The following is a 56183-nucleotide window of genomic DNA, read 5'->3' on the forward strand; positions in this document are numbered from 1 at the left end:
GCTTATGGCTTGCGGCTTTACAGCCAGGCCAAATACGCGATTCAATCCACCTATCACAGCAGCGGCAAGGTGGCCACGGCCATCAAAAATAAGCGGCCGTTTGCCGCGTTGCTGTTAGGGGTCGACACCGGCGCCGATGGTCGCATCGACAAGGGTAACTCCGACACGATGATTGTCGCCGTGGTCAACCCCGCCAAGAAGCAAACGCAGCTGGTCAGCATCCCCCGGGATACCGTGGCGCAGATGATTGGCACCAAATCCTTCAACATGCAAAAAATCAACGCCGCCTATAACATCGGCGGCTCGACCATGGCGATCAACACCGTCACCAAACTGGTCAATGTCCCGATTAGCTACTACCTCACCATCAACATGGGCGCGCTGGAGAAAGTCGTCGATGCAGTCGGTGGTGTCGATGTCCAGGTACCATTTTCCTTCACCAGTAGCAAAACCGGCGGCCAGCACTTCACCAAAGGCGGGATGCACCTCAACGGCAACATGGCGCTGGCCTATGCGCGCATGCGCTACGAAGACCCTAAAGGCGACTATGGCCGCCAGCAGCGCCAACAACAGGTAATCAAGGCCATTTTGAAAAAAGCCGTGTCGCTGGATTCCCTCAGCAACTTCTCGAGCCTGCTGAACACGGTATCCAAAAATATCGCCACCAACCTGAGTTTTGATGACATGATGAGCATCTTTCAGCATTACCGCGGCGCCGCCCAGCACATTCAGTCCGACCACCTGCAAGGCCAAGCTGCGCTGGTGTACCCGGGCCCGCTGAGCTACCAGATTCCGTCGACCAAGGAACTGCAGCGCGTCTCGACGAAGCTACGCACAGCACTCGGGTTGTCCGCGGCCACCATCAGCAATCAAAACGTCCGAGAAAATAACGCCAACAGTAGCTTCCAGTGGAACGTCGATCAAGACCAGACCTACACCATTTTCAATCCCGACTTATAATCAAAGAACGCCCCCTTCGGCAATCAGCCAAAGGGGGCGTTCTCACGTCTAGGCGAAGTGGCGCAAGCGCCGATACTGTCGATGCAGCTGCGGCCAATACTGCCAGACCAAGCCACCAGCCACGATGATGACCACCGCCGTAATGCTCAGACCAAAGTTAAAGCTGTCTGCGGAACGCTGGTTGATGAGCGCCAGCGCCGAAACGATGGCCGCCACGCTGACAATCAACCACCGCAACTGCGGCACCAACAACTGCTCGCCAGTCCGCTCCAACGACACATGCATGACGCTCCAACGCGTCAACGGAATCGTCACCAGGAAGACCAAGATGGCAAAGCCCAGGATGCCCCAAAACAGGCGGCCCGGCTGGTCAAACCCACCGCCGTAATACGTGTCGCTAGTCACCGGAAACAACATCATATTCAGATTCAACACGGCATTATTCAGTAAGACAATCAAGGCCACTGTACCGAGTCCCATCACCACCGGTCGGGTGAACACGGTGCCAATAAAGAACCCTACCATGAAGCCCCCGAGTACTAGCGCCAGGTTATACGCCACGGTTAAGCTGCCCGCCGCTAGCGACAAGTTATAATACTGCCCCGGAATGTAGACTTTAGCCGCCAGTAACGGCACGATTTCTTCGATCAGCGTCACCCCCGCCACCAGTGGCAGGTAGAGCCGCAACTTGGCCCAGAATACCGTTTGCCGCTTCAGACCAAGTCCCGCCAAGAAGCGGTCAAATTGACTTTGGCCGTCCCAGCCGGCCACGAATAGGCCGAGTGCCGTCAGCACGAGAATGCCCATGACGGCCACCTTGCTACCGACTTGGGTGTCGACGATTGGCGCATGGTCGCCGTCGTTTTTCACCACCATATCGTAGGTGTCGTGGCGGTACTTCGCAAATTGGTCGGCCTTGTAGCCCCAGTCCTTATGGTGCTTGGCAAAAGACTGCTCGGTCAACGCATGCGATTCCACCCACTGGTAATTGTCGTAATTCGACTTGACGCCAATGATCAGGAAGATGGCCGCCAGCCCGATGACCAGCCATACGAGCGGCTTATGCCGCGCCCAAATTAATGCACTTGCTTGTTTCATTGGCCATCCTCCTTAGCAAATTCATGGCGAAACAGATCCGTCAGCGTCAACGGTAAGGCCTCGTTTAACACGGGGTTGGCCGCCTCAATGGCACCTTGCACCGCCGGCGTGTAATCCGGAAAGACCACCGTCGCCACTCGCCCGGAAATCGTTATAACCTGACCGGCTTCGTGCACGATTGGCGGCAGCGATTTCCCAGGAAATACCAGCTGCAGCTTCACGGCGTGCTCGCGGTAATCTTCCAAGGTAATCGTCTGGTCGATGGTCGCATTCTTCAGGAACAAGATACGATCGGCCAAGCCGTCAAGTTCGTTTAGATTATGCGACGCAATCAGGAACCCGCGCTGACCGCCGGCGATTTCGGCAATCACCAGCTTAACGATGGTTTCTCGAACGAATAGGTCCAAACCGTCGAAGGGTTCATCGAGCATCATGAACGGTGCATTCGATGCCAGCGTCAGCGCCAGCACCACAACGGCTTGATAGCCCTTGGACAAGGCGCGAAATTGTTGCGTCGGCGCCAAGTCATTATCGACCAGCAGGGCTTCATACCGTGCGCGGTCAAAGCCTGGATAGCCAATGGCGTAAAAGTCGGCGATGTGCCGCAGCGAATAGCGCTTGAAAAAGAGATTGGCCGGATCGATATAGATGAGTTGTTGCCGCGCGGCAGGTTGCTCGGCAAACATCATGCCATCGATCGCCACGCTGCCGGCGTCTGGCAGATACTGATTCATCATGGTGCGCATCAGGCTGGTTTTCCCCGCGCCGTTGCGCCCAACTAAGCCGACGATTTCACCTGGCTGCCAGGTGAAGTTCACATTGCGCAGCACCGAGGCGCCCGCGATGGTTTTACTGAGTTGATTGACCGTTAATTGCATGCTACCCCTCCTGGTCGTGTTCTTTGGCCCATTCACACAAGGTGGCGGTGGTGACCCCCGCCGCCTTGGCCGCTAACACCACCGCCGAAAACCGCTGGTGCAGCTCGGCCACCTGGGCCGCTGCCGGCATCGTGTGCGCCGCGATGAACGAACCCTTACCCGGTTGCACCTGCACCGTGCCATCGAGTTCCAGTTGCTTATAGGCCTTAGCCACGGTGTTGGGATTCAGTTGCACCTGCTTGGCCATGTCCCGCACCGAGGGGAGCTTGTCACCGGGTTGTAGGATTCCTTGCACGACTTGTTGCTTGATTTGCAAAACCAGCCGCTCGTAATAAGCGTACTGGCCGAACCGTTGATCATCCATCGGCAGCCTCCTTTTTGTATTACGTGTACTATTATACACAGTACACTTCAAAGCACAAGCGCAGGCACAAAAAAACCACCCGGAAGTATTCGGGTGGTTCTGTCGTCTAGTTATCGCCGAGCTCGGCATCGTTTAATGTCGGGCCATAATGCTGGAGGAAGTAAATCAAGGTCTGTAACTCGGTGGCCAAATCGACATTTTGGACGCGCACATAACTGGGCACGGAAATGCGCAGTGGTGTGAAGTTCATGATGCCCTTGATGCCAGCCTTCACCAAGTCGTTGGTAATCGCCTGCGCCGCATCGGTGGGCACGGTGAGAATCACAATCTCGATTTGTTGCTCGCGCAGCTGGGTGACCATGTCGGCCATCGGGTAAATCGGCACGCCGGATTGAATGGTGTTGGCGATCTCGGGATTCACATCGAAGCCGGCACTGATGCGAATATTATTCGTCTGCCGAAAGTTGTAGTTCAACAAGGCGTGCCCCAGGTTGCCGACGCCGACCAAGCCAACGCTGGTGAGCTTGTCTTGATTCAGGATCTTCTTGAAAAACTTGATGAGATCCATGACGTCATAGCCATAGCCGCGCTTCCCCAACGCACCGAAATAGGAAAAATCGCGCCGAATTGTCGCCGAATCTACCTTTACCGCCTCGGCCAACTCGGTGGAGCTCACCTTCGTCGTGCCGGCATTGGCGAGAAACGTCAGGTAGCGGTAGTACAACGGGAGTCGTTTAGCCGTTGCCTTTGGGATCATTGTTTCCGCCATAATGTGCCTCCTAAGCATTCTTGCAAGATTTTAAGTCATACTATGTTGATAATAACTGGTTCAGGGGGTGAACGCAAGCAATTGGCCGGAGCTTGTTCGGATTTTTTCACAAGCCGCCGGCGGGAATATGCTATATTTAGACTTAGTGACTCTATTAGGAAGGAAGCCTTCGCATGATCATCCTCCAAGCCCAAGGCGTCGCCCGCAGCTTCAATGGCCTCGACCTGTTCACGGGCATTAACCTCGCCGTGCAAACCGGCGCCCGCGTCGGCCTCGTCGGGCCCAACGGCATCGGCAAAACGACGCTGCTGGAAATTCTCGCCGGGATCAATCCCCCCGACGCCGGCCACGTCACCACCAGCAAGAACCTGTCGCTGGGCTATCTGGCCCAGGACTCTGGCCTCACCGGCGACAATACCGTGTTCAACGAAATGTTGACCGTGTTTGCCCCGGTGATGGCGCTAGAAACGCGCATGCATGACCTGGAAAAACAGCTCACCCATGACGCCAGCGCCGCCGTGCTGGCCCAATACGACCAGGTGCAACACGACTTCACCGAGCAAAACGGCTACGGCTACCGCGCCGAGATTCGCGGCGTCTTACACGGGTTCCATTTTGACGACACCACTTATGATAAACCCATTCACACATTAAGTGGCGGCGAGCGCTCACGCCTGGCGCTGGCCAAGCTGCTGCTGGAGCGCCACGACCTGATTATCCTCGACGAGCCGACCAACCACCTCGATATCGACACCTTGACCTGGTTGGAAGGTTATTTGCGTGGCTACCCCGGCGCCATTCTCACCGTCAGCCACGACCAGTACTTCCTCGACCACGTCGTCACCGAAGTCTACGAACTCGGCCCGACCCAAGCCGTCCACTACACCACCAACTACACCGGCTACAAAAAGCAAAAGGCCGAAAACCTGGCGCTGGAGTGGAAAGCCTACGAAAAACAGCAGGAAGAAATCGCCAAGCTACAAGATTTCATCGACAAAAATATCGTCCGCGCCAGCACCACTAAGCAGGCCCAAGCTCGGCGCAAACAACTCGAGAAGATGCCCCGCCTAGCCCGCCCCGCCGGCCGCGAGAAGACGGTCCACTTCCAGTTCACGCCGGCCACCACAAGTGGCAACGAGGTGCTTCAGGTCCGCGGCGCGACGGTGGGGTATGAAGCTGCCAAGCCCATGGCCGGCCCAATCGATTTTGCGGTGAACAAAGGCGACCGCATCGCCATCATCGGCCCCAACGGCGTCGGCAAGTCCACGTTGCTCAAAAGCATCCTCGGCCAAATTCCCTTCCTCAAAGGCTCAGCCCGCTTTGGCACCGGCGTCACCACCGGCTACTACGACCAGGATCAACACCAACTACACTGGAACAAAACCGTCCTCGCCGAGATTTGGGACGAGCATCCGACCATGCTGGAAAAAGACGTCCGCGCCGCCTTGGCCGCGTTCTTATTCGACGCCGAAGACATCACCAAAACCGTCGCCGATTTGTCCGGCGGCCAAAAAGCGCGGCTGGAGCTAACGAAGCTATCGCTGATGCACGACAACTTTCTCGTGCTGGACGAGCCGACCAACCACTTGGACATTAATTCCAAGGAGGTCTTGGAAGAAGCCCTCGCCGATTTTTCCGGCACCGTCTTGTTCGTTTCGCATGACCGTTACTTCATCAATAGCCTCGCCACGAGCATTGTCGCGTTAGCCCCAACTGGGAGCACCACCTACCTCGGCGACTGGGACTACTATCAAGAAAAGCTCGCCGAAACCACCGCAGAAGCCGCGGCAGATGCCCCAGCTGCAGAAGCGGCTCCCGCGGTGGCCGCCACGGCGTACAGTCAATCCAAAGAAGCACAGCGCAACCACCGCAAACTTGAACGTGAAGTCGCCAAGTGGGAAGCCGAGCTGACGCGGCTGGAAGAAGCAGCCGCCGCCGTGCAAACCGACATGGCCGCCCCGGCAGCGTTAACTGATTACGTCAAAATGCAGGAACTACAAGCCAAGCTCGACGCCATCACTGCCGCCACCAATGAGGCAGAAACCGCGTGGGAACAAGCGGCAGAAGCGTTAGAAGAACTGGAATCCTAGGAGCAGAGAATGTTTTCACTATTACTGGCGATTATTTACCTGGCCTACATTAGCCTCGGGCTCCCCGATTCGCTCATCGGCGCGGGTTGGCCGGCGATGCATGCACAACTCGGAGTGCCCGTGAGCTACGCGGGGCTGATTACCATGATCATCTCGGCCAATACGATTATCTCGAGCTTGTTGTCCAATCGATTGAACCGGCGCTTCGGCACCGGCCGGGTCACCGCCGTGTCGGTCATGACCACCGCGTTGGGGCTGTTTGGGTTCGCACTGGCGCCAAGCTTTATCTGGCTGTGTGTAATCGCGGTGCCTTATGGTCTCGGTGCCGGCGCCGTGGACGCCGCGTTGAACAATTACGTCGCCTTGCACTATTCCACGCGCCAGCTCAACTGGCTTCACATGTGCTGGGGACTGGGCGCCGCGATCAGTCCAAACGTGATGGGGTTTGCACTGACCCATCACCTCGGCTGGCGCAGCGGCTATCTGGCCATCGGCATCGTTCAAGCGCTGTTGACCATCGCCTTGTTTGCCAGCCTGCCGCTGTGGCATGAACGCCACACTGCGACTGCACCAACTAGTGCCAGCGGCCAACTCCGCGGATTGCCCGGATTGCCTCAGGCCTTGATTGCCTTTCTGGCTTATTGCGCGATTGAAGGCACGGCCGGCATTTGGGCCGCCTCTTATCTGGTGGCTAGCCGTGGCGTTCACCTCGCCACCGCCGCCAGGGCCGCCGCGCTGTTTTACATCGGCATCACCGTCGGCCGCTTCATCGCCGGCGTCGTCGCCGACCACATCGGCGACCGAGCGTTGATTTGGAGTGGCATTGGCGTGCTCGCCACGGGTGGGGCCTTGTTGCTGTTCCCGTTGCCAAGCCACGTGGCAATGATGGCGTTGCTCCTGATTGGCGTCGGCTGTGCCCCGATTTATCCCACGATTATTCATCAGGTGCCAACCGACTTCGGTGCCGCCAACTCGCAAGCCGTCATCGGCATTGAAATGGCATCGGCGTATGTCGGCTCCACCTTCGCCCCGCCAATCTTTGGCTGGTTGGCCGGCAGGACGAGCCTCGGCCTCTACCCCGTTTACCTGTTGGTGCTGACAGTGGTGATGGCCGGCGCGCTCGCCTGGCAAACGCACCAACTTCAGCAGCACTAGTAAAACCCCGCAACCTGACTTCAGGCTGCGGGGTTTTTAGCGCCATCTAAGACTGTCAGCGCAATAACCCGACTTGATAACACTGCAACAGCACAAAGACGACGAGCACAATGCCGATAAAACTGACCAGCCGCCACTCGCCAAACGTGACCGTCGGCATACTTTCCAGTCCAACTCGGCGGCGACGCAGCAACGCGACGCGGTCGCAAATCAGCGCGATCACCAAGAGCAACACCGGCTCCAGTAACAACCCCGCCCGGCCGCTCCAGCTATCGGCGGCCCCTGCACCGTTGAAGTGCATGACCACATGAGCCGGCGCCACAGCCATGAGCACCGCGGTCACCACAACGGATACGACGACGGCGCCGTAGTTATAAAGCCGAAAACGCTTCATCCCCCAGGCCTCTTTTCTGCCCGAAATATACACCTGACCACGCGCGCTGACCAGTCAACAGCCGACTGCACGAGACGGGTCAGCCGGCTGTTGGTTAGGCATGTTGAAAATTCAATCCCGGCACGGCGTTTAACGTCGCGTCGGCAAAATGCTGGTGGGCCAATTCGATGTGTGCAGCGGCACCAATCATCGCGGCGTTGTCGCCGGTCAGGCGCACCGGTGGCACCAGCAACGTCGTCTCCGGAAACTCACGAGCCAAAGCGGCTTCAAGCGCCGCCTTTAAGCCCCGGTTAGCGGCTACCCCGCCGGCTAACACGAGCTGAGCCACGGGATGCTGGCGCAAGGCAATCAGCGTTTTGCCCACCAGCTGGTCGATCACGGCGGCTTGAAAACTTGCGGCCAAATCATTGCGATCCAACGTCTCGCCGATTTGATCCGCATGGTGTACCGTGTTGATAAACGCCGACTTCAAGCCGCTAAAGCTGAAGTCGAGGTCGTCGGAGTCATGCATGGCCCGCGGAAAATCAAACGTGTCATGGCCAGCATGGGCCATTTCATCGACGGTTTTCCCCGCCGGATAAGGCACGCCGAGCACCCGGCCGATTTTGTCATACGCCTCACCGGCCGCATCGTCGCGCGTATCGCCAATGATTTCATATTCACCAGCCGCGCGCATCACCACGAGCTCGGTGTGGCCGCCTGACACCACCAGCGCCAGCAACGGATAAGTCAGCGGCGCCACGAAGCGCGCGGCATAAATGTGGCCGGCCATGTGGTTCACCGGAATCAAGGGCAGACCATGCGCAAAGGCCAAAGTCTTCGCCGCGGTGACGCCGATTAACAACGAGCCCACCAGTCCCGGGCCATAGGTGACGGCCACGGCAGTGAGGTCGGCGTAGGTCACCCCGGCTTCCTGCAGCGCCAAATCGGTACACTCGGTAATTTGCTCGACGTGGTGGCGACTGGCAACTTCAGGCACGACGCCGCCAAAACGTTGGTGACTATGAATCTGCGTGGCGATGATATTGCTCAGAATCTGCGTGCCGTCTTGCACCACGGCCACGCTGGTTTCATCGCAACTACTTTCAAACGCCAAGATCAATTCCCGTTGACTCATCGTTCGTCCTTTCTACAACCCCAGGCGCATGTCCATCGCGTCGGCATGGTCGCTCACATAATACCCTCGCTTAATACGCCCGTCGGTGAAGCCCAAGGCATGATACAACGCCTGCGCGGTGCCGTTATCGGTACGCACTTCTAGCGTCATCGCCGCGCACCCCATGGCGGTGGCCTGCGCAATCATGGTGTGCATCAGCGTGCGGCCAATGCCGCGCCGCTGCCAACTCGGGGCCACGGCAATGTTGGTGACGTGGGCCTCGGCTTTGGTGAACCAGCAGCCGATGAAAGCCACAATGTGCTCGTCATGCGTCAACACCAAGTACAGCGAGTGCTGCACCTTCCGCAATTCCGCTAAAAATGCCACCCGGTCCCATGGCGTATCGGCATAAATCGCCCGTTCGATTGCTAGCGCCCCATCGACATCGGGTTCCCCCATTCGCCGCAGCTGGTAAACCGTGTCGCGAATCGTCAGCGTCTGCATGGGGAAACGCAAGGTGTCAGGTGGTTCGCCCTCAAACCAAGATTTAAACTTTCTCAACATAAGGCTCATGCTCCGTATCATCGTGCGTTGCCAGCCACTGCCGCTCGGCTTCCGTCACCCGCAGGTACTGTGGCGTTAAGGTCATGGCGTCCGCCAGCGGCGCGTGCAACCCCAACAAACCCAGGCGAGCAGCCCGCGGCAAACTGGACACCGGATCGGCAAAACTTGCTTGGCCGCCGAGCTGCAGGCGGCAAGCCGCGGCAAACTTTGGCGTGTCCACCCCGGTGAACACCACCGGCTGCTGCAACAAGGCGAGCTCGGCCAACAATTGACTCACGGCTAGGTGCCGGTCGGCAATTACGGGTAACAACTCCCCATCGCGCCACTGGTAGCCACCGGCAAACACATTTTGACGGCGCGCGTCCATTAACGGCACGATGATGGCATGCGTGTGCGTGACACCGGCAGCCAACACGGCGAGGCTCGACACCGCCGCCAGCTCGATGCCAAGCGTGTACGCCAGCATCTTGCCCGTAGTCACGGCGATGCGAATCCCGGTGTACGATCCCGGCCCCGCCGCCACGACAACGCGGTCGAGGTCTGCCGCTTGCCATTCCGCGGCGGCGAGCAACTGCTGAATCGTTGGCATCAACAGGTCGCTATGCGTTTTGCGATGATTGATGGTGGTTTCGGCAATCACGGTGGTATCTTGCATCACCGCAACGCTCATCGCCTGATTGGATGTGTCTAACGCCAATAGTTGCATGTCCTAATCCTCCAGACGTCCAGTTTACCATTGTTTTTTAGTAAGAAAAAGCCGCCGCAACCTGCGACGACTCCGAAGTTATGCTAAATGCGGTTTGATTTGCGCGACGGCCTTTAACGTGACATACGCGAGCCCAGCCTGAATCGGCAAGGTCGCGAGTTCCTTGATCGCCCGCGGAATCAAGATGGTGTTCCAGCTGGCCCCGAGCATCACTACCCACAGCGTGTTGAGCACGGTGTAGACGATACCGACGACCAAGATGGTGGCCAACAGGATCCGCCACACCGTCACCGGCTGTTCATGCAGGAAGATGCCGTAAATCATTACAGCTAACGCGGCGCTCAGCGTGAAGCCAAGGAAATTCGGTCCGCCGCTGAGGATGGTCGACAGCTGATCGGCGATGGCAGCGGCCACAGCCCCCAACCACGGTCCGAGGTAATACGCCATTAATAACGTGGCGAAAATACCAGGGCCAATTTGCAACCAGGTGGTGCCAAAACTGAACCGCTCCAGCACCACGCTCATTGCGACGAGCATGGCCATGACGACGGTGGTGCGGGTGGTGACCCGCGGACTACTAAACGATAAACTTACCATGATGCTGCCTCCTAGTGGGAGACGCCTATGTTAGGCGAATGCGGCCCCACCATCGCGACTGAGTCTTCGTCCGACGTTCACATTCCGTTCCGTCAGCACTTAACGCGGTGGGGCCTACTCCTCTGAATTTGATGGTACACAAGGAGTATACCTGGTTTTCAGGAAAAGTAAATGTTCGGGTCTGGCTGTTTTCATCATGATTCTGTCATGAATCTCTCTAAACTTTCTTAGTTGGTTGCCCCGCTGTTTTCAGAGAACCCGCGTACACTAAACCATCGTAACCAAACCACCTCGCAGTTTGAGGTTCCCTTAATGCCCCACCGCAATGCGGTGGGATTTTTTTATGCTGTACCAGGGCACAACGCGCAACCCCCTCTCGACGGCCACGCCAAACGCGCGTAAGCTACACGTGGAGGTAAATCATGCAGACCATCACGCTGTCGCAACTTGAATCCCGTCTTGCTACCATCCTCGGGCCGTCCGGTTGGTGGCCGGCGGACAGCCCCACCGAGATTCTCGTTGGGGCCATTCTCGTGCAAAACACCAACTGGCGCAACGTCGCCGCCTCCCTGGCCAATTTGCGAGCGGCCACCGGTTTCACGCCTCGCCGACTGTTCGCGTTAAGCACGGCCCAACTACAACCCTTGATTCGCCCCAGCGGTTTTTACCGCAATAAGGCCCGCGCAATTTTGGCGCTCGGACAGTGGTTGGCAACGCGCAACGACGACCTCACAGCGATTGCCGCCTTACCACCTGCCCAATTACGCCAAGAACTGCTGGCACTGCCTGGAATCGGTCCGGAAACCGCTGACGCCATGCGCCTATACGTCTTTGATCAACCCACGTTTATCGCCGATCATTACTGTCGTCGCCTGTTTACCTGGCTCGGCCAACCGGCGGAGACTTACGCCAAGTTGCGCGCCCAGACTAAGGCCGTGGACGCCTGGCCGCTTCATGCGGCGCAGGAGCTGCATGGCCTCATCGATAACTTCGGCAAAACAGTCAAAACCGCCGCCGACTTTGCCGTAAGTCCGTTGGCGGATGTCAAGTTGACCTTACCGGCCGGCCCTTGGGAGGAAAATCTATGACTCACATTGCCGTCTTTTGTGGTGCCGCCAGCGGTACCGATCAGCGCTTCACGCAAGCCGCGACCACGCTTGGCCAGTGGCTCGCCACCCACCACCACACTTTGGTGTATGGCGGCGGGCGGTTTGGCTTAATGGGCACCGTCGCCACCGCGTGCCTGGCCGCAGGTGGCACGGTCATCGGCATCCTGCCCCAAAACTTATTCGCACGCGGCGTGGCCTTACCCGGCATCAAGCTCACCATCACGCCGGACATGGCCACGCGCAAGCAACAGATGCTGGCGCTGAGCCGCGGCTGCATCGCCTTGCCTGGTGGTCCCGGAACGCTGGAAGAAATCAGTTCGGCGTTTTCCTGGGCACGCATCGGCGACAACGCCAGTCCTTGCGCCTTCTACAACGTCGCCGGTTACTGGGATCCGTTAGCAGCGATGTTCGACCAAATGGTGAGCGCAGGATTTCTTACCGCCACCGATCGCGCCAAACTGTGCTTCAGCGCCGATTTAGCCACTATCGCCACCTTCATGCGTGACTATACCCCACCAGAGATTCGCCGGTATTAAAAAAGCGCGCAAGCTGCGCGCTAATGTTGCCGCCAAGTTAAGGTTGCTTCGGCATTCAAGGTGTCTCCGGTGACAATCCGGTGATGGGTCGTCAAGCCGGCAATTTGCACCTGTGAGCTCGGTGTGGTGCCAGCGGCGACTTCGCGGGCGTATTTAATGTCCATCGTCGCCAATTCATGGTTGGCTAGCCACGCACCACCCAGCACGTCTTCCATCCACTCGAAATAATGCACGTTGTTCACGTGCCCGTTGCCATCGATGTCGAAATAGCGCACCCGGTAATCGGCCGCCGCATCCACGGCACTGAGCTTGCCGATGCGCGGAAAGCGACGCACATGAGAATCAGCCACCGCACCGACTTTCTCGGCAAAATTCGGTTTAATCGGAATAATCTTGCGAGTGGCGAGGTCCATCATCACCCAGGCCCCACTCATTCGCGCCAGCTCATCGCCGGCCGGCGTGCGTAGCCAGTAGTCCCGGTAGGTCATGAGCTTGTTGTAACTGACGGCCTCTGTACCCAGCACGACTTGCTCTTCCATTTTCGGCATGCGGGTGACGTCGAGGTGGTACTGGGTGATGACCCAGCCGGCACCTTCTTTGCCCAGCGCGGCGATGCCAGCATCAACGGCGTCGAGTTGATGCTCGCTGCCAAGCAACAACATGTTCACCAGGGTGGCCAAGCTCGCGGTGCCTTTTTGCGTGGCTAGGAAAAATGGCATCTGATAATTTTCTTCGTACTTCATTGTGACTCCTTTGCGGGTGTCAGCCCGTGATAATCGGCATACACCACCTGCTTCTTCACACCATTGGCCTTGGCCACCGCCTTGATTGCAGCAGTCGGCGTCAGGCCCGAGGCAACTTGGGCCGCCACCTGCTCTGCCAACGGTACGGTGGACGGTTGCGGTGTGGCTGCCGGCGCCCCGGCCACCATCACCACAAACTCGCCGCGCGCCGTGTCAGCTAACATAGCTTGCAACTCGCTAAGCCTACCGCGCAAAAACTCCTCGTGCAGCTTTGTGAGCTCGCGCGCAGCCACCGCCTGCCGGTCACCGAATGCGGCTTGCATGGCGCCCAAGGTCTTGACGACGCGATACGGCGACTCGTAGAAAATCATCGTCGCTTGCTGGCACGCCAGCTCGGTCAAAGCCGCTCGTTGCTCGCTGGCCTTGCGCGGTAAGAATCCGTAGAACAGGAACGGTTGCGGCACCAACCCCGAGGCAATCAAGGCGGTGAGCCCCGCGTTTGGCCCGGGCAACGGCACCACGGGAATATCCGCCGCAATAGCTGCATTGACCAGCTCGTGGCCCGGATCGGAAATCGACGGCATTCCGGCATCGCTGACTTGCGCGATATCCTCACCCGCCTGCAGCTTCGCGATGAGTTCGGGAATCCGTGCCTGCGTGTTATGCTCGTGGAAACTGATTTGCTTGGTCGCAATATCGAAATGATTCAACAACTTCTGGGTGTTGCGCGTGTCCTCGGCGGCAATTACGGCCACTGTGCGCAGCGTTTCCACGGCGCGGCTGGTCATATCCCCTAGATTGCCAATCGGCGTCGGCACGAGGTATAGCGTGCCAGTATCGTGCGCGCCAAAGCTCGCCTGCCGCCCGCTCACCGGTGCTCACCATAAATGACTTCCAGGCAAAAGGCGCAGGATTCATCGTCGATGCGCCGCTGACCGTACATAACGGAACAAACGTGGAAGCCTTCTTCGTAAAGTTTCTGGAGATTGGCCTTGGACTTTGAGAGTTCCTCGGCACCGGTGGAATGATGGTCCGTGTTTTGCAATTCCTGTAGGTGCTCGCGAAGATGCTTATTTTCGATTTCCAGTTCCGCATTTTGCTCCAACACGTTGGTCATGTCAGCCTTTAGGCGCGCCATGGCCGTCATCGTGCGCTGTAAATCCTGTTCCACCTGCACGAACCCGTCGTATAAGTCTTTCTTTTCCACGATTGTCCCTTTCTTAGCTGATTAACTGAATTGCCAGCGCCCCAACCGCTGCTTGAAACGACACATTTTGCGTGAGCCGTACCTGCGCTTGTAGTGCCGCCGTGAGCCCCGCCGTGAGCTGACGAGCAGCCAGCTCCGCCAACTGCCCAATCACCGGCTCTTGACCATAGGCGAGATCGTCGGTGACTGCATAGTGGCGGTTCAACGCATCGGCATACGCTAACGCGATTAAGCTGACAATCTGCTTGGCCGCCACTGGCGTTTTGGCGACTGGCAGCAGCTGGGTTTGCACCAACACAAAAGCTTCAGGGTCGCGGGCAACAACCTTGCTTAGCCACTGCACCACTCGTTCGCGCTGGGTCGACAAGCCCGTAGCAAGCAGTTCACTGCCTGCTTGCGCATCGGCGGTCAGATGTGCCACCAGTGCCGCGTCAGCCTTGGTGGCACCGCCGGCTTCAAGTTGGGCCATCACCGCCGAGCGCGCCGGCTGCGGAAAATTAATCACCTGTGCGCGCGACAGAATTGTCGGCAGGAGCTGATTTTTCGCCGCTGTGGTCAGAATAATCACCATCCCAGGCACCGGCTCTTCGTAAAACTTCAACAAGCTGTTGGCGGCCCCTGGCGTCATCTTGTCCGCGTCTGGAATGATAAAGACCCGGTTGGCCCCTTCCACACCGGACTTGCTCATTTCTTCTTTCAACGCCCGCACGTCTGCCACTTTAATCGACTGGGTTGTCGTGGCCAGGGTCAACACATCGGGGTGATTACCACTTAAGATGCGTTGGCACTCTGGACAATGGCCACACGGTGCGCCATCCTGCAGATTTTGACAAAACAGGCGCTGGGCGATCCACGTCGCCAACGCCTGTTTCCCCGTTCCCGCCGGCCCGGCAAACACGTAAGCCGCGCTGAACTGACCGTGGGTAATAATGTGTTGAAACGCCTGCACCAGCTGCGGCTGCAGCGTTGTAATCGGCACGGCCATCAGAAGCGATGAAAGGCGTCAACCGGCAGCACGAACACCGTGGCGCCGCCGACTTGCACCTCAACCGGATAGGCCATCGTCGAATCGGACGTGGTGTCGAGATTCACCGGTGGCGTCATGAACTGTTCGCGCGTCTGTGAGGTGTCCTTGATGATCTGAAGCACCTCTGGTACACGCTCGTCGTCGATCCCGATGAGGAAGGTCGTGTTCCCGGACTTCAGGAAGCCCCCAGTTGTCGACAACTTCGTGGCACGAATGTTGTTATCGATGAATTCACTGCTCAACAAGCTGCTATCTTTATCCTGCACGATTGCCAAAATCAACTTCATAAGAACTTCCTCCTTTTGCGCTTAAGCCTGCCAGGTGCTACCAAAAAATCGGTGGAGTTGAGCCAAACAAGCCGCGACAACCGTTGTCATCGACTGCGTGGCATCAATGGTGACGATCCGGTCGGGATGTGCTTGAGCCAAGCGCAGGTACGCAGCGCGCACCCGCTCATGAAACGCCAGCTGTTCTTGATCCAACCGATCATATTGCCCGGTACGGTGGGCCTGAATCCGCGCGAGTCCCACCGCCGACGGAACGTCGAGGTACAACGTCAACGCCGGGGTCAGCCCAGCCGTGGCGAATTGATTCATCGCCAGCACCGCCTCTTCGCCAATGCCACGCCCCGCGCCTTGGTAGGCGACAGAGCTATCCACGAAACGGTCGCAAATCACGACCTCCCCTCGCGCTAGCGCCGGCTGAATAACTTCGGCCAAGTGCTGGCGGCGCGATGCGGCATACAACAGCGCCTCGGTGCGCGCATCCATCGCGCCGTTTTGCGGATCGAGAATGACTTGGCGAATCTGCTCAGAAATCGCCGCGCCGCCAGGTTCCCGAGTCAGGCGCACCGCTTGAGCCAAATGTGGGGCCAACTCGGGCATAAGTGCCGTTAACACACTGGTTTTACCGGCCCCGTCTGGCCCCTCAAAGGTAATGAATGTTCCTGCCACACCGCAACTCCCTCTCACCGTACTAACTTCAGTTTACTTGAATTCAAGCAGAATTGCACTCGCGAACCACCGCGAGTCAAACAAACGCCGAGGCTTCCCCCGACGTGACTACCGATTTTGCCGCAATTGATTGACCGCCGCTTGTTCTGCCACCAAATCGCCGCTGACCGCACGCACCCGCGCTTCGCGGTACAAAAAATCGAATAATGCGCCTTGCAGCGAGATTTGTGCAGTCACCGCGGGATCGGCCTCACGAAACGTGGCGGCCAGTTCGCGGGTCCGGTTCAGCGATTCCCGCACCCGAGCCACGGTCGCCAACAACTCGCGATCGGCGTTAGGTTTAATCACCGCTTTATGCTTCCCAAACATGGTGTCCCTCCCTACAGTTCAGTGCGTCCCTCCACGGCCTTCAACAAGGTCATTTCGTCGGCGTATTCGATGTCGCTGCCCACGGCCAAGCCGTGCGCCAGCCTCGTCACCTTGATGCCAGCCGGTTTGATCAACCGTGACAAATATTGCGCCGTGGCCTCGCCTTCAGGGGTGGCATTGGTCGCCACGATGACTTCATGCACCGTGGCATTGGCCTGTAGCCGCTTGATCAAACTGGCGATGTTCAAGTCGTCTGGGCCCCGCCCATCGATAGGAGACAACACACCGTGCAGGACGTGGTACAAGCCATGGTAATCGCCGGTTCGGTCAATACTCATCACGTCTTTAGGCTGCTCCACCACGAGAATCGTGCCTTGGTCGCGCCCGGAGTCACGACAGATCTCGCAAGGATCGTCGTCGGTAATGTTCCCACAAATTGAACAATAGTGCAGGTCGTGCTTGGCTGCTACCAGACTCTTGGCGAAGGCGTCAACGTCATCCGTCCGCATATCGATCGTATAAAATGCGAGCCGAGTAGCGGTTTTGCTGCCAATTCCTGGGAGTTTCATGTAACTATCAATCAGTTTTGCAATTGGTTCTGGATATTGCATATGGTCTCCTTGCCGCCTTACAGGCCGCGGGTGTACTTGCCCATTTTCGCCTGGGTGGCATCGTCAACCGCCTTCAACCCGGCGTTGACGGCTTCGATAATCAGGTCTTGCAACATGTCAGGGTCATCAGGATCGATGGCCTCGGGCTTGATGGCGATATCCTTGAGCCGGTGGTCACCGGTGAAGGTCACCGTTACCATGTCGCTGGCGCTGGTCGCACTGAACTCAGTTTGGTTCAGTTCGTCCTGCGCCGCGGTCATTTCCGTTTGCAGCTTCTTCATTTGCTTCATCATGCCTTGCATATTGCCCATGTTGCCCATGCCACGCATTGCCATTGTCATCCATCCTTTTCTAATTGTCTTCGATTGTTACCTGGTCCCCAAACAAATCCGTTAGCGGCTTTGCCACGCTTGGTGCTGTGGGCTTTGCCGTGGGTTGCGGGGCACCGTGCGAGGCCAAGTAAGCCTTGCGCACCTTTGGCCAAGCATCTTTTTGCACCAGGACGATGCTCAGTTCCTTGCCCATCAATCGTGTGAGCCCCGCCTCGAGCTCGGTCATCAACGCTGTGTCATTTTCCGCCCGTTCAACTAAAATATCGTAGTCAAAACTGACGATGACCCCACTGGGACTGGCCGCTACGGGGTTGGAAATCTTCATCATCGCCCGCTTGGTCACGGTCAACATGCTCAACAGATCCGGCCAAATGTCACGCACTGCGGCAAGATCGGCCTTCGTTGCAGCCGCCAGAATCGGATTCAGTTTGGCGGTATTGACCTGCGGCGACGTCTTAGGGCGCTTCGGCGTGACGGCCACCGGCGCCACGGCCTGACCGTCTCGGAGCTTAGCGACAGTTTGTTGCAACTTAGTCACCTGCTCTTGCAGTTGCGCCAGCTCAGCCGGGGCCGCGCCGGCTGCTTCAGCGGCTGGCGCAGAAGCGCTCGTCGCCCCTAGGCGCACGGTGGCCACCTGTAGATACAGCGCCGGGTGGTTGGTCAACCGGAGCTGCTGCTGAGTTTCGTTGAGCACGGCAATCATCTGGTAAATCCGGTCACCACTCAACGTTTCGGCTAACGGCTTGAAATGCTCATCCCGCAACGCCGCATCGGTGGCGGCGACGAGCGCTGGCGCCTGTTGGTACACCAGCAAATCGCGGAGGTATTCAATCAGGTCTTCAATCAGCCGCCCGGCGTCTTTGCCTAGGGCCAACAACTTCGCCACTGCGGTTAACCCGCCGGCGGTATCGCCACCGGTCACCGCCGCCAGCAACGCGCCGAGTTCACTTGCCGCCACGCCGCCGGTCACGGCTAACGCATTGTCGACGGTGACGTGGTTGTCGCCAAAAGACAACACTTGATCCAAAATAGATAGCGCATCACGCATGCCGCCTTCAGCCGCCTGCGCAATCACCGCCAACGCCGCATCGTCATACGTGATACCTTTGTCGTCGAGGATGTAGCGCATTCGCGCCTCGAGGTCGCTGCTGGTGATTCGCCGAAAATCAAAGCGTTGGGTGCGGCTTTGAATGGTGGCCGGAATCTTTTGCGGCTCGGTCGTGGCGAGAATGAAGACGACGTGTGCCGGTGGCTCCTCAAGAGTTTTCAGTAAGGCGTTGAAGGCGCCGGTGGACAGCATGTGCACTTCGTCGATGATATAGACTTTCACCCGGGCCTGCGTCGGAGCGTACTTCGCCTTGTCGCGAATGTCGCGAATCTCATCGACACCATTGTTGCTGGCAGCATCGATTTCGATGACGTCGGTCAGGCTACCTTCATTAATCGCCACGCAACTGGCACAGGTATTATCCGGCTCACCATCCGTCAGATGCTCACAGTTCAATGCTTTGGCCAAAATCTTCGCCACGCTGGTCTTCCCTGTGCCTCGTGGCCCGGTAAACAAATAGGCGTGGCTCGTTTGCCCACTCACTAACGCGTTTTTCAGCGTTTGGGTGATGGCCGTTTGACCGATCACATCGGCAAAAGTCTGTGGCCGCCAGACTCGATATAAGGCTTGATAACTCACCGCGCTCACCGTTCCCTTTCTGTCTGCCAACCAGTTTACCATATCTCGCCCGCTCCTCGCAGACAAGCTGACGAAAGAAAAGCCCATCCACGAGGGATGGGCGTTAATTGCTCATAAACTTAAGGCACATGGTGAACCAACCTTAGTGCTGCTTCCTTCCGGACCTGACACGATTCAGAAGGTCGCCATTGCCTCAAGGCCTTACGGCAATTTATATTATACCCGCTTTAGCGGCGTTTGCCTAGCCCGGTTTGCCTTGCGCTTGGCGCGGATTCCCCGGAAAAAATCCTGCAACAGTGCCGCTGCTTCGTCCTGCCGAACGCCTGCCACCACCTGCACCTGGTGGTTAAACCGAGCATCAGTCAGCAGGTTACCCAGCGTCCCCGCCATGCCAGCCTTTGGATCAGGGGCGCCAAAATAGCAGGTGCGTAACCGGCTATTAATCATTGCGCCAGCACACATCGGGCAGGGCTCTAGAGTCACGAATAAATCACAATCCTCTAGCCGCCAGGTGTGCAACGTCATACACGCCTCTTGAATCGCCATGATCTCGGCGTGCAGCGTGCTGTCTTGGGCGTGCTCGCGCAGATTGTGCCCGCGGCCAATCACTTGGCCAGCGTGAACCACCACCGCGCCAATCGGCACCTCGCCAATCACGGCCGCGTCCCTGGCTTCCGCCAGTGCTAGCCCCATGTAGTCTTCAATCTGCTCCCGGTCCATTCTGTCACCTCAGAAAAAACATGCTACAATCATCTTAACGATTCTTCACCCGGAGGCCAACCTGCGTGACAAACTTAGCGCAATTGCAGCAGCTGTTCACCATCTATCAAACACCACCGTTTCCAGCCGATAGCATTCCCGTCACCGTCGATGGTCAGGTCGTCGCCATTGCCAACACCGGCCTCACAAACCGGGAGCGGGCCTTAGTGGCCACCTTGCAGCCGGCGCCAGCGCCGACTGCCCCTTGGCCACGCTTTTTGCTCGGCCAAGGGCCTGCACCAAGCACTGACCCCGTGCGCCTGATTCACTTCACCACCACGATTGCCCAAACCGGCGGCGATCCCGAGACATGGCTGGAGGCGTTCACCAGCTTGTTCGCCGGCCCGGTCAGCGGCTTTTTTGCCACTACCAATCGCGGCGCCATCGTCGAACCCGCCGGCGAACTGCTCATTGATCGCAGCGATTTAGCCGGAATGCTCGATACCTTGGATGGCGATTTTGACACGAGCACCCGCGCCTATATTGGCCGGAGCTGGCCCACCGATGCTGACCTGCCAGCCATGTACGCAGAAGAGGTGCAACTGGCAGCGGGAAATACCGCCCGCATCAGCACCTTGCAGGAATCGGCGCTCGCGTATTATACGCAGGAAGCCCGCCGCCACAGCCGCATTTTGCTCGCGTTGCGCCGCCTTCTGCGCGGCTCCACCAGCGACATGGCGCCGGTAATTACCGCCTTGTACCATAATCAAGGCAATCTCACTGCGACCGCCAAGGCCTTGTACCTTCACCGCAACACCTTACAATACCGCATCGAAAAATTCCAACAACGCACCGGCTTCGCCTTAAAGAACATGGACGACCTCGTGCTGTGTTACCTGCTGTTACAAGGCGAATAAAATGGGATTGGGCCGAAGCGCATTGCTTCAGCCACAATCCCATTTTTTTGCGCCAATTATCCGACTACTCCGCCTGTGCCCACAAGATATAGTAGCCGCGGTCTTTTTTGATGACTTTGGCTTCAGAATAGGTTGCCTGCATTAATCGTAAGGCGCTTGGGGCCCCTTGCTTTTTTTGCAAAACAACAAACAACTGTCCCCCTGGTAGCAGGTGCGCTTTGGCGCCGGTGATAATCTCGGTCACCACCGTCTTCCCCGCGCGCACCGGTGGATTCGTCACGACCACCCCAAACTTGTCGGAAATTGCGGCATATGCTGCAGATTCCAGAATGGTCACATTTGAAATTCCATTGGCGGCGGCGTTGCGCTTGGCCAGACCCAGCGCGCGCTCGTTCACATCACTCATCGTCACCTGACGCTCAGGCCAGCGTTTAGCCAACGCTAAGCCAATTGGGCCGTAGCCACAGCCAACGTCGAGAATGTCACCTGTTGGGGCCGCCGTCGCCACCGTTTCAATTAAGACTCGTGAGCCGTAATCAATCGTGCGCTTGGAAAACACCCCGTTATCCGCAGTGAATTGTAGTGTCGCCCCTGCGAGGTCAAAGCTGAACTGGTGCTCATCATGCGCCAGCGTGGGATCATTCGTGTAATAGTGATTCATGTCTCTCCTTATTTATCTGTACCGCCTAGCCAATACCCAAGCTTCGATAACGCCACCAGCCGTTTTTGGAGAAAAGCAACTGGACCGCTGGGTTGCCGTTGGTTGACCACCAACAAGATCTGCAACAACGTGAATAACAGCGAACTGCGCTTGCGGTAAGCCACGTATTTCGGCAACCAGTGCGTCACGTATTTTTCCTTGTACGATCGCAACCCCTGAAATCCGTAGAAGCGGTAACCGTATTGATACACCAGGTGGGCCATTTTTTCTTCCAAAAATGCATAGTCGCTGCGCCCCACGTTGGCCAGTGGCGCCATGCCCATGTTAAAGGTGGCAAAACCATCCGCCTTGGCCTGTTGGAACAGGTTCACGAACATCCCGTCCATTATACCAGAAGGCGCATCGGTACTCGAGCGCATCAAATCGATGCTGGTGGTCGTCGCCGTCCCGGTCGGCATCGCTGACGCAAAGCTAACAATGGTGCCGTTATGGTTGCGCATCACAGCCACGGGCGCCTGGTTAAGGTAGTGGTCATCAAAATACCCCAAAGAGAATCCATCTTCCTGGCGCCCAGCCAACCAGTCATCCGACACCATCCGCAATTCCCGCAGTGTCTGCTCAGTCAACGGCGGCTTCAGCCACGAATAAGTGTAGCCCTCGCGCTCGAATTTGTGGATCAGCGCGCGTTCCCCTTTGCGCTTGGTCCCTGCCAGCGAGAAATTCTGAACATCAACGTAGCCTTCCTCGCCGAACTTCATGAAATCAAACCCGTACTCATGCAACTGCATCGTCAGCGTTTCGCTAATTTCGTAAAACACTAACGATAAATCCTGAGCATCGGCCGCGCGAATGAAGTCGCGAATCGCAGGAATCAATGCTGTCACGTCACCAACCGGTTCACCTAAGATAATCAGCTTGTCGGCCTTTTTACGAAACTGAAACATTACGCTGTCTTCGCCATCGACTTGGTAAAACCGCAACTCACGGTCAGGTAAAAGCGCCAAATGTGAGACGGCGTTGCCACCGAAACGGTCAACCAGCGCCTGTACACGCGCCGCATCAACAGGCTCGCCAAGTGGCACATAGGGGCTCGCCAGGTAACGGTAAATAATCAGTAGCGTTACGGCTGCCACCACGACGCTGACGAAAGTTGCGACCCACATGTGCTCAGACGGAAAAAAGAACACATCGGGAATCGGGTGACGATGGTGAATATTTGGTAAATTGTAAAACAGCGCCACGGCATAAAACAATCCAGTCACGGCAAAAATTCCCGCGTCAATTAGTCGGTTGCCCCAGGGAAAATCCATCCGCTGACGGGTTAACTCGCCTCGGGCCAGCAGGGCCAATGCCATGACGATGACCAATAGAATTGTAAATTTTAAACTGTACTCCCGGCGAATCGAGGCGACGGTCGCCATCGCCAGAATAATGATGGTCGGCCAAAATGCCTTTTTCACCCGGTTGGCCACGCCTCGAGCAAACCCCAACATGACAAAGGCCATGATGATGTTAGTCACTCGACTCAAGAAGACAAAGGTGAAAGGGTACAGGTGTTGATACACGCGATTGGCCATCGCGACATCCGGTACCACCCCACGCAGCAATAGCATGACCGCACAGAAATACATGAACCCGACGAGCGCCACGTGCGCAATTTTTTGGAGCACCTGGTGTGGCAGTCCTTCCAAGCGGGCATTAATGCGCACGCCGAGGTCTTGCGCAAAGAATAGTGCGCCGATGGCAAACGGAATGACGTAATAAAACAGCCGATAAAACAGGAGCCACACCACAGCCACGTTATTGTTAACGCCGACCGCACTCAGCCCAAGGATCATGAACACATCGAACGAGCCTAGGCCGCCTGGCACCATTGAAATCACGCCCAAGACATTGGCAATGAAAAATAGCGGCAAGAGATGGAGCAACTGTGCATCCGCCCCCAGCAACCGCCCGATGAGCAAGAAGAAGAAGGCGGCGGCCCCCCACTCCAAGAATGACCCCAACGTTAACCGGAGCTCTCGTTTCAGCGGTAGGTCAGCGAAAAAAGCAGCGTTGGTCAGGTGAGTGACCAGCATCAGCCCAGGAAAATAAGCAGCCCCCCCGATGAGCCAGATCCAGTAGCCGCTGTACATCGCTCCGATCCCAACGCCAAAAATCATAATTAAGGCAATCAATGACCACAACGACAACCCCGCCAGAAGAAATAACGCAATTTTCGAAATTGCGTACAAAACCTGTTTTTGGGTTGCACCTTTGTGGTAGAAATTTGCTCGCAACGAGGCGCCTAGCAAGCCACCGAATCCGGCGATATTGGTGAAGGTGTTAACGATCCATCCGGAGCGCACCACATAAGCCGGCTTGTAATCGCCTGGGAGCATGGCCGTAATCGTGAAATCGTAATTTAGCATCGGCGTCACCGCCAAGATGCCCACCACTGCCAGCACCACCAGCGACCACGGACTTTGCGTGGCAAACGCCGCCTGCACCGCTGCTCCATTCAAGTCCTTAGCAATTCGACCCAGTTCGATGACAACGAAGACGAGCACCGAGCTCACAAACAAAATTTTAAACAGGGTCAGGTGTGCATTAAACCAATGCCAAATACGTTTACCCACAGATCTACCTCCAAGTTTCTCCTGTGGTTATTATACCAGCCGATTACCCCCAAGCACTGGACATGACAGTTCTGTTAGTCCCTGACACACAAAAACGCCTCGCAGCCACCACGAATGGCAACCGCAAGGCGTTCTAAACTCGAAATTGATTACTTCAAAGTAACCGTAGCACCAACGGCTTCAAGCTGTTCCTTGAGCTTGTTGGCTTCGTCTTCGGCAACGTCTTCCTTGATGGAGGAAGGTGCGTTGTCAACCAGACCCTTGGCATCCTTCAAGCCCAAACCAGTGATGGTCCGAACTTCCTTGATAACCTTAACCTTTTCCTGGCCAACTTCGGTCAGTTCAACGGTGTAGGAATCCTTAGCAGCAGCGTCATCGGCGCCAGCAGCACCGGCAGCGGCAACAGGAGCAGCCGCAGTAACGCCAAATTCTTCTTCGATTGCTTTAACGAGATCGTTCAATTCAAGGATCGTAGCGCCCTTGATTTGCTCGATGATTTCTTCAGTGTTCAAAGCCATGAGTAAATCCTCCAATTTATTGTGTAGTTAAGATGCATTAAGCAGCGGGTTCTTCGTCCTTGCTGTCGGCCACGGCCTTGATGCCGTAAGCGAGGTTGCGGACAGGTGCCTGCAGAACGGACAACAGCATGGAAACCATGCCGTCGAAGTCTGGCAGCGTCGCCAAAGCGGTAATTTCGTCGAGACTAGCGACCTTACCTTCGATGAAGCCACCCTTGATTTCCAAGGCGTCAAATTGCTTGGCGAACTTGGCCATGATGCGGGCAGGCGCAACGACGTCTTCGTCAGAAAACGCGATGGCAGTCGGGCCGGTAAAGACATCATCCAAACCTTCATAGCCGGTCTTGTCAGCCGCCCGACGCAGGTAAGTGTTCTTGATGACCTCCATCTTGACGCCAGCATCACGCAATTCCTTGCGCAGTGCCGTTACTTCATCAACCGTCAAACCGCGGTAGTTAACCACCACGGCGCTTTTAGCAGCATTGAACTGGTCGACGATGCCGTCAACGATTTTGGCTTTTGCAGCGATAATCGTTTCACTCATATGTTTTTCACCTCCTGTCGGTTAAGTTGAAGTTTTTTCGTATAAAAAAACTCCATGTCTACCAAGACACAGAGGTATCTACGAAACCCGATACCACCTCGGCAGGATATTAAGGCTTGCGCCACCTGAGTCTTAGGCAGAGTGAAAATCTCACAGCGAGTATCATAGCATGAGCATGAGGGGCGCGTCAACTCATTTATCTGAGTTCAGAGGCTGCAATGGTGCACGGTACAAGACAATCATGAAAGTTCCAAGCGTCATCAAGCAAAATCCTAAATATCCCCAAAACAGTGTGTGAATCGGCCATTTTGCAAGCATGATGGGATACAGCCTTGCAAGTCCAATCGCGATAATATTGGCAATCAATACAAAGCGAGTTGCCAGCTCGCCGGCGACCCGCCCGGTCACCTTTACCAGCCAGCTGACCGTTCCGACATAGATAAACGCAAAACTGACACCGTGCAGCAAATATGTTGCTAAAAACAGTCTGCTACTCGTTGCAATTGCAGCTATGAACCAACGACATACTGCCAAGCCTACTCCCAGCGAAATGACGCGAGTTGCACCCAGACGGATGATGAGGGCTTCAACTATATAAAAGCCAAACATCTCAGACACACAAGATCCCAGGAGTAACGCAACGCTGCCCATTGCTGTAGCCTGCAGTAGCGATGCATGAAATCCTTGTCGAAGATAGGCTGTCAGCAAATAACCGAATGAGTTGGGTAAGGTAATTACCGCTGTGCCCAGAGCTAAGACCACCCAACTTTGCCAAACCATTTGCGATTCTCGGCCATGATTAATTCCTCGAGGGGTAACCACCAACAACTCAGAGTGCCCTGAGCTTAACACTAGCAACACCAAATTTACGCAAAGAATGAACCACAGCAGACTGCGAAGCGAGCCGGTAACTGCCAGCAATCCAGTTACATACAAACCGCTCGTTGCATAGCCTAAAGAACCAAACAAACGAAAATGGCCAAATGACCGTTGGTGCTGAGTCGCCCACGTCATCACACTACTTTCATAATAGGTATCTAAGCCGAGTGCCACGAGTTGGTAGCACAGAAACCCGCCAATGAACCAGCTAGGTGCTTTTGCAGTTAAAAGGCAAATTGTTGCGACGATGCGGAAAATCAAGCCAATCTGAACAACTTGTTGGGGTGGAAACCGGCGCGCCATCACTAGACTGCAAATCACCAGTGAAGCAGCCACCAATAATTGGACTCCCGCCAGTAGTTCTAACCGCAAATGCGTGTTGACGTGGCCGACAATCAGCAATGGATCGTACTGAAAGATTACTAATGACTGCAAGACGGAAAATAAAAAAAACTGCGTTCGGATCCGCATAGCACCCTCGACTTGAAAGACACGTTGGCGACAATAATTATAGAACTGGAACTTGAGGATCAACCGCAACTGGTAAATGCGTGTGCAATGATGTCATTGCAGCAATGGCTACACGTTGGGCCATTAAAGCATCTATCCCCGATACTGGGACCTGCTCCTCTACTTGAATCGCATGGGCAAAAGCACGTAACTCAGCTTGATAGGCGGACTGATATCGACTCGAAAAGTGTGGATAAGGTTTTGGTAGTTCGATTGCAGTATCTGTATACGCTTCGACGGTATACCCCGATGTGTTTTCAGCCTTAACCATACCAAAACTTCCAAACACTTCTACGCGCTGATCATACCCATATACCGCTCGCCGACTGTTATCAATGACCGCCAGCGACCCGTCTTCAAAAGTGAGAACCGTGGCCAAGGTGTCGACATCATCAATCTCACGCAATGTCGGATCAATCAGTGTGCTTCCAGTCGCAAACACCTGAATCACATTTTTGCCCATCAGATAACGGGCCATATCAAAATCATGCATAGTAAAGTCAAACACTAAACCACCGATTTTTTGAATCAAGGCGTGAGGAAGTAAATCTGGATCACGGGATGTAATTTTCACGACTTGCCGCTCAGCCGGGGCTGCCTTAGCAGTTTGGTCATGGACCATCTGAAACTGCGGATCAAATCTCCGATTAAAACCAATCTGCAGTTGCACCCCAGTCCGCTTCACGGTCCGCAACAGTTCCAGACTCACCGCTTCATCGGCTGCCATGCTTAGCGGTTTTTCACAAAAAATGTGCTTCCCAGCATTTGCTGCGGCCCTCACGAGGCCCTCGTGAGCATTTGTTGGCGCAAAGATACACACTGCCTTAACTTGCGGATTCGCCAATAAATCTGAGGCATCATCATATACCTTTGCTTGCAATTGCTCTGGCAAGGAGAGCTGAGCCAAATTGGCATCCGCCACAGCCACAACCTTAACACTAGGTTCGTTTAACAGGTTCTTTAAGTGCATCATACCTGCACGACCTAACCCAATTACGCCAAGGGCTAAAGGCTCTATCATCATCAATTCCTCCGTGAGTTTTCCTGAAGCCGAAACGTCCGAATTTCGTATGGCTGCAAAACAGCCGAGAGCGGCATATCATGCAACTTACCATCATCGACTTCCATCAAGTTTGTCTCATCCCATAAGGTAATGCCGGGAATATCAAGGCCAATCGGGGTAGTCCCCCCACTGTAATCATGCACTCGCAAAATCCAACCGCGCCCATCTTCAGCTCGCTTGAGCGCATCAATAGCTACAGGGGCAGGCGTGGTGAGCTGAATATTAGGAAGATCAAGTTTTCCAGGCATGACGGTCAACGGTTCATTCAGTGCCCATGCAGCCTGGACGGTTTGACCCGCGACAAAATCCCCTTCATGAGGATACAAACTATAGGTAAAGTGTTGTTCACCTTGATCGGCAGTAGGATCAGGATCAATTGAACTCGTCAGCAAACTTAAGCGCATCGTGTGATCCTTAATGTCATAGCCATATTTACAATCATTCATGAGACTTACACCAAAATCGTGTTGTGAAAGATCGGCCCACTGATGACCTACTACTTCAAACTTGGCATACTCCCAGCTGGTATTCCAGTTCGTTGGACGCTTCACATTGCCATATTGAATATCGTAAGTCGCTTCATTAGCACGGATATTCACGTCAAACTTCACTTTCAATAGTTGCTGGCGCTCGTGCCAGTCAACATTGGTGACAAAATCAATCCGATCGGTGTGAGAATACAGCCGCATCTCAGTGGTGAGGTGAGACCGACCAAAGGTATAGGTGAACACTACGGCAACCATCAACGGTGTATTGGCTACTACTCGAATGCTATCGGCGTGTAACACCTGCATTTTTTGCTGATAAAAAATATCAATGTTCCATGCGTCATAATTTATTGGTTTATCCTCAAACAGCTGTAAAGTATTACCGGTGCCATTTAGGACCTCGCGTCCACTGCGTCGATGATAGATTCGCGTTAACTCACCAGCTAAATTCCACGTCAAAATATATCGGGCAGTCGTCAGCCCAGTAGTCGTCACGTCAGCTAACGGCATTTCAGTCATTGCATTTCGGATCTCATGTAAAACTACCTGTCCCAATGCGGGCACAGTGACTAAGGCATACGTCTGCCCCTTCACCCTACAGCTTGGTACCACATCAGTCGCTGTAGCATAACCTGAAGCGGCAGGCAATGTCACTAATTGGGTGACGGCCCAGCCTGCAGTATTGATGATTGTCAACTGCTCATCAGCGTCAGCCAATGTTGCTTGCAAAAGCTGACACTGCTTCTTGATTTCTAGCATTTCTGTCCGATTATCGACATATACGTCGTGCGCAGCTGAGCCGGGAATAATATCGTGAAACTGGTTTCGTAATAGGACTCGCCACAACCGATTCAGTGCCAACTGCGGATAAACTGTCCCTGTTGCAATCGCAGCCAGTGAATATAGGAGTTCAATCCGGCGCAACCCTAGTTCATTTTTCCGCATTAACCGCTTGGCAAATGCTTGCGCAGTGTATGTACCGCGATGATACTCAAGATATAGCTCGCCGTCCCAGGTGTGAACGTACCCTTCTGTTTTCTCAATGGTTTCATGCAAACGGGCAAAATAGTCACCTGCTTTACCCGTTTGCACCCGAGGAAGACCGGGGATCATGTCGAGGCGCCGCCGGTTTTCAATTTGCTCCCGGTTAACCCCGCCTCCACCATCGCCATACCCGTATGCCAGTAACAGCTCGTGATTAATGGCTTTGTCCTGATAGCTTTCGTAAATACCTCGCACTGTTTCCGGGGTCAAAATCCCATTATACGTGTAATACCACTGTGCCTCTAACCCACTATCATCCTCTGGATCTGGCGTCGTGATGAAGTGCGTTAACACTTCAGAGCCATCCATTCCTTTCCAGATAAAGGTGTCATGCGGCATCCGATTGTACTGATTCCAGCTAATTTTGGTTGTCATGAAGGTTGTGATGCCACTCTTGGTCAGGATCTGCGGCAACGCCCATGAATAACCAAAAACGTCTGGCAACCACAAATAATGGACCGCCACCCCAAATTCTTTTGAGAAGAATTGGCTACCGGCTAAGATCTGTCGAGTGAGGGACTCTCCTGAAGGAATATTGCAATCTGCTTCTAGCCACATCGACCCGTCAGCTTCCCAGCGTCCTTCCGCCACTCGTTGCTTGATTTGAGCGAACAATTCAGGATAATCTTCTTTAACATACTGATATAGTTGTGGTTGCGACTGCATAAACACATAATCAGGATACTCGTTCATCATTTCAAGGACAGTAGCAAAAGAACGTGCCGCCTTTTCCCGCGTATGTTTGAGTCGCCACAACCAGGCAACGTCAATGTGAGTATGCCCCACTGCCGTGATGGTTACTTGGGCCTGCTTGGGCATCGCCGCAATTGCATCGTTTAACTGCTGATCAGCTCGTCCTACACTAGCAAAAAACGCATGACTACCCGGAGCACGCCAATCCAACGTCATAAAAGCATCGTCTAGCGCTTGGGCAAGCGGATAACGAGTAGGATCAGACTCTGGCAAAACAGCCAAAGTCTGCACAAGCATATTGCTTAAGTAATATAAATCATCGCATTCGGGATTGCGCTGCATCAAACTGGCTTGCTGAAACCGGTGGTGAAGCTCTTTCGGCACCCCACCGCCTTCAATTCCTGACCACAATCGGACCGCCACAACCACGGTTCGCCCCCGCCAAGCGGTCAGATTCACCTCCATGTGGTTGCCATCCACCCCTTGCACAATTACTCCATCAATGAACAGCAGCCCCTCAAAACCAGAGAGGTAACCGCCATCGCTTTTACCAAAGTCCAGTACTACGTATAGTTCCGGCTGATCAGGTAAAGCAATAGTGGCTTTAACCCAGGCGTAACGATCTCGCCCTTTCCATTCATCACCAACGGCAAAATTGCTGGCTAAAGTCCAATCGCTCGGTGGGTATTTTTCCACTCCAGTTGGATCATCCAACCACAACCAACCAGTAATAGGACACACCAGTGTCAGCCGATAGTTCGCAAGTTCCTTGACCCGAGCAGTCAGCTTGTCACGTAGATAAAACATGCTCATTGCCTTTCCTCCTCATCTCAATTTCGGGCGGTAACTGGCTCTCGATGCTCATGAGTGAGCCAACCAACAAGTTGAGTGAAACATACCGAAAATAGAATCCCAATCAGAACTGACCGCCAGCCATACGAAACAAAACCGGCGACTAAAACGAGCATGTTGAAATATCTCAGGTATCGCGAAGTTGGAATTTGCGGCCAATACTTGTGACAGATGATGGCAAACACGTCTAACCCAGCAGTGCTTGAATCTTCAGACAAACAACAGTAATACCCGAAGGCTATCAGAACCACTGCGATCACAAAGTCGATGGGAAACCAGGTTAGAATCGAAAAGTGAAGGTTGTAGAACAAGTTGAAGAACACGATATAGGCCAGGGAACTCGCCAAAGAAGTAAAGAAAAACAATCGACCAAGAAAAGCCAGGCCAATCAGTAACAACACGACGGTCAAGAAGTTCGTGAAAAAAGTGATTCGTAACGGGATAAAGTAGCTCAGCACCAATGAAAGGCTCGTTACCCCACCATTAATAATCGTGTGTGGTACCAAAAGTTTCGCGTATGCAAAGCCTAAAACGGCGTTGCCTAAGAACACCTTCAATAACGACCGTAACGTGTTTTTCGTCATGACGCCTCCTAAAAATCAACATCTAAATCGGTAAAGTCATCATCAGACGTATCAGCCGGCCGAACCTTGCTCCAGCGAATCAGTCCCGGCGCATACATCGCAGTAGCCACTGCAATCGTTACCGCCGCCAATACCAGTGACCGCCAGTCAAGCGTGCTCAACAACACCGAAAAAGGCAGTGGCAAATCTGCAACATGAAAAGCCGGCAATGCTACCCAGCCCAACTTGAAGACAAACCACTGAGCGACTCCCAACAGTGGGGTGCCAAAAAGAAACGGCACCAAAAGGTATGGGTTCATCGTGATGGGTAGGCCATACAATATGGGCTCCGATACAGAAAACAGAATCGAGCTAAAGCTACTTCGACCAAGCCTTTTCAGATCTGGATTCGGATTGACTAGACATAAGATGACTAGTGCCCCAACCAATCCAGCACCGCTAAAACTTAAAAAGTAATCCCAAAAATTTGGTGTGAGAATAGCTTGAGGCGCTCGATTGCTAGCTATAGCACCAAGATCGACCGTTAAGTTGCGATAGGCAAATAAAAATACCACCGGAGCAAGCACGCCGTATCCGTTAATGCCGATATACCACAGACCCATTTCGACGAAAACCAAGACGAATACCCAAAATGGGTGATCCATGGTCAACCACCCCAATGCTGTTTGCATGCCAATCACAGGAATTCGTTGCATCATCCAGGCCAAGCCCAACAAGTATCCAGCAACGACGCAGACGGCAAGAAAGTGACGTAAAGCTGCGAGTTGTGAATCAATCGGTGCGAGCTTCTTTTGACCCCAAGTTAGCAGCGCCCACAGTCCTACGGTCACAGCAGTCATAACACAGGCGAGGATGAAGGGATTGCCTGAACCAACTTGTTGAAGCCGTGCGTTAACAATCGCATAAGCTGCCACATTCACCACGGTAATGGCACCACCATCGGGTCGAGAATTCATCAAGGCCTGAGTCAACAACACGACGAACAAGAGACTCATCACGCTCAAGATGGTAGTTGCAGCCTGAGTGGAGACCGTTGCTAAACCGGAAAAATGGCCCCACCATTGATTGAAGGTTCGCAACATTAGAATAGCTGATAGCCCCAGCAATAGCAGATTGAGTTCGCTAAAGGCCTGCTTAAGCCCTGAGACAATCGGGTTCGCCTCTAATCGTCCCGCGAAGCTTAGTAGTCGCGGTTGTATTCGAATTGCGATTTCTTGAAGCCGTGTCGTCACCCTCACTACTTTGCCTCCGCCGCCTTGATTTCTCGTAATGCGGTTTTTAAAATGTTTGCTGCATTCATTGTGCCGAAATCTGTGGCATTAATGACCGTAACTGGCACGGGGTGCGTTGCCAGCTTTTGTTTGATTTCTGCCTCGCGATGGGCAATCTGCGGCGCAAGCATAATCACCTGATACGGGTTATGCTCAGGGTCAATACAGCTGGCTGAAAAGGCATCGATGCGCACATCGGTTGTCGCCAGTTTTTGACTCCCGGCGACAATTTGTTTCATTTTCCCAACGAGAATACTGGTAGAAGCCCCTAGATTACAGGCCAAGCCAATCGCAATGCTTGTCATTGTTTTGCCTCCTCTTCATACAGGTGAATAAATTCTTTGGTGATGGTAAACATTAATATTGTGTTCATCAGCGTGTCCTGTGCATGTGCCAGCAAGACATCAACGGACTGATCCTCGCCGTTCATCTGCGATGTAATCAGCTCCGTCTGGACGTTGTGGGCCTTATTCATCACTGTTTCTGCTTGAGCCAGTTTCTCCTCAACAGCAATAAACTCATGCTGGCGAGCATCGCCCAAGGCCTCAACCAAGAGGGAAAATGCCGATCCAGCTTGGGCAATTAATTCGAATGAAATCTCTTCTCTGGTCATCTCGTTTACTCCTTCAAATGCGCCGGTGCGCCTTCGCCAAACAGCTCACGCAGCTTGGCCACCACGGTCGCTTTTTGTTCAAAGTGCCGTAACAGCTCCAGGGTCGGTGGCATTAGCAACCAATCCATAAGTTTTTGCATCAAGAGATGCGGGTCGTCATCTTTTAGTGCGATCGTGATGATCACATGAACCAGCGGTGTATTCTCTCCAGGAAAATGAATCGGCTGGTCAAAACTCGTTACAGCGATGGCATTTGCATTGACCCCGTCTTCCGCACCCGCATGGGCCAAAATCACCCCTGGAGTAACCATCATGTAAGCGCCAAAGCGAACCGTATTGTTGATAATGGTCTGGACGTAATGCGCTTCAATCAAATGCTGTGCCAATAAACCGCTGGCCGCTTCCATAATGGCTTGTTGCCAGGTCATGCCTACTTCGACACGGGCCACCAAGGCCGGGTTGATGACCAACGGGGTTGCCAGTGCTGTTCTCGCAATCGCCGGAGCTGAGAGAATTTGTAAAATTTGCATCTCCAGTTGTGCTAATTCAGTTGCACCAATACTGGTTGAGTTAATGGCATCCATGATTGCTGCAAATTTATTGATATCATTTCCTGGCGGCGCAATTGTAGTCAGCGACAGTCGTTGTCGCACTTGTTGCAACAAATCTGGGGCAAAGGCATGATCAATGGTCAGCACGCGAGCCGCATCAATGCCTGGTAGCGGCACGGTACTGATAATCAAATCGTACCGAGTTAGCTTGGCCTCCGTTGCATCAAACACAGAACTGGTGTCGATATGATCTGCACTCACCAAGCGTGCCAGTTTATTTTTAACGATTGTAGATACCGCGACTCCCTCTGCACAAACGACCAGTAAGTATGGTTCAACATCTGCACGCTGCGCATGTTGCTCAAAGGCACTGGCATAATAGATGGCAATGAGCATGATCTCGCTGGGGGTAATCTCACCAGTCGCTAATTCTGGATAATCGGCGATTGCCGCCTTGACGACGTTAAAAATCTCACCATACTCTGGCATAAACTGAGCCACGTCGATATCATTCATCTGAATCTGATTAGCTTGTCTAAACAGGAATCGCTGAACGTGTCGACTAAGTATCCGAATAAAATCCTCGTCAAATTGGAAATCAAGCGAAAATGCGCGTTGCATCGCGACGTTTATATGAATAATCAGCCGACGCTGGCCTGGATCCAAGCTGCGTCGATCATTATGCAAGATTTCGCCCGCTAGTTCAGCAAGCGCCTCGACATTCAAGGTTGTCGCCCCGTCCTGCTGTACAGCCTGTCGATACTGATAGTTCAACATGATCAGCAATAAGAAATCGACGTCATCAATGCTGGTGAGTGAATCAGTATATGCCAGCGTTTCCTTTATGACGGTGAACAACGTGTCAAGGTCAAACAAGTTGAACAATAACAGTTCGCCCATCTTCGAATAGATATTGTCACGGTAATAAAATCCCAATAATTCTCGAATGCTAATCGTGTCAATCAAGACCTGAACAAACACCGTCAGCTTCTTGAATCCATCATGTTCAATTAAGTAACCCCGCCGATTGAGATGCTTTAGCGTCAGCCTAAATCGAGCACATTGATGCTGAAGTCCATCAAGCAGGTTCACCACTGTCGTACGCGACGTATAGAGTGTGTCAACAAACCGGTTGATTGCTATCGGTCGCTCAGACAGTAAGAGCGTCAAAAACATAAAGCGTTGCATCTGATCACTGGTATATCGGAAACGCTCCGGTGTTGTATGAGCGACAAAATTGGTTAAGGCCCGTTGAACCAATAATGGTTCCGCAACGGTGATAAGATCCTTGTCCGTACCCAACCAACTCAGGTCGTTATCGCTCAGCCAAACGTTAATCTTAGTGAAGGTGTAGTGTAGCTGGTTGGCCGTCAACCCGAGTTGTTCCTCAAGTTGAGTCAGCCCCACCGGCTGCGCTTGCAATATGGCAGTTAACACGTCGATTTCTCGTTGCGTTAGCCGCATGCTCTCACCCCCATTACTGCGCCAACCGTGCATAGCCTTGGCTCAGCTGTCGATTCAGCCACCAAGCTTCCAGCCCAGCCACAACCACACAAGTTGCTGGCCACAACCAGATGGCTACACCACCTAGCAACATCCCAAACCCAATGCCAATCCATTTTGGCAGCCACGCAAAGCTTAGGTAAAATGCGGCATTTAAATCAATGGAGCGACCCGCCGCTAGCTGCCAAAGGGCTTGAAGAATAATACAAGCACCAACGTACCCAACCGCAATGGTGATAGCGAAGATGCCAAGCCGCCAAGCAATCGTTAATCGCGCCGCTAGTCTAAGGTCGAACCATATCACTTCGTAGCCGACCAGCCCACTAATGGTGACGAGAACAGTTCGGCCTACTTGTCGCGGCTTAAAGAATGCACGCCATTGCGGGCCATTGGCATGGCGCCAATACATCATTGCTGCCACCACGCCGGTGCCGGTACCGATTATGGTCATGACCCCTAGCAATGCCAACAGGCTACTGATGATAATGTCCATTAAGTGTGCTTGAAAATGGTCAAAGGCTACTTTCATGGCGGCTCCCTTCTAGGCTACTCCTTTACGGCACCATCAGTTATCCCCGCAATCAGTTGCTTGCTGAATAGCACGAAAATCAGTAGTAACGGCAAGGTTGCCAGTAACGCACCGGTGATAACTAAAGGATAATTGGTTGTAAATAACCCTTTCAGCTGGGTAAGCGCTAACATTAACGTGTATTTTTTTTCGTCGTTCAGAATAATCAATGGCCACATGTAATCATTCCACGAGCCCATAAAGGAGTATAACGCAAGAAAAGCTAGAGCTGGTTTCATGATTGGCAAAGCAATTGAACGATACGTTCGAAAAATGGAGCTACCATCTAGCTTGGCCGATTCAAGTAGCGAGTCCGGAATTGCATCCGTACAATACGAACGTATCCAAAAGATCCCGAATGCATTGGCCATCCCCGGAATGATCAAGGCCTTGTATGACCCAACCCAGCCAATTTTATCCATCAAGTAAAATGACGGGATAATATTCAGCTGGCCAGGAATCATCATGGTCCCCATCAAGAAAGTAAACAAGAAGGCCTTCCCTTTGAACTTAAGCTTACCAAACGCGAAACCAGCAAGCGAGTCGAAGAACAAAATTAGACATGTCGAGGTAATTGCAATAAACAAGGTATTAAGGACAGAGTGGAAAAACGTTGTTTGGGTGAACACTGTATGGATATTCTTAAACAACTCATTTCCGAGCGTTAACGATGGCGGAGTTTTGTAAATCTCACTATTGGGTTTGCTAGCCATGACGAACATCCAGTAAAACGGAAATAGTGACAAAATCACCCCGAACCCAATAAATACGCGCACGATGAGTTTAAATAGCTTATTGTCTCCCATGTGCTCACGCTCCCTTCACGCGCTTGGTGGTGATGAACCAATTGAGTAACGAGAAAAACATAATGACTACCACGAGTCCCCAAGCAATCGCTGAACCGTAACCAAACTGATGCTGTGTAAATGCAGTTTGGTAGAGGTAATACACAATAGTCATGGCGCCGCCTTGTGGGGTGGCCCCGGTTGGCACCAGCACTTGTGCTTCAGAGAAAATCTGTAGCCCACCAATTGTCGACATCATCACCGTAAATAAAATGATGGGTTTGAGTTGCGGAATTGTGACGTTCCAGAAAATTTGTGGATTGCTAGCACCATCCATGCGTGCTGCCTCGTACAGATCACCAGGAATTCGAATAATCCCGGTTAAATAGATAATCATGTTGTAACCGGTATACTGCCAGATATTGACTGAAGCGATAACAACGCGTACCCACCCAGGTTCGGTCAACCATTTAATTGGTTTCAATCCAAACACGCCGAGCAAGCCATTGGCTAATCCGTTAAAGTTTGAGAAGATCAAACCAAATAGAATGGAAATCGCAACAACTGACGTGATGTTGGGCAGAAATAGGACAGATTTCAAGAATTCCTTGTGCTTAATGAACTTAAGGTTAAGGCAAAACGCCAATACCAACGCCATGAACAACATCGGAATCGTCCCAATCGCCCAAATGATGAGGGTGTTTTTAAGTGATAGCCAAAAGTCCATATCCGTAATCAAGCGGGAAAAATTATCCATTCCTAAGTACTGAATTTGGCCAAGGCCATCCCATTTGCTAACGGCCAAATACGCTGAGAAAACCACGGGGAACAGACCAAATATCAAGAACAAAATGTAGAAAGGGGCAACTGCGATGTAGGGGGCCACTTTATCAAGGTCAAAATGTCGCTTTTCCTTGTTGGTGGCAGCCGGTTGCTGCAGTTCCATGATCAGTCACTTCCTTTTCAAGACCAAGGCCCACCGGTGCGCTCGACTTCACCCGCCACGACAACATCAGTGTTACCGTCGCGGGCAAAGCCGAGTAGTCATCTCGGCTAGCCGGTTAAACAAAGGGGCTTCCACGCAGCCCCTATGCTCTATCTACTGAATTGCTTCCGCCTTAGCAACGGCTTCTTTCCACGCCTTATCAGGGTTTTTATTGGAATCTTGCACAAGTTGCATCTGGTTCTCGAAAATTTGGCGAACAGCAGTGGACCGAGGATCTGCCTTGGTGTACTCCAACTCATTGGCGGATTCAATGAAATACTTGTTGTATTTTTCATCCCCAAACAATGGATCAGTCACATTCTTAAAATCGTCGTTATACAGCGCCTTGACCGATGGGAACAATGCTAGTTCCTTGTAGTTGGCTTCTTGGTTCTTCTTGTTGGTCAGGTACTTCACGACTTCTGCGGCCTGCTTGGCGTGCTTCGTTGTCTTAATCACCGCCAGATAGGAGCCACCGGAATTAGCTGGTTCGCCAGGAGCACGGGCGATCAACCAGGAATTATTCTTCGTCCCATTTTCCTTCAGATCAGCAATCCCCCAACTGGCTTGAATCATCCCAGAATACATCCCTTTTTGCTGGGCATTTACATTATCACTGGAGTTAGCCTTGACGCCAAACATATAGCCTGCTTTTAACCCCTTAACAGTAAAGTCCCAGGCGTCCTTCAACTGGCCATCACCAAGTGTTAACTTCTTCCCATTGGCACTATACATATCTTTGGTCATCTTTTGTTCCATCTCTTGAAGCAGCGCCACCGCACCAAGCCACATAGGCTTATTGGCTTTTTCTTTCAGCTGCTTGGCGTAGCTCATATAACCGTCCAAACTCTTAATACCGGCGGAAACTTCGTCAGGGTCGGTTGGCAAACCTGCTTTTTTAAAGTTCGCCACATTATACATGAATGCAGTTGGCCCAATGTCGATTGGCATTGCGATTTGATAATCTTTAGTGGCAAAGGTTGAATCCCACTTCCACGCGACATACTGATCAGCCACTTTATCAGTGCCGTAGTCGGCTAAATTGACAAACTTTTCTTTGTACGGGAGATAGTCGACAATATTACTATTGATAGCGGCAATGTCAGGCGCAGATGTCGAGCTGAGGCTGGCCTTAAGTTTCGTGTCATAATCTTCGTTAGCTGGCACTTGCTTAAACGTGAGCTTGTACTTTGGAAACTTGGCTTTTGTGTTCTTGATGGCTTGTTTGCTAATCGCACCGTTGTAGTAATTGATGGAAAGTGAAACCTTCCCACCGTCGCTGGATTTGTTGCCACAGCCGGCGATGGCCAAGGCGGAGACGGCGGCCATACTGGCCAGGCCGATTATTTTCGTCAATTTCATCAGTCATTCTCCTCACAGGTTTGATAGATACTCGAAACTTTCACGCATACTGCTGAACATGCCAATTTGCGAAAAATCTTGCTCAATAGCGTAATACTGCACGCCGTTGTGCTCACCCCAGTCAACGATAGCTTTAAGATCAACATCCCCTTTCCCTAACTCCACCAGGTTATGGCTCATGTCCTGCGGATCACTAGGCCGGTACCCATTCTTGTAATCCTTCAAGTGCAACACCGGCGCCCGGTTTGAAAACTGCTTGATCTCTTCCACCGGATCAATCCCGGCTGCAGTAATCCAGTATGTATCAGGTTCCGCGACAATACTGAGCCCATTCTGTGGTTGTGTGATATAGGACAGCACTCGCTGGCCATCAACAAGGTCCGGATAGTCTGACTCCGGGCTGTGCAGCCCAATCGTAAACCCTAATTGACGCAATGCATCTTGAACATGATAGAGCTGAGCACGGGTTGCCCGGTAACCGGCATCATTTTGCTGGTCATCATCAATATATTTGTCATACAGTATTTTGCTACCAAACAACAAAGCCTCTTGGACCAAGCCATCAATGTCAGTAAAGAACCGTTCATGGTGCAAATGCATTCCAGCCACTTTCAGGTTGTACTTTTTCAATAACTTCGCGATGACTTGTGGATTAGCACCACGCATTCCATCAAGCTGGACCGCCTGATAGCCAATCTCATGCAACGTCATAAAAGTGTTCTCCGGGTCAGCTGCCAATTCGTCACGTAAGGAATACATTTGGGCGGCAATTTTTTCTATTGCAACCATCAGTCTAGTGCTCCTTTCCGCAATTCCTGCACTTCCTGGGTCGTGAGTTGAAGCTCAGCTGTTTCAAACGATTCCTCAAGCATCCATTCCTCTTCCGGACCAATTGTAGCGAGCACTGGGAATGGTGCATTGAGAACATAAGCGAGGGAAACCTGAATCGGCTTCACACCATGTTTAGCCGCAATTGCGTCACACACTTTCATCCGCCGCCAGTTCAAATCATTGAAGTAGACTTCTGTGTATTCCTTGAGCTCGGGATTGTCTGCATCTTCAGGCTTAAAGCGATGGGCGAAAAACGCTTCAGCTTGCGCTGACCAAGACAACAGTGGAAACTGGGTCTTCGTGTGCCAATCAATCATCTCATCGTCTGCGGTAACGCTGTTGTCCCATCGTGGCTGGTTGACACTAGCCAGAGAAAAGTTCGGGCTGTTGAACGACAATGGGTGCAAACCGTGCTCCCGGCAGTAACTAATCGCCTCCTGAACCCGGGATAATGTCCAATTCGATACGCCAAAGAACCGAACCTTACCTTCGTCGACCAAAGCGCTGAAGGCCTCCATCAAAGGCCCGACCGGCTTAGTAGGGTCGTCTCGATGTAAGAGCAACACATCAACGTACTCAGTCTGCAGGTGTTGCAGACTCTCCGTTAAGTCCGCCCGCATATTCTCTGGTGATACCCGTGGCACATCTAATGCTCCGCGTTTTGGGTGACAACATTTGGTAATAATGTTGAAGGCCTTGCGGTCGTGACGGCTCATCCAATCACCAATTACGCTTTCCGCGTCACGATAATGCCGAGCGGTATCGAATGTGTTACCGCCCAATTCAACATATAGGTCAAACATGTGATTAACCTTAGGCATATTGTCTAGTTTCAAATAGTCACTCGAACCAAGAACGATCTGCGTCATGCTGAGTTTCTGCTGCCCATCTGTTACAGTAATCTCCTTCATCTGAGTCCCTCCATCCAAAAATTGTTGTGCTTCACTCACGTGTTCTAGCGTAGCACTGTCATGAAAAGGCTTTCAACTGATTGAATGACAAAGTTTTTATGAAATCCCGATGAAAAATGTCACTCAGTCACTTGCGCCTTGGCGATCGGGCCGTTAGGGTAAATGATAGCGATTTCAAAATAAGCGATTTCAAAATAATAGTAGGAGGATTAGCTATGCTCACTATGAACGAACAAGGCTTCAAAATTCTTCAGCTCACCGACATCCACATCGGTGAAGCACCTTTCAATGCCGAAGATCAGGCAACATTCGCCGCACTAAAGGAAAATATTCCACTCGTCGATCCAGACTTAATTGTCATTAGCGGCGATTTAATTTGGTCCGATGGTGTTGACCGGCCACAACGCGGATATCAAGCGCTTGTGGACATCTTTAACGAATTGGACTATCCCCTAGCAATCACATATGGCAACCATGACTCTGAACAGACTCTTGATCGGTCTGCTCTACGCAAACTCGAAACTGGATTTACTCATCGGGTGACTAAACAACACGCTTACGTTGATCCTCGAGGGAAAGAAAGTTATACAGTTGAAATTGGGCAAGCCGGAAAAATTACTAACGTTTTATATATCTTTGATTCAGGTGATAACGCCCCGTTCGACGTGGAAGGGTACGATTGGGTATCAACCGAAGCCATTGCGTGGTACGAAGCAACCCACGCAGAATATCTAAGAACTGCCGGGCAAACTGTCGACTTGGTGTTCTTACATATTCCGGTACCTGAATATGCAAACGCAGCAACACATATCGTTGCCGGTAAGTGGTGGGAAATGAATCCAAGAATCGCCAGCCCTGAATTAAATACTGGCTTATTTGCACACCTCCGGTTTAATCAACATATCGCCGGAATTTTCTGTGGGCACGATCACGACAATAACTTCGAAGGCCGGTATATGGGTATTCCGCTCATTTATGGGAATGTCTCTGGTTATAACTGCTACGGAGACCTTCCTCGCGGCTACCGGGTAATCAATCTCACCCCTAAAACAATGGAGACCGTTACTCAGACATATCGTGGTGGCGGTACGCCCATGCAAAGTAGTTGGTTTGATTAAGTCTACGCTGGAGGTAGCTCAGTGAGTCAAGTAAAAATCGTTCCTGTACCTCAAGCCTTCACCCCCGCTCCTGGCGATGCGTGGCGTGCCACTCCCAATATGCGCCTTTGTATCACTACTGACACCGAATCAGCAACCTTCACGTCGATTGCAGCAACCTTGCGGCAGGCGACCGGTTTCCCGTGCCCAATCGTCACAGAACCAGCACGGCCGACTGATATCTCCTGGAAGCTCGCCCCTGTGCGCACCCTAACGAGTCAAACAAGTAGCCCAGAAACGTACGTTATCATTAGTTCTACGGCCGGTGTTACCGTTATAGGCGCCAGCCCCGTGGCATGGCTGAGAGCCACCGCCACCTTGTGTCAATCCTTAACTACAGGCACTCTAGAGGCTGGTCGGCTCCTTGACTATCCGAAACTCGATGAACGGCGCGTATTAGTTGACGCAGGTCGGAAGTTCATTACTAAAGAATGGTTTATCGCCATGCTTCACGAATTAGCCTTTCTGAAGATCAATACGTTGCAGTTGCATTTTGCCGATCGACTTGGCTTTCACATCGCGTGCGATACCGATCCCTCACTTACCAGTCCAGATTATTTAACTAAGGCTGACGTCCGAGACCTACTTGCAGAAGCAAACCGGTGCGGTATCACCATCGTGCCATCGTTGGACGTACCTGGACATGCCGACCACATCTTGACTGTGCATCCAGAACTAGGACAACGGGATGTGGCTGGCGGACGCGCAACGGATGCCTTAGATTTAACTGACCCTGCAGTTACCCGCTACGTTTTCGCGTTAATCACCGAATACCTTGATCTATTTGCGGATTGTCCTAGCTTTCACTTCGGCGGAGACGAATACATGGAATTTGATTGTCCGCCTTTTGAACACCGGTACGCGCCAGTACTCAATGCGTACGCCAAAGAACACTTAGGTCCAGAAACAACCTGGAAGGACGTCTGGGCAAACTGGCTCAATCAAGTCGCGGAGCTCATCCACGCGCATGGCGTTGAGCCGCGTATTTTCAACGACGGATTATGCTGGGACGTTAGGGGAATACACGGGACCCCACAGCAAATTAGAATGCATCCGTATATCGGTGTCGATTACTGGTGCCAGGCTGAACTTAATCCGGCAATCGCAACTGTGGCTGAGTTGCAGGCACAAGGTTTGACCCGCCTGTATAACCTGAACTCACCGTTTTTCTATTACGCGTTACGTCATCCGGATTCAGCAGCGGATCACCGACCACTACACAGGTTCGATTTTCCAAAGCAGGCAGCCAATATCTACGCAAATTGGACTCCGGGAAACTTTCAAGCCAACGACTTACCTGATGACGATCCACGAATTCTTGGGGCTTGTCTTTCGATGTGGACAGATAATCCTACCGTAGCCACAGAATCAACCATGGCACGAGATATCCAACCTGAATTGGCCGTCTTTGCGAGCAAGACGTGGAATGTCGACACGAATCATCAGTACACCTATCCACAATTCCAAAGTATTGTTCAGTCCGTTGGCCATAGTCCTGGCTATCCGTTCTGACCACGCAAAAACCCCACCAGCAACCTGGTGGGGTTTAGTTTTCAATCAGTTTAGAATTCAGCCGCATTGACGTGAACGCCAGGCCCGAAGGTCGACGTGACGGTGAGGCTCTTGATGTATTGACCCTTGGCAGATGCCGGACGGGCCTTGACAATGACATCGTTCATCGCCTTGAAGTTCTCGACGAGCTTGTCTTGGGTGAAAGAAACCTTGCCGATTGGGGCGTGCACGATGCCCGCCTTATCAACCCGGTAGGCCACCTGGCCAGCCTTGACGTCGTTAACCGCCTTAGCAGTATCCATCGTCACAGTACCAGTCTTGGGGTTTGGCATTAACCCTTTAGGCCCAAGAACCCGGCCAAGACGACCAACTTTAGCCATCATCGGTGGTGTCGCTACAGCGACGTCGAAGTCTAACCAGCCGTCTTGAATCTTTTGGACCAAGTCGTCTGAACCCACTTCGTCGGCACCGGCTTCTTGAGCCGCCTTTGCTTGATCGCCTTCAGCGAAGACAATCACACGCTGGGTCTTACCAGTTCCGTTTGGCAGCACAACGGCGCCACGAATCTGTTGATCGGCCTGCTTTGGGTCAACGTTGAGCCGGTACGCCACCTCAACCGTCGAATCAAACTTGGCAAAATCGATTTTTTGCACCAAGGCGACTGCTTCTTCAGGGTTATAAAGCTTGTCGGATTCGACTTGCTTTGCCGCTTCAATATACTTTTTTGCTTTCTTAGCCATTCTGGATTTTTCCTCCTTGCAAATGTGGTCAACGGGCCGCAGCCCTTCCACTTGATTCATTCAGTTTTCACTGAAGATCCGGACTGTTGTTAGCCTTCGACTTCGAAGCCCATGGAACGAGCAGTCCCTTCAACCATGCGCATCGCAGCTTCTACGTCTGCGGCGTTAAGGTCTTGCATCTTCGTTTCGGCGATTTGCCGCACCTGGTCCTTGGTGACCTTAGCCACCTTCTTGGTGTTCGGTTCGCCGGAGCCGTGTTCGACACCAGCGGCCTTCTTCAACAGGATTGCTGCTGGCGGCGTCTTGGTGACGAAATCAAAGGAACGATCTTCGTACACGGTAATCACGACGGGGATAATCATACCGGCCTGATCTGCAGTCCGTGCGTTGAAATCCTTCGTGAAGCCCATGATGTTGATCCCGGCTTGGCCCAATGCAGGGCCGACCGGAGGAGCTGGAGTTGCTTTCCCGGCAGGAATCTGGAGCTTAACAATATTTGCTACTTTTTTAGCCACGAGACATAACCTCCTTAAGTCCGTGCTGTGGTCTTGATGGCCAGTCGATTTGGCCTCCCACGTGTATGCCAAAGCATACTTGTATAAACTATCACGTCAGGCGCAAGAAAGCAAGCTTGGCTTACGGTTGCGGCCGCGCAGAATAGCCCACGGCGCCACCGCTAATCTTAAAGCGTGATACCGGCGCGCTACCGTCTCCGGTAACGTAGCCTTCTCCGTTAGCTAGCGTCCAAATCTTCGCATGGGCGCTGACGCTGGCCGCGTGATCGTAACTGGGGTGACAGGTGGCAGCTAATACCGGATGCCCGGTGATCAGGATTTCATTACGCACCGCCCCGGCAGGCGTCCGCATCCACCACGTCCACACTAGCACCAAAACAATACCAACGGCGGCGATGCCGACGCTAACGCGATGCAGGATTCGATTTTTCATAACGTGCCTTTCTTGATTCGCCGAAACAAAAAGCGGCTACTGCCGCTTGCTGGGTTATGCCAACTTATCGACTTGATCATAATCGACTTCGGCCGTCACTTCGCGGTCGAACATGGTCGTGGTCACCCGAAGCTTTTGCTTGTCCGCATCGTTATCGATAATCTTACCTTCCAACCCGGAAAACGCCCCACCAATAATGCTGACCGTTTCGCCGACCTCAAAGGTCAGGTTGGCGCGTTGCGTGCTCATGCCCATTTCGTGGAGAATCTTGGCTACTTCTTCAGGCAACAGCGGCGACGGCTTAGAACCCCCACCATGGGAACCGACGAACCCAGTCACGCCTGGCGTATTCCGAACGACGAACCAGGATTCGTCTGTCATCACCATTTCAACCAGCACATAGCCAGGGAAGGTCTTGATCATTTCCGTCTTCGCCTTGCCGTCCTTGGTCTTCGTTTCTTCTTCTTCAGGCACGATCACCCGAAAAATATAGTTATCCATGTTCATGGAAGAGACCCGGGATTCGAGGTTGGTCTTGACCTTGTTTTCGTAGCCAGAGTACGTGTGCAACACGTACCAAAGCTTTTCAGCTGATTCCATCGGTGATGATCCTCCTATATTGGTTGTCTTGACAAAATAAAAAACCGTCAAAGACGGTTTTGTTGCGCTACTGAGAGTATACGCTAGAAAATAAACTTGTTCAACAACAAGACGATGACCCAATCTGCCAGGGCAAAATATACCGCAAACAACAGCGACGTGATGATAACCGTTGTCGTGTCGCGCCGGGTCTCCTTGGCAGTCGGCCAAGTGACTTCATGCATAATTTGAAAGACGCTTTTAATGAATTTCATCGTTGCCTCCGCGAGCCTTTACTTGGTTTCCTGATGCACCGTGACCTTGCCGCAATACTTGCAGAACTTCTTCAAGGTCAAGCGCTCAGTGCGCCGTGGATTCTCGGGCACAAAATAATTCCGCCGCCCGCATACTGAACAGGCAAGCGCCACTTTTTTCACTGTCATGAACTTACCTCCAGTCAATCAATTAGATTACCAAAGATTACCCCACTACGCAACCACAGGCTTACCCACAACAAGCCAACTTCGGCGGCTGCCACCAGCAACAAGGTATGGATGGCCAGGCCAAAAGTCGCCATCTTGCTTTGCTTCGCCAAAAAGCCCCGGGTGTTGCGCGCCACAATCGGCCCAGTAAGCAGTGTGAGCACGAGCGGCCATGGCAGCAAACCAGCGGCCACGCCGACGACTAAGGCGAGAAAGGCGGCCACCGGGAGCCAAGGATAAATGCGCAACGCCTGCGCCTTGGTCAGGTAATAAGGCAAGGTGAAGCGCTGGTTTTTCACGTCTTGATCTAGGTCACAAATGTTATCGGCAAACATCACCGTGCCATCAAGAATCACAATTGGCAGGGCAACGACCAGCAAGCGCAGAGTAACCGCCAAGTCCAGGTAGCCGCTGAACTGGCTCCAGCTCAGCGTTAAGGTCGCCGGTGGCTGCACTTGATTGACGAAATAGGCGATAAAAATCGTCCCAAATCCTTCACACAATCCCGCCAACAATTCGCCGCATGGCATTCGGGAAAGCGGCACCGGCCCAAAGGTATAAAAAATCGCGACAAAAATTCCCGCACCGCCGATGACTAGCAAACTTAAATTGGTGCGCCAGACCAACACGAGCCCGGCCAAGCAGGCCACCGTCAGAAACGCGCCCATCAAAGCCAAGATGTGCCGCGGGTTGAGGTGCGCGCGGCCAATGATATTTTGCGTGCGCCGGTACTCCACGTCCTTGGCTTTATAGAAATCTTGGACGTTGTTGAAGCCTGTAACGAACACGGCAATACTCATTTGCCCTATCAGATACACCAGCGTGTTACCCCAATTCAACGGGCCTGACAATGCCGCATAACTCACCCCGAACAAAAACGGTAACAGACTCGCCAGCTTGGCGGGCAAGCGAATCAATTCAAGAAACAAGGGCCACGTTAATCGAGCATACGGCTTCATGCGCTCACCCCCGCCGCAATCACTAACCCTGCCAGCAAACTACCATTAGCCAGCACGAGGTTTTGAATCGCCAAGTGAAACGTCTGCGTTTTATCTGGGTGCGCGATGAACACCTGGGCGTGATGCCAAACTGCTGGCAAGCTCACCCCACACACCAGACTCCACGTCGGTAACACCCGGGCGACCACCCCCGCTACCACCGCAAAATAGCCAATCACGGCCAAGCCTAGATATACCCCCCGGCTGGCGCGATGGCCGAGGTACATCGGCAACGTCAACCGGTGGTTACGGGTGTCCTCACTGAGATCCGCCAGGTTATTGGCCAGCATCACGTTGGCGATCGTCGCCATGGGCATCACGGCGATGAGACATAACCCCGCGAGCGCGGGCAGCGCCCCCGTGACGCTGAGGTCTGGCCAGGCCAGACGAACCGCCAGAAAACGAGTTGCCGGTACATTCACGTACACCGTAATGAAGGGAATACCCAGCCCCATCGTCACCCCGGAAAACACTTCACCAATCGGCAACCGCGCCAAGGGGAGCGGCCCCCACGTATACCCAAGCCCAACGGCAAAGCAAGCCATTCCGAGCACCAGCAGCACCCAGTCTGTGCGCCACACCAGCCACAACCCCAAGCCGGTCGCGACGGTTACCAGCGCAACGATGGCGGCAATCACGGCGTGTTCGGTCAGTGCTGCACGACCAATAATATTGACGTGTTGCCGGTATGCAGCGTCTTTGGCGTGGCGGTAATGCATGAGGTTGTCTAATGCTGTCGTCGCCATATCAAAGGCCAGCATCGCCAAGCCGAACAAAATGGTGTTCACCAGATTTAACCGGTGCCAGGTGGCAAGAACGTAGCCAATTCCCAGCAAAAACGGCAAAATACTGGCCAGCTTAGTACGCAGTTCAACGAGTTCGCCCCATTTTTTCACTTACTTCACATCCTTGATGTTGGCCAGCTTGTATCCAGAATTCTTCACCAGCTTAAACTTGTTCTTTAGGCCACTCGAGACATACACCTGCTTACTCTTGGTGATGAAAATTGCCTCGGCGTTGGTGTCTTTTTCGATGAATGCCATGCCGGCCTTCAAGCCCTTGTCAAACGTTGCCGTCGATAACGCATCGCCATCGACGGAATGCTTAGTGATAATCGACACTCCCATCAGTTCGTTATCGAAGGGATACCCGGTGCGTGGATTCATCAGGTGCATGTAGACCTTGCCGTCAACCTTCATGTACCGCTCATAGATTCCTGAGGTAACAATCGTCTGATTTGCCGCTGGAATGGTGCCTAACGCCGTGCCGCGACTTTCCTTCGGGTCCTGGATACCAACCGTCCAGTCCCGCTTGGGGCCTTTCGGGCTGTGTCCCAGCACGTAAATATTGCCTCCGAGGTCGGCAATGGCCGTGGTGACGCCATGTTGCTTGAACGTGTCGATCACTTCATCGGTGATGAAGCCCTTGGCGATCCCGCCGAGGTCCAGCTGCATGCCCTTCTTGGTGAGATAGACCGTACGCTTAGCGACATCGAGCTGCACATCTTGGTAGTGAACTAAGGGCAAAGCGGCATCAATTTCGCGCTGGCTGGGCTTGCGCTCATCGTTGAACCCGATGTGCCACATGCTAGTGATCGGCCCGATGGCAAGATCAAACGACCCATTGGACTTTTGGCTATACGCCTTAGCGTATTGAATCAAGCGAAAGACATCCTTGCTCACGCGTACTGGGTGCTTGCCGGCAGCGGCATTGATTTGATCGACCGCCGAGCCCTTTTGGTTCACCGTGATGGCGTCGGCAAGGGTGGTAATACGCTTGAACGCCTGAGCTAACACGGCCTTTTTGCCTCGATCATAAATGCGTAAGGTCACCACGGTCCCCATTTGAAACTGGGTATCTTGATCAGGCGTCTCAAGCAGTTGCGGCTTGGCGGCGGATTTGCCGCAGCCAGCCAGCCCGAGCGCCAGCGCCGTAGCCATCAGCGCAATCCATTTCTTCATTCCAGTTCTCTCCAATTCATGCCATTTTGGCCAGTGTACCAGCACCGCGACCAAAGAAAAAGCGGCAGCCGCGGCCACCGCTGATTGCTTGCTATTCCGTGACGACATTATCGACCATGATGGTCTTGGTATTGCCCGCTTGCGCGGCGTTAATCAACTGTTCCGCGTACAAGATGAAGCTGTCAGAACTGTGAGTCGCGCCGGAAACGACTTGAATTTCCGCCGGGTTCTGCTTGCTGACCAAAGCCTTGTTCAAGGCCTTCGTGTACTCCACCGGGCCAACCTTGTTGACCTTCTTCATTTGCTTCTCGTAAGCGGCATCCTTAGTCTTGGACTTGCCACTCTTGTCGATGTTGTCATAATTTGATTCCGTAATCTTTCCGCCAGCTACCGTAATGCTAAAGACGGTGCGGTAGCCATGAGAGTAATTCTTTTCTTCCAGTTTATAGGTGCCGTCTTGCATCTTAGCGGTGTTCGCCACCTTGATGGTTGCGGTGTTGCCGGCCTGAGCAGCTTGCACCAGCTGTTGCGCATAGTTTTTAAACGTCTGCGATGACTCGGTGGCCCCTGTCACCACCTCAATGCCATTCGTATTGGCTTGCGCTGCAACAAACGCTTTGGCCAGCGCAGGAATGTATTCCTTCGGGCCGGTTTTGGTGACCTTTTTCATCTGCTTTTCGTAGGCAGCGTCTTTGGTCTTGGACTTCCCGGCCTTATCAACATAGTCATAGGTCGCCTTTGTGATCTTGTTGCCGGCAACGGTAATCCCAACTTTGGCGCGGTAGCCGTGGGAATACCCGGTTTCCTCAAGGTTGTACGTCCCGTCTTGCAACTTGGCGCCGGCCGTTTGCTTAGCACTGGTGGCCTTCTTGCTGGAGGAACTTGTGGCCTTGCTGCTCGATGAATCCTTACTCGAACTATTCCCACAAGCTGCCAACGTCAGCGCGGACAATGCCACGATTCCCACGCCGCTTAAAGTCTTTGCTAATTTCATATCCTCTACCCCTTTTGTGTTGACTCTTTTGTCAAACTTTGTGTTATATTTCACACAAGTTCAGTCTAACGGACGCTTGTGCGGAAATCAACAGTCGTTGCTAAATTCTAAGCGCTTTCTCATCATTTTGGCCGGGATTCATCGCATCTCGATAGCCGGCTTGATAAGGTTGTCATCAAATTGCCTAACTTTTGCGACTGTGTGAAATTGTGGACAAACCAGCACTAAAAAAGGTATACTGGGGCATGCAAAGGTTTGCAATTATTTCGTCATTCATTGAGGGGTGTTATTCATGGCGCAGAAGAACATTGTGGTCGTCGGCGCGGGATTTGCTGGAGTCTATGCAACCAAGCGGCTGGCCAAACACTTTAAACGGGATCGCGACGTTACTATTACCTTGATCGATCGCCATTCTTATTTTACCTATATGACCGAGTTGCACGAAGTCGCCGCCGATCGCGTCGACGAACACGCAATTCAATACGATTTGCAGCACCTGTTCTGCCGACGCAAGAACGTCAAGCTGGTCACCGATGACGTTACGACCATTGACCGGACGAACAAGCTCGTAAAAACAAAACACGGCGCCTATCCCTATGACGCGGTGATTCTTGGCATCGGTTCGCAACCCAATGACTTCGGCACCCCTGGTGTAGCCGAGCATGGCTTCACGTTAGGTTCTTGGGAACAGGCCGTCGCCTTAAAGAAACACATTAAGGACGTCATCGCTCGGGGTGCCGTCGAGCACGATCCGGAAAAGCGCAAGGCATTGTTGTCCATCGTCGTTGTCGGCTCCGGCTTCACCGGCACCGAAACGATTGGTGAGTTGCGTGACTGGCGCGATACCTTGGCGGCTGAAAACAAGCTCGCCCCAGAAGACATCACCTTTACCTTGATGGAAATGGCGCCGACAATCATGAATATGTTGGATCGCGCGGACGCGGCAAAGGCGGAGCGCTACTTTGAACGCCAGCATGTCGCCGTGATGAAAAACACGGGCGTCGTCGGGGTCCACGCCGATCATGTCGACTTAAAGGACGGCAGTACTTTCCCGACGGCTACGCTGATCTGGACCGCCGGGGTCAAGGCGAGCGATCAAGCCGCAAACTTCGGCCTGACGCAAGGACGGGCAGGCCGGATCGTAGTGAACAGCCACATGCAAACCGAAGCCGACCCAACCGTCTATGTCGTCGGCGACGTTGCGATTTACACCGGCAACTCCGACCGCGGCGAACCCCAAATCGTGCAAGGCGCGGAGGCGAGCGCGCATACCGCGGTGGTCAACATCGAAAGCCAGCTCGCCGGCCAACCAGCAACAGCCGACTACAAGGCCAGCTATTCCGGCTTCATGGTCAGCCTGGGGTCTAAATATGGTGTGGCCAATCTGATGGGCTGGTTCCACTTGTCTGGGTTCTTCGCGATGCTCATGAAGCACCTGGTCAACATGCTGTATTTCATCCAGATTTATAGCGCCTACTACCTGTTTCATTACGTAATGCATGAATTTTTCCGGACACGCAATCAGCGCAACTTATTCCGTGGCCACTTGTCTCGGCAAGGCAATGTCTTGTGGACGGTACCCGCGCGTATTTTCCTCGGCGCAATGTGGATTGTCGACTGTATCCCGAAGTTATCCGGAAAAGAATCTTGGTTTGTCGACAAGCTCCGGCTCCCATTCAGCTGGCTACAACAGGCCGCGACCAGCGGTGCTTCTGCCGCCGGCGCCGATGCTACCAGTGCCGCCAGTGGCGCAGCGGCAGAAACCACCAAGGCTGCCGGCAAGGCCGTCTTCTCTTTGTCCTATCAGTATGGGAAAGAACCAATGATGGTCTTCGATCAGATGCCGAAGTGGATGTACAACATCACCAAGACATTGATTCCAAACCAAGACGTCGCATTCTTCATGCAAAAAGCGATGACGATCGTCGAAGTGCTGATTGGTTTGGCCCTGATCTTCGGGTTGTTCACCTGGTTGTCTGGGGCGACTAGCGTCATGTTCACCGCTATTTTCTGCCTCAGTGGCATGTTCTACTGGGTCAACATCTGGATGATTCCGATGGCCATCGCTGTGATGAATGGTTCCGGGCGGGCATTCGGCCTCGATAAATGGGTTGTGCCATACCTGCAAAAGCATCTGGGCCACTGGCGGTATGGCACGCAACGCGCGCTATACGGACAGGAACGCGGCCAGTAATCACGGGAGCCACTTAGGGCCTGGAGTATGCTCTCCTCCGGGTCCTTTTCATTCTCACGAACTGGAGGGGCAATGAAGCAAGCCAAGAAATATCTCAACATGATTCGCCCCTTCGATGTCATCATCGTCGTAGGCTTGCTGGCGGCTTCGTTTATTCCGTTGATCATCTTTAGCCACCAGCAGCAGGCCAACCAGGCGAACACCGTCTTGACCGCCGTAGTGACGCACGATGGCCAAGAGGTGTATCGGATTCGCCTCACTGGGCATCGTGGGACCACCCGCTATCGTTACCATCACGGCAACGACTGGAACGAAATCGTCGCCACCGGTAACCAAATTGCGATCACCGCGGCCGATTGTACCGATCAAGTCTGCGTACGCAAGGGCAAGATTAGTCGCGCAGGAGACACCATCGTTTGTCTGCCGCATAAATTACTGGTCGCCATTCACAGTAGCCGGGGCAGTAGCACCAACACAGGCGGGATGGTGAGCGAATGACCCACCCTTACCGACCGGAGCGCACCCGGCAAGTGCTGTTTATTGCGATTTTGTGCGCACAAGGCGTGATTCTTGGCCTGCTGGAACGGCTCATTCCTTTTCCCTTCGCTTTTGCCCCTGGTGCAAAGTTAGGCCTGGCGAACCTGATCACCATTATCTCGCTGTTCACCATGCGCCGCTCCGACAGCTTCTTGTTGATGGCCCTGCGCCTGTTATTGACAACGTTATTAGGTGGCACCATGGCCACGTTCATGTATAGTGGCGCCGGGGCCGTGTTAAGTTGGTGTGGCATGCTCGTCATCCAGCAGCTCGGGCCAAAACGCGTGAGCATGATTGGCATCTCCGCCGCCGGGGGCATCCTGCACAACGTCGGGCAGCTGCTCGTTGCCAGTCTGATTGCCCAAAGCTGGACGGTGATGCTGTATCTGCCCATTCTCGCGTTCATGGGCGTGCTCGCCGGCATCGCCATCGGCATCGCGGCGAATTTTCTCTTTGAACATATCGATACGCTGAGCCGATTGCGTTTTGACCGTCGGCGCCCGCCAACAAAGGAGTCGCATCATGCAGATTCACCCCATGTGGGCTGACTACCCCCTCGTTTCCACCGAACTTCAGGCCACTTTGGCGTTGATCGAACGCCAAATCAAACCGGATAACACTGCCGTTGCCCAGGCGCTGGTCCAACTCATCAACGCCGGCGGCAAGCTTTTGCGGCCGGCTTATTGCCTGTTGTTCTCACAATTCAAGGCCACCGACCGCCAAAAAATGATTGCCTTAGCTGCTGCGGTCGAAACCTTGCACACGGCGACGCTCGTGCACGACGACATTATCGACCGCGCCACCACGCGGCGCGGGCAGCCAACCATTAGCGCGACGTTTGGCCCGGATGTGGCGGTGTACGCCGGTGATTATTTATTCGTGGTGTGTTTCAAGCTACTGGCCAATTACGCCAGCTCTTTGCGTAGCGTTCAACAAGACGGCACCAGCATGGAGCGCATTTTAAATGGCGAGTTGAAACAAATGGCAACGCGGTACAACACCGCCATTACCATCGACCAGTACTTGACTCAAGTTTCGGGGAAAACGGGGCAGCTGTTCGCGTTAAGTTGCTTCATCGGCGCTTACGAAGGGGGCAACACCTGGCAATTTGCCAAACAAGCTGAAACTATCGGCATGGATATTGGTATCGCCTTTCAATTGCTTGACGATATTTTGGATTACACCAGCACGCCGAAGACTATGGGCAAGCCGGTGCACGAAGACCTGCGCCAAGGTGTCTACTCCGCACCATTAATTCTCGCCATGAGTGAGCACCGCACGGAATTTCAGCAGCTGCTGGCAAAAGGCAACGAGATGAGCGCCGACGACATCGATCAGGTGCTCGCCTTAATCAGCCATTACGACGGAATCGGCGCAGCCCGTAGCATGGCCAAAAACCATACGGCGGCGGCCTTAAAGGGCCTGGCGACCCTCCCAGCAACTCCTGCTCGCACCGCATTAGAGGCACTGACTCGGCAACTATTGACGCGAGAGGCTTAAGCTTATTCGTTGAGTTTTCAGGGGCCAAGCTGGTAGGCTTAACTTATCAGCAAAGGCTACGTGCCTGTGCTGATCCCCACTCCCTATCTTTGGTCTCCCCAACCCAGGCCCATCCGGTTTCCATTACCGGATGGGTCTTTGATTACCGCAAACTAAAAACGCCTCGCCCCGGGCTACCGGAACAAGGCGCACATGATTATTCGATGACGCGGTTAAAATGTAAAATTCGGTCGAGCGCGGCCATGATTGGCGCGGTAATCACCATGATGACCAGCTCGGACAGCATCAAGCTGCCATATGTCGGCCAAAAAGTCGTGGCCCAATTGAGCTTACCGGTCCAGACGATTTCAATTGCGACGAGCACCATCGTGACTGTCATCAACCCGGTCGTCAAGGTCAGCTTCTGCCACAGCTTCGTCAGATGCGGGGCGACCCACGCGGCGACGCTCAATGCAATCAAGGTTTGGCCACCGCCGAAGACGACGTCGACCCAACCCATCGGCGAGAAAATGGCGTTGTAGGCCACACAGCCCACGACCACGCCCAATAGATATTTCCGGTTAAAGGCCACCAGATGGTTTAATCCTTCGCTCACGCGGAACTGAATGGCCCCGCTGGCGAGATTAAAGACCCCCGGCACCACTGCTAATACGATATACAAGGCCGCGACCAAGGCGTTAATCACCAAGGCCCGGACCCCAGTTTGTCGACTCATGACAAGTCCTCCTAGTTTTTTATTGTGGGATGGATTGCGAACCACATGTGCTCTAGTTTAGCAGATAACCAGATAGGTGACAAAACGAATCCGTGGAGCAGCCTTCAACTATGCCAGCGGCCGCACACTCCGGCGAGGTAGACGCGCAGTGAGGTTGCAGGCTATTTCGTAATGAATCGTGTCGGCATAATCGGCCACGTCTTGTAAGGTAATCGCTGCCGCACCGGAACGTCCAACCAACGTCACCTTCGTTCCCACCGCAAACGGTTCGGGCATGCGCACCATGAATTGATCCATGCACACGCGACCGACGATTTCGCAGGCTTGTCCTTCAATCAAAACGTGGAAGCCTTGCAGCCGGCGCAGCCACCCGTCGGCATAACCCATCGGCACTGTGCCGATCCACTCGTCACCGCTCGCGTGATAGGTGGCGCCATACGACACGGCATCCCCAGCGTGCAACAGCTTCGTAAAACTCAGCCGCGACACCACGGACAACGCCGGTTCCAATTCGTATGGTGTCGTGGGAATCGCTCGGCCGGACGGATTCAGCCCATACATCGCCACACCGTAGCGAATCATGTTGCCATGACAGGCGGCATGCCACAGACTCGTGGCTGAATTGCTCACGTGCACGTACCGAGGGCGCGTTGGTAATGCGGCCAGGCAGTCATTAAACTTCGCCACTTGTTCTTTGAAGTATGCGTCATCGGGAGAATCGGCCGTGGCAAAATGGGTGAACACCCCTTCCAGGGTATACTGGTCGCTGTCCGCAATCTGCTCTGCGGCAGAGGCAAGGGTCGCGGCATCACGAAACCCAATGCGCCCCATCCCCGAATCGATGGCAAAATGAACGGCCAGTTTCGGTAATGTCCCTGCAGCCGTGAGCACAACGCTTGCGGCAGTCAGCCAATCTCGATCACCCACCGGCACCGCAATATGATTAGCGGCCGCAATCCCAGCATATGCCGGCTCAATAATGCCCAACACCAAAATTGGTTCGGTAAACTGTGCCTGCCGCAGCGCCAGCGCCTCATCGAGCACCGCCACACAAAAGCCGGTGGCGCCAGCTGCTTGGGCCACGCGCGCCGTTCGCAGTAAACCGTGGCCATAGCCATCAGCCTTGACGACGGCAAATAGCTCTGTGTGCTTAGGCAGGCGAGTTAACGCG

62 protein-coding genes, 1 other RNA gene, 2 riboswitches and 1 other annotated feature (2 of these 66 cut by a window edge) are annotated in these 56183 nt (G+C 53.5%); of the genes, 12 read left to right on the forward strand and 51 right to left on the reverse strand.

The window, feature by feature from the left end:
- Positions 1–960, forward strand: partial view of an LCP family glycopolymer transferase gene (locus FD02_RS09550; RefSeq protein WP_056951975.1) — the 3' portion only. The gene continues 99 nt to the left of window position 1, outside the view; only the last 960 of its 1059 coding nucleotides appear in the window; the start codon falls outside the window, past its left edge; the stop codon is at positions 958–960.
- A 48-nt stretch (positions 961–1008) separates the two neighbouring features.
- Here FD02_RS09550 and FD02_RS09555 read toward each other — a convergent pair whose 3' ends face one another.
- The 4 genes from FD02_RS09555 to FD02_RS09570 form a co-directional block, all read right to left on the reverse strand.
- A complete protein-coding gene (locus FD02_RS09555) occupies positions 1009–2058 on the reverse strand; it encodes a hypothetical protein (protein WP_056951977.1) in 1050 nt (349 codons plus the stop codon).
- Entirely contained in the window at positions 2055–2936 is an 882-nt protein-coding gene (locus FD02_RS09560) for an ATP-binding cassette domain-containing protein (protein WP_056951979.1), read from the reverse strand. Before FD02_RS09560 ends, FD02_RS09555 begins: the two co-directional genes overlap by 4 nt.
- Before the next feature lies 1 nt (position 2937).
- Positions 2938–3300: a GntR family transcriptional regulator gene (locus FD02_RS09565; protein ID WP_054721519.1), complete on the reverse strand. Its 363-nt coding sequence runs from the start codon at positions 3298–3300 to the stop codon at positions 2938–2940.
- A 106-nt stretch (positions 3301–3406) separates the two neighbouring features.
- On the reverse strand, positions 3407–4069 hold the full coding sequence (locus FD02_RS09570; RefSeq protein ID WP_056951981.1) for a redox-sensing transcriptional repressor Rex: 663 nt from the start codon (positions 4067–4069) through the stop codon (positions 3407–3409).
- 173 nt (positions 4070–4242) lie between these two features.
- Here FD02_RS09570 and FD02_RS09575 point away from each other — a divergent pair, with 173 nt between their 5' ends.
- Together FD02_RS09575 and FD02_RS09580 are read left to right on the forward strand one after the other, a co-directional pair.
- Positions 4243–6159, forward strand: coding sequence for an ABC-F family ATP-binding cassette domain-containing protein (locus FD02_RS09575; RefSeq protein WP_056951984.1), 1917 nt, complete (start codon positions 4243–4245; stop codon positions 6157–6159).
- Between the two features lie 9 nt (positions 6160–6168).
- Entirely contained in the window at positions 6169–7314 is a 1146-nt protein-coding gene (locus FD02_RS09580) for an MFS transporter (protein WP_056951986.1), read from the forward strand.
- Between the two features lie 55 nt (positions 7315–7369).
- Here FD02_RS09580 and FD02_RS09585 read toward each other — a convergent pair whose 3' ends face one another.
- From FD02_RS09585 to FD02_RS09605, 5 genes are all read right to left on the reverse strand, one after another.
- On the reverse strand, positions 7370–7708 hold the full coding sequence (locus FD02_RS09585; RefSeq protein ID WP_054721517.1) for a DUF1648 domain-containing protein: 339 nt from the start codon (positions 7706–7708) through the stop codon (positions 7370–7372).
- 94 nt (positions 7709–7802) lie between these two features.
- A complete protein-coding gene (gene tsaD, locus FD02_RS09590) occupies positions 7803–8825 on the reverse strand; it encodes a tRNA (adenosine(37)-N6)-threonylcarbamoyltransferase complex transferase subunit TsaD (protein ID WP_056951988.1) in 1023 nt (340 codons plus the stop codon).
- Between the two features lie 12 nt (positions 8826–8837).
- A complete protein-coding gene (gene rimI / locus FD02_RS09595) occupies positions 8838–9368 on the reverse strand; it encodes a ribosomal protein S18-alanine N-acetyltransferase (RefSeq protein WP_054721515.1) in 531 nt (176 codons plus the stop codon).
- Positions 9352–10074 carry a tRNA (adenosine(37)-N6)-threonylcarbamoyltransferase complex dimerization subunit type 1 TsaB gene (gene tsaB, locus FD02_RS09600; RefSeq protein WP_056951989.1) on the reverse strand — a complete coding sequence of 241 codons (723 nt, stop codon included), beginning with the start codon at positions 10072–10074 and terminating at the stop codon, positions 9352–9354. Before tsaB ends, rimI begins: the two co-directional genes overlap by 17 nt.
- Positions 10075–10152: 78 nt before the next feature.
- Positions 10153–10671 (reverse strand): folate family ECF transporter S component, encoded by a 519-nt coding sequence (locus FD02_RS09605; RefSeq protein ID WP_054721513.1) that lies wholly within the window; start codon positions 10669–10671, stop codon positions 10153–10155.
- A 30-nt stretch (positions 10672–10701) separates the two neighbouring features.
- Positions 10702–10795, reverse strand: a riboswitch (THF riboswitch).
- 307 nt (positions 10796–11102) lie between these two features.
- On the opposite strand from FD02_RS09605, the gene FD02_RS09610 reads away from it, so the two are divergent.
- Positions 11103–11759, forward strand: a complete 657-nt coding sequence (locus FD02_RS09610) for an endonuclease III domain-containing protein (RefSeq protein ID WP_082603400.1) — start codon at positions 11103–11105, stop codon at positions 11757–11759.
- Positions 11756–12316, forward strand: a complete 561-nt coding sequence (locus tag FD02_RS09615; protein WP_056951991.1) for an LOG family protein — start codon at positions 11756–11758, stop codon at positions 12314–12316. Before FD02_RS09610 ends, FD02_RS09615 begins: the two co-directional genes overlap by 4 nt.
- 20 nt (positions 12317–12336) lie before the next feature.
- Here FD02_RS09615 and FD02_RS09620 read toward each other — a convergent pair whose 3' ends face one another.
- The 12 genes from FD02_RS09620 to tadA form a co-directional block, all read right to left on the reverse strand.
- Complete coding sequence (locus FD02_RS09620) at positions 12337–13059, reverse strand: acyl-[acyl-carrier-protein] thioesterase (protein WP_054721509.1); 723 nt, start codon at positions 13057–13059, stop codon at positions 12337–12339.
- Positions 13056–13931, reverse strand: a complete 876-nt coding sequence (rsmI, locus tag FD02_RS09625; RefSeq protein ID WP_054721507.1) for a 16S rRNA (cytidine(1402)-2'-O)-methyltransferase — start codon at positions 13929–13931, stop codon at positions 13056–13058. The genes FD02_RS09620 and rsmI overlap by 4 nt, the downstream gene beginning before the upstream one ends.
- On the reverse strand, positions 13928–14266 hold the full coding sequence (locus FD02_RS09630; protein ID WP_054721506.1) for a DNA replication initiation control protein YabA: 339 nt from the start codon (positions 14264–14266) through the stop codon (positions 13928–13930). The genes rsmI and FD02_RS09630 overlap by 4 nt, the downstream gene beginning before the upstream one ends.
- A gap of 13 nt (positions 14267–14279) precedes the next feature.
- A complete protein-coding gene (gene holB / locus FD02_RS09635; protein WP_056951992.1) occupies positions 14280–15251 on the reverse strand; it encodes a DNA polymerase III subunit delta' in 972 nt (323 codons plus the stop codon).
- Positions 15251–15580 (reverse strand): cyclic-di-AMP receptor, encoded by a 330-nt coding sequence (locus tag FD02_RS09640; protein WP_054721504.1) that lies wholly within the window; start codon positions 15578–15580, stop codon positions 15251–15253. The genes holB and FD02_RS09640 overlap by 1 nt, the downstream gene beginning before the upstream one ends.
- Before the next feature lie 21 nt (positions 15581–15601).
- Positions 15602–16246 carry a dTMP kinase gene (gene tmk / locus FD02_RS09645; protein ID WP_056951994.1) on the reverse strand — a complete coding sequence of 215 codons (645 nt, stop codon included), beginning with the start codon at positions 16244–16246 and terminating at the stop codon, positions 15602–15604.
- A gap of 108 nt (positions 16247–16354) precedes the next feature.
- Positions 16355–16615, reverse strand: coding sequence for a YaaL family protein (locus FD02_RS09650; protein WP_056951996.1), 261 nt, complete (start codon positions 16613–16615; stop codon positions 16355–16357).
- 11 nt (positions 16616–16626) lie between these two features.
- Complete coding sequence (recR, locus tag FD02_RS09655; RefSeq protein WP_054721500.1) at positions 16627–17226, reverse strand: recombination mediator RecR; 600 nt, start codon at positions 17224–17226, stop codon at positions 16627–16629.
- 17 nt (positions 17227–17243) lie between these two features.
- A complete protein-coding gene (locus FD02_RS09660; protein ID WP_054721533.1) occupies positions 17244–17546 on the reverse strand; it encodes a YbaB/EbfC family nucleoid-associated protein in 303 nt (100 codons plus the stop codon).
- 31 nt (positions 17547–17577) lie between these two features.
- The gene (dnaX, locus tag FD02_RS09665; protein WP_056952213.1) at positions 17578–19245 is read right to left on the reverse strand and encodes a DNA polymerase III subunit gamma/tau; all 1668 of its coding nucleotides are present in this window, start codon (positions 19243–19245) and stop codon (positions 17578–17580) included.
- 113 nt (positions 19246–19358) lie between these two features.
- An RNA gene (gene ffs, locus FD02_RS11110) (signal recognition particle sRNA small type) lies at positions 19359–19445 on the reverse strand.
- Between the two features lie 16 nt (positions 19446–19461).
- Positions 19462–19965, reverse strand: coding sequence for a tRNA adenosine(34) deaminase TadA (tadA, locus tag FD02_RS09670; protein ID WP_056951998.1), 504 nt, complete (start codon positions 19963–19965; stop codon positions 19462–19464).
- 65 nt (positions 19966–20030) lie between these two features.
- On the opposite strand from tadA, the gene FD02_RS09675 reads away from it, so the two are divergent.
- On the forward strand, positions 20031–20861 hold the full coding sequence (locus FD02_RS09675; RefSeq protein WP_056952000.1) for a helix-turn-helix domain-containing protein: 831 nt from the start codon (positions 20031–20033) through the stop codon (positions 20859–20861).
- A 64-nt stretch (positions 20862–20925) separates the two neighbouring features.
- On the opposite strand, the gene FD02_RS09680 is transcribed toward FD02_RS09675, so the two are convergent.
- The 18 genes from FD02_RS09680 to FD02_RS09765 all read right to left on the reverse strand — a co-directional run bounded on the left by FD02_RS09680 (position 20926) and on the right by FD02_RS09765 (position 40695).
- Positions 20926–21522, reverse strand: coding sequence for a class I SAM-dependent methyltransferase (locus tag FD02_RS09680; RefSeq protein WP_056952002.1), 597 nt, complete (start codon positions 21520–21522; stop codon positions 20926–20928).
- An 8-nt stretch (positions 21523–21530) separates the two neighbouring features.
- The gene (mprF, locus tag FD02_RS09685; RefSeq protein WP_056952004.1) at positions 21531–24140 is read right to left on the reverse strand and encodes a bifunctional lysylphosphatidylglycerol flippase/synthetase MprF; all 2610 of its coding nucleotides are present in this window, start codon (positions 24138–24140) and stop codon (positions 21531–21533) included.
- 149 nt (positions 24141–24289) lie between these two features.
- Complete coding sequence (rplL, locus tag FD02_RS09690) at positions 24290–24658, reverse strand: 50S ribosomal protein L7/L12 (protein WP_054721494.1); 369 nt, start codon at positions 24656–24658, stop codon at positions 24290–24292.
- A gap of 37 nt (positions 24659–24695) precedes the next feature.
- The gene (gene rplJ / locus FD02_RS09695; RefSeq protein ID WP_054721492.1) at positions 24696–25202 is read right to left on the reverse strand and encodes a 50S ribosomal protein L10; all 507 of its coding nucleotides are present in this window, start codon (positions 25200–25202) and stop codon (positions 24696–24698) included.
- A 35-nt stretch (positions 25203–25237) separates the two neighbouring features.
- Positions 25238–25357, reverse strand: a sequence feature (ribosomal protein L10 leader region).
- 37 nt (positions 25358–25394) lie between these two features.
- On the reverse strand, positions 25395–26552 hold the full coding sequence (locus tag FD02_RS09700) for an MFS transporter (RefSeq protein ID WP_056952006.1): 1158 nt from the start codon (positions 26550–26552) through the stop codon (positions 25395–25397).
- Between the two features lie 37 nt (positions 26553–26589).
- Positions 26590–27612, reverse strand: coding sequence for a Gfo/Idh/MocA family oxidoreductase (locus tag FD02_RS09705; RefSeq protein ID WP_235806711.1), 1023 nt, complete (start codon positions 27610–27612; stop codon positions 26590–26592).
- 2 nt (positions 27613–27614) lie between these two features.
- A complete protein-coding gene (locus FD02_RS09710) occupies positions 27615–30692 on the reverse strand; it encodes an alpha-mannosidase (protein ID WP_202812903.1) in 3078 nt (1025 codons plus the stop codon).
- Positions 30693–30709: 17 nt separating this feature from the next.
- Positions 30710–31315: a YitT family protein gene (locus FD02_RS09715; protein ID WP_056952008.1), complete on the reverse strand. Its 606-nt coding sequence runs from the start codon at positions 31313–31315 to the stop codon at positions 30710–30712.
- A gap of 8 nt (positions 31316–31323) precedes the next feature.
- The gene (locus tag FD02_RS09720; RefSeq protein ID WP_054721486.1) at positions 31324–32553 is read right to left on the reverse strand and encodes a PTS transporter subunit EIIC; all 1230 of its coding nucleotides are present in this window, start codon (positions 32551–32553) and stop codon (positions 31324–31326) included.
- Positions 32553–32891 (reverse strand): PTS sugar transporter subunit IIB, encoded by a 339-nt coding sequence (locus FD02_RS09725; protein ID WP_054721484.1) that lies wholly within the window; start codon positions 32889–32891, stop codon positions 32553–32555. Before FD02_RS09725 ends, FD02_RS09720 begins: the two co-directional genes overlap by 1 nt.
- Entirely contained in the window at positions 32888–33199 is a 312-nt protein-coding gene (locus FD02_RS09730; protein WP_054721482.1) for a PTS lactose/cellobiose transporter subunit IIA, read from the reverse strand. The genes FD02_RS09725 and FD02_RS09730 overlap by 4 nt, the downstream gene beginning before the upstream one ends.
- A 5-nt stretch (positions 33200–33204) precedes the next feature.
- A complete protein-coding gene (locus tag FD02_RS09735) occupies positions 33205–35214 on the reverse strand; it encodes a BglG family transcription antiterminator (protein ID WP_054721480.1) in 2010 nt (669 codons plus the stop codon).
- 13 nt (positions 35215–35227) lie between these two features.
- Positions 35228–35782, reverse strand: a complete 555-nt coding sequence (locus FD02_RS09740; RefSeq protein WP_054721478.1) for a hypothetical protein — start codon at positions 35780–35782, stop codon at positions 35228–35230.
- Positions 35783–35799: 17 nt separating this feature from the next.
- The gene (locus FD02_RS09745) at positions 35800–36627 is read right to left on the reverse strand and encodes a carbohydrate ABC transporter permease (RefSeq protein WP_056952010.1); all 828 of its coding nucleotides are present in this window, start codon (positions 36625–36627) and stop codon (positions 35800–35802) included.
- Positions 36628–36631: 4 nt separating this feature from the next.
- Positions 36632–37552 carry a carbohydrate ABC transporter permease gene (locus FD02_RS09750; RefSeq protein ID WP_056952012.1) on the reverse strand — a complete coding sequence of 307 codons (921 nt, stop codon included), beginning with the start codon at positions 37550–37552 and terminating at the stop codon, positions 36632–36634.
- Between the two features lie 153 nt (positions 37553–37705).
- Positions 37706–38953, reverse strand: coding sequence for an ABC transporter substrate-binding protein (locus FD02_RS09755; protein WP_056952013.1), 1248 nt, complete (start codon positions 38951–38953; stop codon positions 37706–37708).
- 12 nt (positions 38954–38965) lie between these two features.
- Positions 38966–39742, reverse strand: coding sequence for a sugar phosphate isomerase/epimerase family protein (locus FD02_RS09760; protein ID WP_056952015.1), 777 nt, complete (start codon positions 39740–39742; stop codon positions 38966–38968).
- Positions 39742–40695 carry an aldo/keto reductase gene (locus tag FD02_RS09765; RefSeq protein WP_082603383.1) on the reverse strand — a complete coding sequence of 318 codons (954 nt, stop codon included), beginning with the start codon at positions 40693–40695 and terminating at the stop codon, positions 39742–39744. The genes FD02_RS09760 and FD02_RS09765 overlap by 1 nt, the downstream gene beginning before the upstream one ends.
- Positions 40696–40910: 215 nt before the next feature.
- Between FD02_RS09765 and FD02_RS09770 the strand changes: the two genes are divergently transcribed.
- Together FD02_RS09770 and FD02_RS09775 are read left to right on the forward strand one after the other, a co-directional pair.
- Positions 40911–41813, forward strand: coding sequence for a metallophosphoesterase (locus tag FD02_RS09770; RefSeq protein WP_054721468.1), 903 nt, complete (start codon positions 40911–40913; stop codon positions 41811–41813).
- Positions 41814–41834: 21 nt separating this feature from the next.
- Positions 41835–43364, forward strand: a complete 1530-nt coding sequence (locus tag FD02_RS09775) for a family 20 glycosylhydrolase (protein ID WP_054721466.1) — start codon at positions 41835–41837, stop codon at positions 43362–43364.
- A gap of 50 nt (positions 43365–43414) precedes the next feature.
- On the opposite strand, the gene rplA is transcribed toward FD02_RS09775, so the two are convergent.
- The 10 genes from rplA to pplA all read right to left on the reverse strand — a co-directional run bounded on the left by rplA (position 43415) and on the right by pplA (position 50066).
- On the reverse strand, positions 43415–44104 hold the full coding sequence (rplA, locus tag FD02_RS09780) for a 50S ribosomal protein L1 (RefSeq protein WP_056952017.1): 690 nt from the start codon (positions 44102–44104) through the stop codon (positions 43415–43417).
- Between the two features lie 89 nt (positions 44105–44193).
- A complete protein-coding gene (gene rplK, locus FD02_RS09785; protein WP_056952019.1) occupies positions 44194–44619 on the reverse strand; it encodes a 50S ribosomal protein L11 in 426 nt (141 codons plus the stop codon).
- 121 nt (positions 44620–44740) lie between these two features.
- Positions 44741–45052, reverse strand: a complete 312-nt coding sequence (locus FD02_RS09790; RefSeq protein WP_054721460.1) for a hypothetical protein — start codon at positions 45050–45052, stop codon at positions 44741–44743.
- A gap of 54 nt (positions 45053–45106) precedes the next feature.
- Positions 45107–45652, reverse strand: coding sequence for a transcription termination/antitermination protein NusG (gene nusG, locus FD02_RS09795; protein WP_054721458.1), 546 nt, complete (start codon positions 45650–45652; stop codon positions 45107–45109).
- An 83-nt stretch (positions 45653–45735) separates the two neighbouring features.
- The gene (gene secE / locus FD02_RS09800) at positions 45736–45906 is read right to left on the reverse strand and encodes a preprotein translocase subunit SecE (protein ID WP_054721456.1); all 171 of its coding nucleotides are present in this window, start codon (positions 45904–45906) and stop codon (positions 45736–45738) included.
- Between the two features lie 18 nt (positions 45907–45924).
- Positions 45925–46074 (reverse strand): 50S ribosomal protein L33, encoded by a 150-nt coding sequence (rpmG, locus tag FD02_RS09805; RefSeq protein ID WP_054721453.1) that lies wholly within the window; start codon positions 46072–46074, stop codon positions 45925–45927.
- A 14-nt stretch (positions 46075–46088) separates the two neighbouring features.
- Positions 46089–47072 (reverse strand): UbiA family prenyltransferase, encoded by a 984-nt coding sequence (locus FD02_RS09810; protein WP_054721451.1) that lies wholly within the window; start codon positions 47070–47072, stop codon positions 46089–46091.
- On the reverse strand, positions 47069–48007 hold the full coding sequence (locus FD02_RS09815; protein ID WP_056952022.1) for a UbiA family prenyltransferase: 939 nt from the start codon (positions 48005–48007) through the stop codon (positions 47069–47071). The genes FD02_RS09810 and FD02_RS09815 overlap by 4 nt, the downstream gene beginning before the upstream one ends.
- On the reverse strand, positions 48008–49072 hold the full coding sequence (locus tag FD02_RS09820) for an FAD:protein FMN transferase (RefSeq protein ID WP_054721446.1): 1065 nt from the start codon (positions 49070–49072) through the stop codon (positions 48008–48010).
- 91 nt (positions 49073–49163) lie between these two features.
- A complete protein-coding gene (pplA, locus tag FD02_RS09825) occupies positions 49164–50066 on the reverse strand; it encodes an extracellular electron transfer flavoprotein PplA (RefSeq protein WP_054721444.1) in 903 nt (300 codons plus the stop codon).
- Positions 50067–50358: 292 nt separating this feature from the next.
- Between pplA and FD02_RS09830 the strand changes: the two genes are divergently transcribed.
- The 4 genes from FD02_RS09830 to FD02_RS09845 all read left to right on the forward strand — a co-directional run bounded on the left by FD02_RS09830 (position 50359) and on the right by FD02_RS09845 (position 54297).
- Positions 50359–52260 carry an NAD(P)/FAD-dependent oxidoreductase gene (locus FD02_RS09830; RefSeq protein ID WP_056952024.1) on the forward strand — a complete coding sequence of 634 codons (1902 nt, stop codon included), beginning with the start codon at positions 50359–50361 and terminating at the stop codon, positions 52258–52260.
- Positions 52261–52332: 72 nt separating this feature from the next.
- Positions 52333–52758 (forward strand): NusG domain II-containing protein, encoded by a 426-nt coding sequence (locus FD02_RS09835; protein ID WP_054721443.1) that lies wholly within the window; start codon positions 52333–52335, stop codon positions 52756–52758.
- On the forward strand, positions 52755–53345 hold the full coding sequence (locus FD02_RS09840; protein ID WP_054721441.1) for a Gx transporter family protein: 591 nt from the start codon (positions 52755–52757) through the stop codon (positions 53343–53345). The genes FD02_RS09835 and FD02_RS09840 overlap by 4 nt, the downstream gene beginning before the upstream one ends.
- A complete protein-coding gene (locus FD02_RS09845; protein WP_056952026.1) occupies positions 53320–54297 on the forward strand; it encodes a polyprenyl synthetase family protein in 978 nt (325 codons plus the stop codon). Before FD02_RS09840 ends, FD02_RS09845 begins: the two co-directional genes overlap by 26 nt.
- Positions 54298–54493: 196 nt before the next feature.
- On the opposite strand, the gene FD02_RS09850 is transcribed toward FD02_RS09845, so the two are convergent.
- Together FD02_RS09850 and alr are read right to left on the reverse strand one after the other, a co-directional pair.
- On the reverse strand, positions 54494–55012 hold the full coding sequence (locus FD02_RS09850) for a QueT transporter family protein (protein ID WP_056952028.1): 519 nt from the start codon (positions 55010–55012) through the stop codon (positions 54494–54496).
- Positions 55013–55017: 5 nt separating this feature from the next.
- Positions 55018–55063: riboswitch (PreQ1 riboswitch) on the reverse strand.
- 57 nt (positions 55064–55120) lie between these two features.
- Positions 55121–56183, reverse strand: the 3' portion of a protein-coding gene (gene alr, locus FD02_RS09855) for an alanine racemase (RefSeq protein WP_056952224.1). The gene runs 71 nt beyond the window's last position; 1063 of the gene's 1134 nt are visible here — the last part of the coding sequence; the start codon falls outside the window, past its right edge; its stop codon occupies positions 55121–55123.

The sequence above is a fragment of the Lacticaseibacillus nasuensis JCM 17158 genome, assembly GCF_001434705.1.
Classification (GTDB): Bacteria; Bacillota; Bacilli; order Lactobacillales; family Lactobacillaceae; genus Lacticaseibacillus; species Lacticaseibacillus nasuensis.

What these genes read in the sequence shown, in the direction of transcription:
- FD02_RS09560 (WP_056951979.1), bottom strand. Translation starts at nt 2,936, where the DNA reads ATGCAATTAACGGTCAATCAACTCAGTAAAACCATCGCGGGCGCCTCG.
- FD02_RS09790 (WP_054721460.1), bottom strand. Translation starts at nt 45,052, where the DNA reads ATGAAAAATCGAATCCTGCATCGCGTTAGCGTCGGCATCGCCGCCGTT.
- FD02_RS09555 (WP_056951977.1), bottom strand. Translation starts at nt 2,058, where the DNA reads ATGAAACAAGCAAGTGCATTAATTTGGGCGCGGCATAAGCCGCTCGTA.
- recR (WP_054721500.1), bottom strand. Translation starts at nt 17,226, where the DNA reads ATGCAATATCCAGAACCAATTGCAAAACTGATTGATAGTTACATGAAA.
- FD02_RS09760 (WP_056952015.1), bottom strand. Translation starts at nt 39,742, where the DNA reads ATGGTTGCAATAGAAAAAATTGCCGCCCAAATGTATTCCTTACGTGAC.
- FD02_RS09820 (WP_054721446.1), bottom strand. Translation starts at nt 49,072, where the DNA reads ATGAAGAAATGGATTGCGCTGATGGCTACGGCGCTGGCGCTCGGGCTG.
- FD02_RS09585 (WP_054721517.1), bottom strand. Translation starts at nt 7,708, where the DNA reads ATGAAGCGTTTTCGGCTTTATAACTACGGCGCCGTCGTCGTATCCGTT.
- FD02_RS09565 (WP_054721519.1), bottom strand. Translation starts at nt 3,300, where the DNA reads ATGGATGATCAACGGTTCGGCCAGTACGCTTATTACGAGCGGCTGGTT.
- FD02_RS09570 (WP_056951981.1), bottom strand. Translation starts at nt 4,069, where the DNA reads ATGGCGGAAACAATGATCCCAAAGGCAACGGCTAAACGACTCCCGTTG.
- FD02_RS09840 (WP_054721441.1), top strand. Translation starts at nt 52,755, where the DNA reads ATGACCCACCCTTACCGACCGGAGCGCACCCGGCAAGTGCTGTTTATT.
- FD02_RS09660 (WP_054721533.1), bottom strand. Translation starts at nt 17,546, where the DNA reads ATGGGCAACATGGGCAATATGCAAGGCATGATGAAGCAAATGAAGAAG.
- FD02_RS09705 (WP_235806711.1), bottom strand. Translation starts at nt 27,612, where the DNA reads ATGATAGAGCCTTTAGCCCTTGGCGTAATTGGGTTAGGTCGTGCAGGT.
- rpmG (WP_054721453.1), bottom strand. Translation starts at nt 46,074, where the DNA reads ATGACAGTGAAAAAAGTGGCGCTTGCCTGTTCAGTATGCGGGCGGCGG.
- FD02_RS09680 (WP_056952002.1), bottom strand. Translation starts at nt 21,522, where the DNA reads ATGAATCACTATTACACGAATGATCCCACGCTGGCGCATGATGAGCAC.
- pplA (WP_054721444.1), bottom strand. Translation starts at nt 50,066, where the DNA reads ATGAAATTAGCAAAGACTTTAAGCGGCGTGGGAATCGTGGCATTGTCC.
- FD02_RS09740 (WP_054721478.1), bottom strand. Translation starts at nt 35,782, where the DNA reads ATGAAAGTAGCCTTTGACCATTTTCAAGCACACTTAATGGACATTATC.
- FD02_RS09745 (WP_056952010.1), bottom strand. Translation starts at nt 36,627, where the DNA reads ATGGGAGACAATAAGCTATTTAAACTCATCGTGCGCGTATTTATTGGG.
- FD02_RS09730 (WP_054721482.1), bottom strand. Translation starts at nt 33,199, where the DNA reads ATGACCAGAGAAGAGATTTCATTCGAATTAATTGCCCAAGCTGGATCG.
- FD02_RS09620 (WP_054721509.1), bottom strand. Translation starts at nt 13,059, where the DNA reads ATGAAGTACGAAGAAAATTATCAGATGCCATTTTTCCTAGCCACGCAA.
- FD02_RS09765 (WP_082603383.1), bottom strand. Translation starts at nt 40,695, where the DNA reads ATGAAGGAGATTACTGTAACAGATGGGCAGCAGAAACTCAGCATGACG.
- FD02_RS09615 (WP_056951991.1), top strand. Translation starts at nt 11,756, where the DNA reads ATGACTCACATTGCCGTCTTTTGTGGTGCCGCCAGCGGTACCGATCAG.
- rplJ (WP_054721492.1), bottom strand. Translation starts at nt 25,202, where the DNA reads ATGAGTGAAACGATTATCGCTGCAAAAGCCAAAATCGTTGACGGCATC.
- tsaD (WP_056951988.1), bottom strand. Translation starts at nt 8,825, where the DNA reads ATGAGTCAACGGGAATTGATCTTGGCGTTTGAAAGTAGTTGCGATGAA.
- FD02_RS09700 (WP_056952006.1), bottom strand. Translation starts at nt 26,552, where the DNA reads ATGCGGATCCGAACGCAGTTTTTTTTATTTTCCGTCTTGCAGTCATTA.
- tsaB (WP_056951989.1), bottom strand. Translation starts at nt 10,074, where the DNA reads ATGCAACTATTGGCGTTAGACACATCCAATCAGGCGATGAGCGTTGCG.
- FD02_RS09725 (WP_054721484.1), bottom strand. Translation starts at nt 32,891, where the DNA reads ATGACAAGCATTGCGATTGGCTTGGCCTGTAATCTAGGGGCTTCTACC.
- FD02_RS09850 (WP_056952028.1), bottom strand. Translation starts at nt 55,012, where the DNA reads ATGAGTCGACAAACTGGGGTCCGGGCCTTGGTGATTAACGCCTTGGTC.
- holB (WP_056951992.1), bottom strand. Translation starts at nt 15,251, where the DNA reads ATGGCCGTGCCGATTACAACGCTGCAGCCGCAGCTGGTGCAGGCGTTT.
- rimI (WP_054721515.1), bottom strand. Translation starts at nt 9,368, where the DNA reads ATGTTGAGAAAGTTTAAATCTTGGTTTGAGGGCGAACCACCTGACACC.
- FD02_RS09830 (WP_056952024.1), top strand. Translation starts at nt 50,359, where the DNA reads ATGGCGCAGAAGAACATTGTGGTCGTCGGCGCGGGATTTGCTGGAGTC.
- FD02_RS09835 (WP_054721443.1), top strand. Translation starts at nt 52,333, where the DNA reads ATGAAGCAAGCCAAGAAATATCTCAACATGATTCGCCCCTTCGATGTC.
- rplA (WP_056952017.1), bottom strand. Translation starts at nt 44,104, where the DNA reads ATGGCTAAGAAAGCAAAAAAGTATATTGAAGCGGCAAAGCAAGTCGAA.
- rplL (WP_054721494.1), bottom strand. Translation starts at nt 24,658, where the DNA reads ATGGCTTTGAACACTGAAGAAATCATCGAGCAAATCAAGGGCGCTACG.
- FD02_RS09650 (WP_056951996.1), bottom strand. Translation starts at nt 16,615, where the DNA reads ATGTTTGGGAAGCATAAAGCGGTGATTAAACCTAACGCCGATCGCGAG.
- tadA (WP_056951998.1), bottom strand. Translation starts at nt 19,965, where the DNA reads ATGGACCGGGAGCAGATTGAAGACTACATGGGGCTAGCACTGGCGGAA.
- FD02_RS09845 (WP_056952026.1), top strand. Translation starts at nt 53,320, where the DNA reads ATGCAGATTCACCCCATGTGGGCTGACTACCCCCTCGTTTCCACCGAA.
- nusG (WP_054721458.1), bottom strand. Translation starts at nt 45,652, where the DNA reads ATGGAATCAGCTGAAAAGCTTTGGTACGTGTTGCACACGTACTCTGGC.
- FD02_RS09640 (WP_054721504.1), bottom strand. Translation starts at nt 15,580, where the DNA reads ATGAAGTTGATTTTGGCAATCGTGCAGGATAAAGATAGCAGCTTGTTG.
- FD02_RS09580 (WP_056951986.1), top strand. Translation starts at nt 6,169, where the DNA reads ATGTTTTCACTATTACTGGCGATTATTTACCTGGCCTACATTAGCCTC.
- FD02_RS09735 (WP_054721480.1), bottom strand. Translation starts at nt 35,214, where the DNA reads ATGCGGCTAACGCAACGAGAAATCGACGTGTTAACTGCCATATTGCAA.
- FD02_RS09715 (WP_056952008.1), bottom strand. Translation starts at nt 31,315, where the DNA reads ATGACGAAAAACACGTTACGGTCGTTATTGAAGGTGTTCTTAGGCAAC.
- FD02_RS09755 (WP_056952013.1), bottom strand. Translation starts at nt 38,953, where the DNA reads ATGAAATTGACGAAAATAATCGGCCTGGCCAGTATGGCCGCCGTCTCC.
- FD02_RS09710 (WP_202812903.1), bottom strand. Translation starts at nt 30,692, where the DNA reads ATGAGCATGTTTTATCTACGTGACAAGCTGACTGCTCGGGTCAAGGAA.
- FD02_RS09770 (WP_054721468.1), top strand. Translation starts at nt 40,911, where the DNA reads ATGCTCACTATGAACGAACAAGGCTTCAAAATTCTTCAGCTCACCGAC.
- secE (WP_054721456.1), bottom strand. Translation starts at nt 45,906, where the DNA reads ATGAAATTCATTAAAAGCGTCTTTCAAATTATGCATGAAGTCACTTGG.
- FD02_RS09750 (WP_056952012.1), bottom strand. Translation starts at nt 37,552, where the DNA reads ATGGAACTGCAGCAACCGGCTGCCACCAACAAGGAAAAGCGACATTTT.
- FD02_RS09605 (WP_054721513.1), bottom strand. Translation starts at nt 10,671, where the DNA reads ATGGTAAGTTTATCGTTTAGTAGTCCGCGGGTCACCACCCGCACCACC.
- FD02_RS09575 (WP_056951984.1), top strand. Translation starts at nt 4,243, where the DNA reads ATGATCATCCTCCAAGCCCAAGGCGTCGCCCGCAGCTTCAATGGCCTC.
- FD02_RS09810 (WP_054721451.1), bottom strand. Translation starts at nt 47,072, where the DNA reads ATGAAGCCGTATGCTCGATTAACGTGGCCCTTGTTTCTTGAATTGATT.